Raw genomic sequence first — 55,845 nt, forward strand, 5'->3', positions numbered from 1 at the left:
GGTACTGCAGGGGGGACCCTGTGGGAGAGTAGGACGCCGCCGAACAATTTTTGGGAAAACCCCCGCATCTTCGGATGCGGGGGTTTTCTGCGTTTAGGCTCCATTCATGCGCTATGACCTCGTGATCTTCGACAATGACGGTGTGCTCGTCGACAGTGAGCCCATCTCCAACCGGTTGCTCGCGGCGTACCTCACCGAGCTGGGGCACCCCACCTCGTACGAGGAGTCCATAAGGGACTACATGGGGTCGGCCATGCACCGGATCCATGAGCTGGTACTCGAGCGGACCGGGCAGCGGCTCCCGGAGAACTTCGACGACGTCTTTCACGCGCGGGTGTTCGCGGCGTTCGAGCAGGAACTGGTGGCCGTGGCCGGGGCCTCCGACGTCCTGGAGAAGCTGACCGCGGACGGGGTGCCGTACTGTGTCGCGTCCTCCGGGAGTCATGAGCGGATCCGGGTGGGGCATCGGACGACGGGACTCGACCGGTGGTTCGACGAGGGCCGGATCTTCAGCTCGCAGGACGTGGGGCGGGGCAAGCCGGCCCCCGACCTGTTCCTGTACGCCGCCGACCGGATGGGCGTGGCGCCCGGGCGGTGTGTCGTCGTGGAGGACAGCCCGCTGGGGGTGCGGGCGGCTGTCGCGGCCGGTATGGACGTGTACGGGTTCACCGCCATGACGCCGGCGGAGAAGCTCGCCGGTGCCACCCAACTCTTCTCCGACATGGCGGAGTTGACCGACCTGCTCGTCTGACATTTGTCATGCGGAGGTCCGGACGATCGTTTCTGCCGAAGCGGATCGCCGGACGGCACGCTGAGGGCATGACGACGAAGACGAGCGACACGCGGACGGGCGAGCCGAACAACTTCCTGCCGTTGATCCTGGACGTGGCCGTCCCCATCGGGGCGTACTACCTGCTCAAGGACGGCTTCGGGACGAGCACGTTCGCGGCGCTCGCCTGGAGCAGCGTCGTCCCGGCCCTGCGGACCGGGTGGACCGCGGTCAGGGAGCGGAAGGTCAACGGGATCGCCGGTCTCATCCTCGTCGTGAACGTCGTTTCGCTGCTGCTCGGCTTCGTCTCCGGTGATCCGCGGCTGATGCTCGCCAAGGACAGCGGGGTCAGCAGCACGGTGGGGATCGGGATTCTGGTGTCCGTCGTGCTGGGGCGGCCGATGATGACCGTGTGTCTCAAGCCGTTCCTGGTCAAGGACGCGGCGAAGGAGGCCGCCTGGGGACGGCTGATGGACGGCACCGCGGCGGCGTCGGCCGACTTCCGGCGCAAGGAGCGGGTCTTCTCGGCCGTGTGGGGTGGGGTGCTGCTCGCGGAGTGCGTCGTGCGGATCGTGGGGGCGTTCACCGTGCCGGTGGACACCATGGTGTGGCTCGGGTCGGTCGTTGCCTTCGGCGCCATGGGGATCGGGTTCGTGCTCGGCGGGGCGCTGGGCGCCGGGCCCATGGAGCGGATGCTCACCGCGGAGGCCGAGGCGGCCGTGGGCGAAGAGGCCCAGGAGGTCGCGCCTGCCCTGGCCGCGTGAGCTGAACGACGGTGTAGGTGAGGCAAATTCATCTTTGGCTGGATCTACCCACGAGTAAGCCGGGGCCCTACGCTCGCCGCCATGACTGATGTGCTGCGGCGCGGCAGGGCCTCGCTGGCGTTCAGCTTCTTGGTGCAGGGGGTCGCCTTCGCTCTGCTCGTGACGAGGATCCCGGCCATCCAGGACCGGTACGGGGTCTCCGACGCGCTGCTGCCCGCGTTTCTGGCCGCGGTGCCGATCCTCGCCGGGGTCGGGAGCGTGACCACCGAGCGGCTGGTGAAGCGGGTGCGGCCGAGCCTGCTGCTGCGGTGGTCCCAGCCCGTGGTGCTGCTGGCGCTGCTCGGCGTCGGGGCCGGGGAGCGGATGGTGGAGCTCGGGGTGGCGCTGGCGGCGTTCGGGCTCGCCGTCGGGGTGCTGGACGCGTCGATGAACATGCTCGGCGTGAGCCTGCAGCGGTCGTACGGACGCAGCATCATGCTCAGCTTCCACGCGGCGTACAGCCTGGGCGGGATCGCCGGGGCGTCGCTGGCCTGGGTGGGGGCGCACTGGCATCTGGCGTTGTGGGTGTCGTATCTGCCGGTCGTGCTGGTGCTGCTGCCGGCCGTGCTGGTGGGGAGCCGGTGGTATGTCGACGACCGGGCCACGGCGCCTGCGGAGGAGGGGAAGGCCGGGGAGGGGCAGACGGTCGTCTTCAAGTTGCTGTTGCCGTTGTGCCTGGTGATGACGGTCGCGTACATCGGGGACTCGACGGTCTCCAACTGGAGTGCGAAGTACCTTCAGGACGTGCTGGGCAGCTCCGAGCAGATGGCGACGGTGCCCTACAACGTGTACATGGTCACCACGCTGCTGGGGCGGGCGATCGGGGACCTCGGGGTGCGGCGGTTCGGGGCCGTGGCGGTGGTGCGGGGTGGAGCGCTGGTGGCGGCGGGCGGGTTCGCCGTGGTGGCCGTGGCGCCGGGGGCGTGGCTCGGGATGCTGGGGTTCACGCTGCTGGGGCTGGGATTGTGCGTGCTGGTGCCGCAGACGTTCGCGGCGGCGGGCAGGCTGTTCCCCGGGGCTTCGGACGCGGCCGTCGCGCGGCTGAATGTCTTCAATTATGTGGGGTTTTTGATCGGTTCGCCGTTGGTCGGGGCGCTCGGGGATCTGTGGAGCTACCGCGGGGCGATGCTCGTGCCGATGGTGTTGGTGCTGGTGACGCTGGTGTACGCCCGGTCGTTCGCGGCTCAACCGGACCGATACGGTGGCGGGCATGAGCGGCCGCGCACAGCTGATGTGGGACGAGGCAGTAACGGGCTATGACTTCGGTCCGGGGCATCCGATGGACCCCGTCCGGCTCGCCCTGACCCGGGCACTGGTCGACGCCTTCGGGCTGGACCGCGAGGTGGAGGTCGTCGCCGCGAAGGCGGCCGGGGAGTCGACGCTGCGGCTGGTCCACCGGGAGGACTACATCGGCGCGGTGAAGGCCGCGTCGGTGGATCCGGCGGCGGCGGACCAGTCGTACGGGCTGGGGACCCTGGACGATCCGGCGTTCGCCGGGATGCACGAGGTGTCGTCGCTGATCGCCGGGCAGTCGGTGGGGGCGGCGGAGGCGGTGTGGCGCGGTGAGGTGCTGCACGCGGTGAACTTCGCGGGCGGGCTGCACCACGCGATGCCGGGCGGGGCGTCCGGGTTCTGCATCTACAACGACGCCTCGCTGGCCATCGCGCGGCTGCTGGAGCTCGGGGCCGAGCGGGTCGCGTACATCGACGTCGACGTGCACCACGGGGACGGGGTCCAGGCGGCGTTCTGGGAGGACCCGCGCGTGCTGACGATCTCCCTGCACGAGCATCCCCGGACGCTGTTCCCGCAGACCGGGTGGCCGGAGGAGACCGGGGCGGACTCCGCGGAGGGCTCGGCGGTGAACGTGGCGCTGCCGGCCGGGACCGGGGACGCGGGGTGGCTGCGGGCGTTCCACGCGGTCGTGCCGGAGCTGATCGCGGACTTCCGGCCGCAGGTGCTGGTGACGCAGCACGGGGCCGATACGCACTTCGAGGATCCGCTGGCGCACCTGGCGGTGTCGCTGGACGCGCAGCGGGCGGTGCAGATGGCCTGTCACGACCTGGCGCACGAGTACGCCGGCGGGCGGTGGGTGGCCCTGGGCGGCGGCGGCTACGCGGTGGTCGACGTGGTGCCGCGTTCGTGGACGCATCTGGTCGCGATCGCGGCCGGCCGGGCCGTGGAGCCCGAGGCGACGATCCCCGAGGGCTGGCGGCAGGAAGTGTTCGCCAAGACGCGGCAGTTGGCCCCGGCCCGGATGACGGACGGGCGATGGCCCGTCTCCTGGAGGGGCTGGGAGGAGGGCTACGATCCCGCGGACCGGCTGGACCAGGCGGTGCTGGCGGCCCGGCGGGCGGTGTTCCCGCTGCGGGGGCTGCTGGCGTGAGGCGGTGAGGCCCTCCGTAGGCCGACCGTGCGGTGTTCGCCGGTTCCCGGGACAGGCGGAGCGCCGATCACGCACGATCGTCCTGTGCTGACCACCGAAGCCCTGCGCGCGCATCTGGTGGGCGCACGGCTCGCCGGGACCGTGGCGACCTCTCGTGAGGCCAGCCTGCGCAGTTACCGGCTCTTCGCCGCCCGGGACCCTCGTGTGCTGCTCGGTATCGATCCCGAAGGTTCCTGGCGGCAGCGGGAGTTGATCGAGCTGATGGCGGACCGGTGCGGTGTTTCGGCCGATTCCCGGCGGGTTTCCGGCCAGGACGTGATCGATCCGGAGCGGACCCTGGCGGCGCTGGACGCCTTCGCGGAACGCCTCGCGGAGGCCGCCCGGCGCCGTGCCCCCGTGCTCCTCGGCACCGGGCACCCGCACACCCTGCTCGGTTTCTACGGCGCTCTGGCAGACGCTCTGTCGGCGGCGGGATGTGCCGTCCTCACCCCCGCGCAGGGTCGTCGTGTCGACATAACGACCCGGTTCGGCCTACGCACGTACAACCTCGACTACGTACGAGGAGTCGCGCTGGTGCGGACCTCGGGAGCGGAACGCCCCGGTTGTGAGCCCGGCGCACATACGCACTCACCTCTCCCGGTTCGTACCGTACTGGCCGCTTGTGCGGAGGCCGGCGGCCCCCTTCCCGAGCTGGTGATCGGGGACCACGGGTGGGTCTGCGGAGCAGGTCAGCTGGGGTTCGAGGCCATCGGGCCGGCCGATACGAACGACCCGGCGCTGTTCGTGGGAGAGGCCGAGGGGTCCGTGTCCGTCGTCGTTCCGCTTGATGACGGCGTGCGGTCTGATTACTACCTGCCGCTTACCCGCTACGTACTCAATCGGGCGTGTCTGTCACAGTAGGCCGCCGATGGGTGCACCTCTTCCCCACTCGCATCACTGGCCCCTACATTGGGGAGTGAGCACGCAGCGACGAAGAGTCACCGGAAGGGGAAGCCGGTGGCCGTCGAGTGCGGAAGGTTCAGGTGTGTCATGGCTGCAGCTGGCGAGAGGCCTCTGAACGAGGTTCAGTTCCTTACCGTGGCGGAAGTCGCCTCGGTGATGCGAGTGTCGAAGATGACCGTGTACCGATTGGTGCACAGCGGTCATCTGCCCGCGATCCGTGTGGGGCGGTCCTTCCGCGTCCCGGAGCAAGCGGTTCACGAGTACCTCCGCGAGAGCTATGTGGGGGTGGAAACCGCCTGACGGCAGGGCCGGGGTGATCCCCACAGGGCACATCGGGATCTCCCCGGCCTCCTCGATTACGACCTCAGCGCTCGGACGGGTAGGCTGACCCCTCGTAGGTCGTATGGGCCCATGGCGCCCAAACACCGAGTGATGAGAAGTGAGCGAGGGTAGTCGTGGGCTCTGTTATCAAGAAGCGGCGCAAGCGGATGGCGAAGAAGAAGCACCGCAAGCTGCTCAAGCGCACGCGCGTTCAGCGTCGCAACAAGAAGTAAGTTCGCGACGCGGACGCCGCGAGAGCGTTGCTGTGGCCCCCCACCACCGGTGGGGGGCCACACGCATATCCCCTCCCGCGTCCGGCCGGCTTCGGTCACTTCGCGCATCAGGCGGTCATCACAGCGCAACGACGAACCGCTAAGTTGGCCTCACGGGGGAACGCGGCGGGACAAGAGGTTCTGGAAGGAAGGCGCTGATCTTGGGCAAGGTCGTGCTCGTGACCGGAGTGGCCCGCCAGCTGGGGGGCCGGTTCGTCCGGCGGATCCAGCGGGACCCCGAGGTGGACCGGGTCGTCGCCGTGGACGCGGTGCCGCCCGAGCACCATCTGGGCGGTGCGGACTTCATCCAGGCCGACATCCGGCAGCCCACCATCGCGCGCGTGCTCGCCGAGACGGGCGCCGACACGATCGTCCACCTGGACGTGACGGGCACGCCGCTGGGCAGCGGCAACCGGACGTCGCTGAAGGAGAACAACGTCATCGGCACCATGCAGCTGCTCGGTGCCTGCCAGAAGTCCCCGGCCGTGCAGCGGCTGGTCGTGAAGTCCAGCACCAACGTCTACGGCTCCGCACCGCGCGACCCGGCCGTCTTCACCGAGACGACCCCGCCCAAGTCCCTGCCCAGCGGCGGCTTCGCCAAGGACACCGTCGAGGTCGAGGGCTACGTCCGCGGCTTCGCGCGCCGCAGGCCCGATGTGGCCGTGTGCGTGCTGCGGTTCGCCAACATCCTGGGCCCGACCGCGGACACACCGCTCGCCTCGTACTTCGCGCTGCCGGTCCTGCCGACCGTGTTCGGCTACGACCCGCGGCTGCAGTTCGTGCACGAGGACGACGTGATCGAGGTGCTGCGGATCGGCTCGCACGAACCCAGGCGGGGCACGCTCAACAGCGGCACCTTCAACATCGCCGGCGACGGCGTGCTCCTGCTCTCCCAGTGCTCCCGGCGCCTCGGACGCCCCACCGTGCCCCTGCTGCTCCCGGCGGTCACCTGGGCGGGCTCGCTGGTGCGTACGCTGGGTATGACGGACTTCTCGCCCGAGCAGATCCGGCTGCTCACCCACGGCCGGGTCGTGGCGACGGGCCAGATGCGCGAGACGCTGGGATTCCAGCCCAAATACACGACCGCGGAGACGTTCGCGGACTTCGCCCGCAGCCAGGGCCCCGGACTTCTTCCGCCGGAGGCCCTCGCGGGGGCCGTGGACCGGATCGCCGACCTGCCTCTCGCGGGCGGCGGACACTCCCCGACGCAGAGCGCCAACTGAGGAGCGCATCAACGATGGCGGACGCCAAGGTCATTCCGTTCGACGACGACCGGTCCCGCGGGAGCGCAGCGCAGCGCCCCCAGCGGCGCCGGAGCGCCGGGAACCGCCGCCCGGGCACGGAGTCCGTGCCGGTCCGTGAGGTGCAGCCCCTGCCCACCAGGGCGGTTCCGCAGGATGATGTTCCTGTGACTTCTGAGGAACAGCCGCCGGAGCCTTCCCGGGACGGCGACGGCGGGCTGGAACGACGGATCGCGGGCGGCCTGGCCTTCCTGCGCCGCCGCCTCACCGGGGACTACGAGGTCGACGACTTCGGCTACGACGAGGAGCTCACCGACCAGGTCCTGATGTCCCTGCTGCGCCCGCTGTACGAGAAGTACTTCCGGGTCGAGGTGAAGGGCGTCGAGAACATCCCGTCCGAGGGCGGCGCGCTGATCGTCGCCAACCATTCCGGCACGCTGCCGATGGACGGGCTGATGATGCAGGTCGCCGTGCACGACAACCATCCGGCGGGCCGGCATCTGCGGCTGCTCGCCGCGGACCTGGTGTTCATGCTGCCGGTGGTCAACGAGCTGGCCCGCAAGCTCGGTCACACCCTGGCGTGCGCCGAGGACGCGGCGCGGCTGCTGGAGCAGGGCGAAGTGGTCGGGGTGATGCCGGAGGGGTTCAAGGGCCTCGGCAAGCCCTTCGCGGACCGCTACAAGCTGCAGCGCTTCGGACGTGGCGGTTTCGTCTCGACGGCTCTGCGCGCGGGGACGCCGATCGTGCCCTGCTCGATCGTCGGGGCGGAGGAGATCTACCCGATGATCGGCAACGCCAAGACGGTCGCGCGGCTGCTGGGCTTCCCGTACTTCCCGATCACGCCCACGTTCCCGTGGCTCGGCCCGCTCGGGGCGATTCCGCTGCCGACCAAGTGGACGATCCAGTTCGGCGAGCCGATCCCCACGGACGGCTATCCGCCGGAGGCGGCCGAGGACCCGATGCTGATGTTCAACCTGACCGACCAGGTCAGGGAGCAGATCCAGCACACGCTGTACAAGCTGCTGGTGCAGCGGCGGTCGGTGTTCTTCTGATCCTGTCCGCGTACGACGACGGGGGCGCCCCTCGGGCAAGGGGCGCCCCCGACTCTCGCCGTGCGGCCGTCTAGTCCGCGTCCTCGCCGTCGATGCCCAGACCGGGCAGCAGCCCGGGCAGGAGCGGCGGGAGCGTCACGTCCGGCTCGGGGACCGGCGTGTTGCCCTCCGCGGACGGGGAGGTGCTCGCCTCGCTGTCCTTGTCCTTCGGCGGGTCGAGCAGACCGCCGGTGTTGCCGCCGAGCAGGCCGTCGCCGTCGCTGCCGGAGCCGGCCGAGCGGCTGGGGCTGCCGCTGCCGGTGCGGCCCTCGTCGCTGTGCCTGCCGCCGCTGTCGCTGGGGCGGGTCGAGCGGTCGCTGCCTGAGGAGCCGCTGGGGGCCGCCTCGGAGGCACCCCGCCGCTCGCCGTCGCCGCCGCTCGTGGCCGGGGGCTCGGGCAGCAGGGACCGCAGCGGGGCGACGTCCTCCTCTATGGCGTCGAACACCGAGGAGACCTGCTCGCTGACGTCTCCGAGCTGGACGGGCAGTCGCTCGCGCAATTCCCCCCAGGCCTCGCGGTGGGAGCGGGAGAACGCGGACAGGGCCTGGATGGGGCCGAGTGAGTCCGGGTCGTGCTCGTACGCCTCGCTCAGCAGCCGGTGGCCCTCCGACGCGTCGTGCCGCATGCCGGACAGGGCGCGGCGGACCTCGCCGAGGGACTCGTGGTCCAGGGGGCCGCTGCGGCCGCGCTCCATCAGGCGCCGGGCTTCGCTGAGCCGGGTGGAGGCGTGGTCGAGGTAGACCCGGCCGCGCTCGTCCGCCCCGTCGGCCAGGCCGAGCTTGACGTCCTCGATGCCGCGCTTGAGGCCGTAGAGCGAATCACCGGGCAGGGCGTCCGAGCTGGCGGCGGAGACGCCGCCGAGGGCGCTCGCGGCCACCCCGACACTGAGTCCGCCCGCGGTGAGGCCCTTGGCGAGCCGGGAACGCGGCCGGAACTTCTTCAGCGAACTCGCGCGGTGAGCGCCACGGGTCCGGGAGCGCTGCTCGGGGACCGCACGGTCCGTCGCCCCGCCGCCCACGGTGCCCTCCTGCAGCATGGCCTCGAACGCGGCCACCAGCTGGGCCCGCTGGACGACCTTGACCTCCGGGTCGAGCTCCGGCTTGGGCAACGCGCCGAGACCCGAGGCCAGCGCCAGATGGCGGGCCTGTTCGCTCGATTCCGCGGCTGCCGGGGCCGGTGCCGATCCTTCGGGCTGCTCGGCCGCCGTGCCCTGCTCGGACTGCTCCTCCAGGGCCTGGGCGAAGGCGTTCGCCCGCCGGTGCGCCGATACGTTCGCGATCACTGGCGGCACCTCCTCTCGTCATGACGGTCGACTCCCCAGGGGGTCCTGAGGGTTGCACACCCTGACCACGACCACACGATCGAGTGATCGGAGTCGGCCAGGGGGTGACCACAGGGAGCCTGCATCCCGCACAACGAGCGGCGTGGCACTTGGGTTACGGACGACGGCTGATCGGATGCCGAAGTCAACGGACTTTCACGGACCGTGAGTTGGGTGTCGCCGTCTGTGCGGGGCGGTCAGCGGGCGTCTTCCGGGAGGAGCCGGGCGAGGGTACGGACAGCCCGGTACTGGAGGGTCTTGATGGCGCCCTCGTTCTTGCCCATCACCCGGGCGGTCTCGGCCACGGAGAGGCCCTGGAGGAAGCGGAGCGTCACGCACTCCTGCTGCTGGGGGTTGAGCCGCCGTACGGCGTCGAGCAGGGCGGCGTTGGAGAGGGACTCCAGGACGGAGTCCTCGGGGGAGCGCTCGACCTCGTTGGCGTCGAGCATCTCGCCGGTGGTGACCTCGAGGCGGAAGCGGCTGGACTTGAAGTGGTCCGCGACGAGGTTGCGGGCGATGGTGACGAGCCAGGCGCCGAAGTCACGGCCCTGCCAGGTGAAGGTGCCGATGCGGCGCAGGGCACGCAGAAAGGTCTCGCTGGTGAGGTCCTCGGCGGTCGCCTTTCCTCCGACCCGGTAGTAGATGTACCGGTAGACGGTGTCGCTGTACTGGTCGTAGAGACGGCCGAAGGCGTCGGACTCGCCCGCCTGGGCACGCTCCACGAGATCCATCATCCGGGCGCTGTCGCTGTCAGCGGCAGGCCGGCGTGCGGTGGCCGCGCCGGACGGGCGCCCTCGTCTGCCGACCGCGGCGCTGCCGTCGGCCAGTGCGTAGCAAGGGCCTACGGGCGCGGCGGTGGCGAATGCGGGGACGGCGTACGCGGTGGGGACGAAGCCGCGCAACAGGTCTTGGACCGTTGCACGCAGCGTAGCCAGGCCCGAGGCGTCAACCCCGACGTGTGGGTACACGGGACTCCCAGAGGCAGAGCTTCCATCACGAGCAGTGCGGGACCTTTCACCCGTCGTAGCGACGGAGGGGTACCGGATTGCGTCTGAGGAGAATAACGCTTCGTGCAGGCACTGCTACACCGAGTTGCTCAAATCATCGATTACGTCGCTTCCGTAACCGATTGACGCCGGATCAAGTGCCGGAGTGTGAACGCTTGTTGATTGAAAAGGTTCGGATTGCAGCTGAGTCCAGGGCGTGTTGTGGCCGTGTGCAGCCAAGAGGACTGGACACGAGGTTGTGGGGGTACGCCAGTTGGATTGACGGGGTTTGTCATCCCGCAAACGATGCTGTCCCGGATTGATCGGATCGTCAGCGGCGGCGGCGGTGCAGGGCGATGGCGGCCGCCGTGCCGCCGGCGACCGCGCCGACGCCCGCCGCGGCGGGGATGCCGACCTTGGCCGCCTTGCGACCCGTGCGGTAGTCGCGCAGGCGCCACTCCAGCCGGCGAGCGTGCTTGCGCAGCTTGCTGTCCGGGTTGATGGCGTACGGGTGGCCGACCAGCGACAGCATCGGGATGTCGTTGTGCGAGTCGCTGTAGGCGGCGCAGCGGCCGAGGTCCAGGCCCTCGGCGGCGGCCAGGGCGCGCACGGCCTCGGCCTTCGCGGGGCCGTGCAGCGGTTCGCCGACGAGCTTGCCGGTGTAGACGCCGTCGACGGACTCGGCGACCGTGCCGAGGGCGCCGGTCAGGCCGAGGCGGCGGGCGATGACCGTGGCGATCTCGACGGGGGCGGCCGTCACCAGCCACACCTTCTGGCCTGCGTCCAGGTGGGCCTGGGCGAGGGCGCGGGTGCCGGGCCAGATGCGCTCGGCCATGTACTCGTCGTAGATCTCCTCGCCGATCGACTGCAGTTCGGCGACGCGATGGCCCTTGACGATGGACAGGGCCGAGTCGCGGGCCTCCTGCATGTGCTCGGGATCCTCGACCCCGGCGAGGCGGAACCACGCCTGCTGCCAGGCGAACTTCGCGAGGTCGCGCGTCTCGAAGAACTTCCGCTTGTACAGGCCGCGTCCGAAGTGGAAGAGGGCGGCGCCCTGCATGACGGTGTTGTCCAGGTCGAAGAAGGCGGCGGCCTGGTCGTCGCCGTGGACCGGGAACTGCGGTTCCTCGGTCGAGCCGGCGACTTCCTGTGAGGACTTGCGTGCTGCCTCCGCCGAGGCCTCGCCTGCCAAAACGCTCCGCGCCGTGGCGGAGCGCCTACGGGGAGTGAGCCATCGAAGAGCGGCCATGGCGTGAGCATAGCCATTCTGTTCGGTGGTTCCGGAGTCGAGAGGTTGGGACCGTGTGAACTCTCGGCAAGCGTGTCGTCAAAGATGCCGCGCGCGGCGGATGCGGGCCGGCGCGCCTCCTGGCGCTTTCGTGAGGGTTCCCCTCGTCCGCGGGCGCGGGACAATGGCCGACATGAGTCCCCTCTTCCGCCGCAGGCCCCCCCGGGACCGGCTCGTCACCCTGATCCGCAAGCCCGGCTGTCATCTGTGTGATGACGCACAGGTCGTTGTGGAGAAGGTGTGCGGTGATCTCGGAGTCCCCTGGGAGCAGAAGGACATCACCGAGGATCGGGAACTGCACGATCGGTACTGGGAGCAGATCCCGGTCGTGCTGGTGGACGGCAGTCAGCACACGTTCTGGCGCGTGAACGAGGACCGCCTGCGCAAGGCGCTGACCGACTGATCCCGCCCCCTGAGCGACTGACCGATCAGTCCAAAGAGGCCCGCCGGGTCGCTTAGGATCGATGGTGACTTGGTCTCGGGGGCGGGATTCACTGAGGAGAGTGTGCGGTTTTGCCCCCGAAAGACAAGGAACGGTGGTGCGTATGCGCCGGTTCCCTGCGCGTGCGCCGGGGGCGCGTGACCCCGGTCACGTTGGCCGGGCAAATCGGACACCATCTTTGTGCACGCGTTCACAAAGACATAGCCTGCATTCGACGGGGCGGTCATGTAGGGACGTATGACCGCCTACAGCCCCGCTCTACCCGCAGGAGCACCGTGGCAACTGGCCGAACTCACCGACCGGCGACCCGCAGCCGAGGGATTCCCGAGGCCACCGTCGCCCGGCTTCCGCTGTACCTCCGCGCTCTGACCGCGTTGTCGGAGCGCTCGGTTCCCACGGTCTCCTCCGAGGAGCTCGCGGCCGCGGCGGGGGTCAACTCCGCGAAGCTGCGCAAGGACTTCTCCTACCTCGGGTCGTACGGGACCAGGGGTGTCGGCTACGACGTCGAGTATCTCGTGTACCAGATCTCCCGCGAACTGGGGCTCACCCAGGACTGGCCGGTCGTGATCGTCGGTATCGGAAACCTCGGCGCCGCCCTCGCCAACTACGGCGGTTTCGCCTCCCGCGGGTTCCGGGTCGCCGCGCTCATCGACGCCGACCCGGCCATGGCCGGCAAGCCCGTCGCCGGGATCCCGGTGCAGCACTCCGACGACCTGGAGAAGATCATCCAGGACAACGGCGTGTCGATCGGTGTCATCGCCACTCCCGCCGGTGCCGCCCAGGCGGTCTGCGACCGGCTCGTGGCCGCCGGTGTCACCTCCATCCTGAACTTCGCGCCGACCGTGCTCTCCGTGCCGGACGGCGTCGACGTGCGCAAGGTCGACCTCTCCATCGAGCTGCAGATCCTCGCCTTCCACGAGCAGCGCAAGGCCGGGGAGGAGGCCGCCTCCGACGGTGGCGTCCCGGCCGCCGCCGCCCGCAGCGACTCCGCCGACCAGGGGCCCGAGGGGGACATGCCCGCCGTGATGCCGGCATGAGTCTCCTCGTCGTCGGGCTGAGCCACCGCAGCGCCCCGGTCAGCGTGCTGGAGCGGGCCGCGCTGCCCGCGGACGCGCAGGTCAAGCTGCTCCAGGACACGGTCGCCGCCGAACCGGCCTCCGAGGCCGCGGTGCTCGCCACCTGCAACCGCATCGAGCTCTACGCCGACGTGGACAAGTTCCACGCCGGTGTCGCCGAGCTGTCCACGCTGCTCGCCCAGCACAGCGGGGTCGGCCTGGAGGAGCTCACTCCCTATCTCTACGTGCACTACGAGGACCGGGCCGTCCACCACCTGTTCTCGGTGGCCTGCGGCCTGGACTCGATGGTCGTCGGCGAGGGGCAGATCCTCGGACAGATCAAGGACTCCCTGGCCCGGGCGCAGGAACTGCACTCCGCCGGCCGCCTCCTGAACGACCTGTTCCAGCAGGCCCTCAGGGTCGGCAAGCGCGCCCACTCCGAGACCGGCATCGACCGCGCGGGGCAGTCCCTGGTCACCTTCGGCCTGGAGCAGCTGGCCCGCGGCGGCGACGTACAGCAGTGGGCCCGGGGCAAGAAGGCCCTGGTCATCGGGGCCGGGTCGATGTCCTCCCTGGCCGCGGCCACGCTCGCGCGGGCCGGGGTCGCCGAGATCGTCGTCGCCAACCGCACCCTGGACCGCGCCGAGCGTCTCGCCCAGATCCTCATGGAGGGCGACGACACGGACGTGGCGGCCCGCGCGGTACCGATGGAGTCGGTGCCGGCCGAGCTGACACGTGCCGACGTCGCCGTCTCGTGCACCGGCGCGACGGGCCTGGTCCTGACGGCCGAGTCGGTCGCGGAGGCGGTCGAGGGGCGTACGCCCGCGCCGCGGGCCGTGCCCGGCGAGGACGGACCGGGGGCGCCGGGCGGCGAGTCCGGCTCCGCGGCCGGGCCCGGCGCGCAGCGGGGCGGTGCTTCGGGCACCAGCCTCGGCAGCGAGGACGGCTGCCCGCTGGAGCTGTCCGCGGTGCAGGGCACCGCCGGATTCTCCGTGCTGGGCGAGGCCGCCGTGGCCGGAATGGCCGCCGCCGACCTGGAGCAGCACGCGGCGTGGGTGGACAACGGCACGGTGGGCGGCGCCCAGCGTGCGGGCGGCCCGGCCCGGCCGGGAATGGCCGGCACACTCGACCCGGCCGCGGACACCGACGCCATCGCCGCGCTCGCCGCGACCGTCGCCGCCGTCGGGCGCATCCCCGAGCGGCGCCGGCCCGAGCCGGTCGAGGAGCCCCAGCGGCCCGAGCCCGTGCTCTTCCTGCTGGACCTGGCGATGCCGCGCGACATCGACGCGGCCGTGCACCGGCTGGGCGGGGTGCGGCTGGTGGACATCGAGTCGCTGGCGGAGGCCTCCGCGGGCGCTCCGATGGCTGCCGATGTGGACCAGGTCCGGCGTATCGTCTCCGACGAGGTCGCGGCGTTCGGGGCAGCACTGCGGGCCGCGCACATCACACCGACCGTGGTCGCCCTGCGCACCATGGCCGCCGATGTCGTGGCCGGCGAGATCGCCCGGCTGGACGGGCGGCTGCCCGGTCTCGACGACAAACACCGAGCGGAGATCACCCAGACCGTGCGGCGCGTGGTCGACAAACTGCTCCACGCGCCGACCGTGCGGGTCAAGCAACTCGCGGCCGAACCCGGCGGCGCCGGGTACGCGGACGCGCTGCGGACCCTGTTCGACCTCGACCCCGAGACGGTTGCCGCCGTCTCCCGGGCCGAGGACAGCACCACCGAGAAAGACCGAGGGCCGGCATGACCGACAAGACGCTGAGGCTCGGCACCCGGCGCAGCAGGCTCGCCATGGCCCAGTCCGGGCAGGTGGCCGAGGCCGTGAGCAGGGTGACCGGGAGGCCCGTCGAGCTCGTCGAGATCACCACGTACGGTGATGTCTCGCGTGAGGCGCTCGCCCAGATCGGCGGCACCGGCGTGTTCGTCACCGCCCTGCGCGACGCGCTGCTCAAGGGCGAGGTCGACTTCGCGGTGCACTCGCTGAAGGACCTGCCGACCACGCAGCCCGACGACCTGGTCGTGGCCGCCGTGCCCGTCCGGGAGGACCCGCGGGACGTGATCGTCGCCCGGGACGCGCTGAAGTTCACCGACCTGCCCTCCGGGGCCCGCATCGGTACGGGCTCGCCGCGCCGCATGGCGCAGCTCAACGCGTACGCCCGCGGCCACGGCCTGGACATAGCGACGGTTCCGATCCGCGGCAACGTCGACACCCGCATCGGGTTCGTGCGCAGCGGCGAACTCGACGCCGTCGTGCTGGCCGCCGCCGGACTGAACCGCATCGGCCGCGGTGACGAGGTGACCGACTTCCTGTCGGTCGACACGGTTTTGCCCGCCCCCGGCCAGGGGGCCCTGGCGATCGAGTGCACCGCGGGCAACGCGGACCTCGTCGCCGCGCTCGCCGAACTCGACGACCCGTTCACACGGATCGCCGTGACGGCCGAGCGATCACTGCTCGCCGCCCTGGAAGCCGGTTGCAGTGCCCCTGTGGGCGCGCTGGCCGACTTGCTGGCCGACGGGCAGATTGTCAAGGAAATGCGCCTGCGCGCCGTCGTCGGGACCACCGACGGCACGCGCATGGTGCAGCTGTCCACCACCGGTCCCGTGCCCGAGACGCACGACGGGGCAATGGCGCTCGGTCGCGAACTCGCGGCCGAGATGCTCGCCCAGGGCGCGGCCGGTCTGATGGGGGAGCGAGCACAGTGAGCCCCACCGCCCTTTCCGCCGGTCCTGAACACGGGCACGTCACCTTCCTGGGTGCCGGACCCGGAGATCCGGGACTGCTGACCTTGCGCGCCGTGGAGGCGCTGGCGAACGCGGACGTCCTCGTCGCCGAGCACGAGGTGCTCGACGTCGTACGTCAGCACGCCAGGCAGGGCGTCTCCGAAGTGCACACGGACACGGATCCTTCCCAGGATCCGGCTCCGGGCACAGGAGCGCCCCAGCTGACGGTAGTTGACGGCACGTCAACCACCGCGCCCGTCCCCGCGGTGCGGGATGCCGCACATCTTGTCATGGAGGCCGCGCGGGGCGGCAGGCGGGTCGTGCGTGCGGTGTCCGGTGACCCGGGCCTCGACACGTACGCCGCCGAGGAGATGCTGGCGTGCGTCGCCGCCGGGGTGCCCTTCGAGGTCGTGCCCGGTATCGCGAGCGCCGTCGGTGTACCCGCCTACGCCGGTGTGCCGCTGCGCGACGCGCAGGGCGCGGACGTGCGGTTCGTGGACGCGCGGACGGCGTCGGACCGGTGCTGGACGGAGGTCGGGGCGTCGGACGGCACGGTCGTCGTGTCCACGACGCTGGACTCCGTCGCCGCGGCGGCCGGCGAGCTCGTCTCCGCCGGGCGCAAGCCGGACACCCCGATGACGGTCACCGTCGCCGGTACGACCACCCGCCAGCGCACCTGGACGGCCACGCTCGGCACGATCGCCCAGACGCTGAAGCAGCTGAAGGTGCTGCCCTCGCCCGACGGCGGCCGGCCGGTGATAGCCGTGGTCGGTGAGCGTTCCGCCGCCGCCCAGCGCGACCAGCTCGCGTGGTTCGAGTCCAAGCCGCTGTTCGGCTGGAAGGTGCTCGTGCCGCGGACCAAGGAGCAGGCGGCGTCGCTCTCCGACCAGCTGCGGTCGTACGGGGCCGTGCCGCACGAGGTGCCGACGATCGCCGTCGAGCCGCCGCGCACGCCCCAGCAGATGGAGCGCGCGGTCAAGGGGCTCGTGACCGGCCGCTACGAGTGGATCGCCTTCACCTCGGTGAACGCGGTCAAGGCCGTGCGGGAGAAGTTCGAGGAATACGGGCTCGACGCGCGTGCCTTCGCGGGCATCAAGGTCGCGGCCGTCGGCGAGCAGACGGCGAAGGCGCTGATCGCGTTCGGTGTGAAGCCGGACCTGGTGCCGAGCGGTGAGCAGTCGGCCGCCGGTCTGCTGGAGGACTGGCCGCCCTACGACCCGGTCTTCGACCCGATCGACAGAGTGTTCCTGCCGCGCGCCGACATCGCCACGGAGACGCTGGTGGCCGGGCTGATCGAGCTCGGCTGGGAGGTCGACGACGTCACGGCCTACCGGACCGTGCGGGCCTCGCCGCCGCCGGCGGAGACCCGTGAGGCGATCAAGGGCGGCGGGTTCGACGCCGTTCTCTTCACCTCGTCGTCGACCGTGCGGAACCTGGTCGGCATCGCCGGCAAGCCGCACAACGTCACCGTCATCGCCTGTATCGGCCCGGCCACGGCGAAGACCGCCGAGGAGCACGGGCTGCGGGTGGACGTGATGGCTCCCGAGCCGTCCGTCCACAAGCTGGCCGAGGCCCTGGCCGACTTCGGCGCGAAGCGCCGGGCGGCGGCCCTGGAGGCCGGGGATCCGGTGACGCGGCCGAGCGAGCGGCGGCCGGGGGCCCGGCGCCGGCGTTCGACGACGTAGTCCCGTCCGGTTCTGTCGCTGCGGCTACGCGGGAGTCACCGCGTGGCCGTAGCGCAGCAGGTTGGCGGGGTCGTAGAGGGCCTTGTCGTGGCGCAGGCGTTCGTAGACCTCGGGGGTCCAGGCGCGGGCGCGGTCCCGTTCGTCGCCCGGGGTGCCGTGGATGTTGACCATGGTCCGGCCCGTTCCGTACGGGGCCATGGCGGTGTAGAGGCGGCGCGTCGCCTGTTCGACGGCCTCGGCCACGGGCGGGGCGGGCATGATCCCGACCGACTCCATGAAGTAGCCGGCGTCACGGGCGCAGACGGCGTCCTCGACGGTCGACGGGCGGGCCAGGGCGCCGCCCATGTGCCGCAGTGAGGCGACCAGCAGCGGGTACTCCACGCCGGCTCCGGGGCCGACCTGTTCCAGGAAGGTGCTCATGGCCTCCGGGGGCAGGTCGCGCAGGAGCATGCAGCACTCGCGTGCCGGGAGCGGGTCCTGGGGTTCCATGTGGATGCGGTCCATGGCCGCGCAGTCCATCTCCTCCATCGTGTCGACGGCCACGGGGGCGGCTGCGCGCAGCGGCGCGATCAGTGCCTCGCCCTCGGCCGTGTCGCCCGGCCAGGCGATCGCGACCCGGGCCCAGAAGCCGCCGCGCAGCGGCTCGGGGATCTGCGGGATGGGCGGCAGGCGCAGGACCGAGAACATGCTGCACATCTCGTCGGGGACGGTGCGGGTCCAGTCCGTCCAGGCCCGCAGCAGGGTCTCGGTGTGTTCGGCGTGGCAGTGGATGCCGCCGCCGTACAGGCGGGGGAGCGGGAGCAGTTCGGTGATCAGTGAGGTCACCACGCCGACGTTGCCCTTGCCGCCGCGCAGGGCCCAGAACAGTTCCGGTTCGTGCCGGGGGCCCGCCTCGCGCAGGTGCCCGTCCGGGGTGACGACCTGGAAGGAACGGACCAGGTCGGCGGCGAAGCCGTAGGCACGGCCGAGGACCGGGAGTCCGCCGCCGAGGGTGTAGCCGATGACGCCCGCGTCGGTGGAGGTGCCGCAGAGACCGGCCAGGCCGTGGGGTGCGGCCGCGGCCATGACGTGACTCCACTTCGCGCCCGCGGCGATGGTGGCGGTGCGGGTGGTGGGGTCCACCCGGACGTCCGTCATCCGGGCCGTGCTGATCAGCAGGCCCTGTTCGATCGGGAAGTTGGCGCCGTGGCCGGTGGCCTGGACGGCGACGGGGGTGCGGGTGGCGTTCGCCCAGCGCATGGCGGCGACGATGTCGTCGGTGCCGGTGGCGCCTATGACGACGTCCGGGGTGTGCAGGGCGGCCAGGTTGAAGCCGGTGACTTCGTCGGCGTAGGCGCGTTCGCCGGGGCGCAGGACGGGGCCGTCGATGTCCGACAGGGCGAAGAGATCCGGAATGCGGTGGGGGGCGGTCATCGCGTCCTCCGTGGGGGCGGGTACGGAGGGACGGCGGCGGCGACGCAGTGGGCCGTCGGGGTCCTTGTGTTCTCAGGATGGACCTGGGGGGTGGCGGGCGCATCGTGGGACGGTGGGCCTGCCCGGCCGGGGGGCGAGCACGCCGACATCGCGTCGGCATCCGGGCTTTTCGGGCGGGCGTAGCGTAGAGGGCATGACGACGTACGGATCATTTCCCGGTACTCGGCCGCGGCGGTTGCGGATCAACCCCGTGATGCGTCGGATGGTCGCCGAGACCCGGTTGCACCCCGCTGACCTCATTCTTCCGGCCTTCGTGCGGGAGGGCGTCAGCGAGCCCGTGCCGATCGCGGCGATGCCGGGGGTCGTGCAGCACACCCGGGACAGTCTGAAGAAGGCCGCCGCGGAGGCGGTCGCGGCGGGGATCTCCGGGATCATGCTGTTCGGCGTGCCGGAGGAGTCGAAGAAGGACGCGCTCGGGACGCCGGGCACCGACCCGGACGGGATTCTCCAGGTCGCCCTCCGGGACGTGCGGGCCGAGGTCGGCGATGATCTGCTCGTCATGTCCGACCTGTGCCTCGACGAGACCACCGATCACGGGCACTGCGGGGTGCTGGACGCCGAGGGGCGGGTCGACAACGACGCGACCCTGGAGCGGTACGCCGAGATGGCCCAGGTGCAGGCCGACGCCGGCGCCCATGTCGTCGGGCCCAGCGGGATGATGGACGGGCAGATCGGGGTCGTCCGCGACGCCCTCGACCAGATCGGGCGGGAGGACGTCGCCATCCTCGCCTACACCGCGAAGTACGCCTCCGCCTTCTACGGGCCCTTCCGGGAGGCCGTCGGCTCGTCCCTGCAGGGGGACCGGAAGACGTATCAGCAGGATCCCGCGAACGCCCGGGAGTCGCTGCGTGAGCTCGCCCTCGATCTCGAGGAGGGAGCCGACATGGTGATGGTCAAGCCGGCCGGGCCCTACCTGGACATCCTCGCCCGGGTCGCGGACGCCGTGGACGTGCCGGTGGCCGCCTATCAGATCTCCGGCGAGTACTCGATGGTCGAGGCCGCCGCCGAGAAGGGCTGGATCGACCGGGACCGGGCGATCCTGGAGACGCTGACCGGTATCCGCCGGGCCGGTGCGCGCAGCATCCTCACCTACTGGGCCACCGAAGTGGCCCAGAAGCTCAAGGATCAGTAGGTCAGCGCGTCGTCCATGTCGCGCAGCCAGTAGGTGACCGTCAGGGTGCTGTCGTAGTAGACGCCCTTGGCGGGCAGGGTGGGGAGCGCAGAGGGGCCGCCGTCGCTGTCGGGCGTGCGGCCCTGGAAGCCGACCGTGAGCTTGTGGCCGGTGGTGCCCCACTCGCCGCTGCCGTCGGCCGCCGACAGTGAGACGCCCGCGTAGCCGGACTCGCCGGGGGCCAGGGTCGTGACGGCCTGCGGCTTGGAGTCCTTGATCGGCTGCGGGACCCACTGCATCTCGTCGAAGCGCAGCACCGGGTAGTAGGTGAGGTTGCACGCCTTCGAGCCGGTGTTCTCGACCGTGAGCAGCATGTGGTTGAGGGGGCGGCGGACCGGCTGGGCGGTGACGGTGGTGTTGGAGCCGTTGCAGGAGAGGCGGGTCGCGGGGGTGTCCTTCGCGGTGCCCGGGCCCTTCGCCTCACCCTTGCTCTTCGTGCCGCCCCGCGTACCGGCCTGCGTACCGGCCTGCGCGCTGTTCGCGCCCGTCGTGCCGCCCGCGGCCGTCGTGCCGCCCGTTCCCTTCCCGTCGTTCGTGTCCTTCCCGTCCTTCGCCGGGTGCGTCGCCGTGACGGTCGCCGAGGCCGGCTGGGGGCGGGCGGCGCCCTCGTCCTGCGTGCCCGTGCCGTCCTGGCATGCCGTGAGGGCGAGGGCGGCCAGGAGGACGGCGGGGAGGACGTGGTGCGTGCGCATGACTGCGTTTCCTTTCGGACAAAGGCGGTGGGAACCAGGCCCGGAGCGGGTCGCGCCGCCGGTGGGCCGGGAGTGGCGTGCTTGGATGACCAGAGCTTGTGCGGTGATCCGTCCCGGCCGCCACACCCGGCGGACGATCAGGGACGTTGGAACGCCCGCACATGCTCTGACCAGGGAGAACAGCCATTCCCTGGAACGGGGGAACGGGACACGGGGCATGGAGGAACGGTGTCGGAAGGCACGGCAGCGGCTGATTTCGCCGCGCTGTTGGGGGAGTTGAAGGAGCGCTCGGGGCTGAGCTACGGGGTGCTCGCCAAGCGGCTCCACATGAGTACGTCGACGCTGCACCGGTACTGCAACGGGGATGCCGTGCCGGCCGATTACGCGCCGGTGGAGCGGCTCGCCCGGCTCTGCAAGGCGTCGCCCACGGAGCTCGTCGAGTTGCACCGGCGGTGGGTGCTGGCGGATGCAGGGCGGGTGCGCAAGGGGGGCGGCGGTACGGGTGGTGGCACTTCCGAGGTGGCCGCCGCAGGGGCGACCTCTGTGGGGGCGACCTCTGCGGCGGAGGCCGATGCGGCGGTGACGTCCCCCGGGGCCGGGCTCCTCGCGTCGGGGGCGGTCGGGTCCGCGGAAGTCAGCCAGGAACAGGGGGAGTCGAAGGGGGCCGCGGGGCGGCGCCCTCGCCGTGCCCTTCTCGCCGGTGTCGCCGTGGCCGTGGTCCTCGGTGGGGTCGGTCTCGCCGTGGCCGTTCCCTCGGGCGGGTCGGACGACGACGGGCGGCGCGGCACGGCGGCGGCCTCCGGCGGTGACGGCGGGCAGGCGGCCCGGGACGCGGCCGCTTCCACCTCGCCCTCGGCCGGTTCGTCCACCGCGGGCCGTGGAGACAAGGGCGAGGACAAGGACAAGGCCCGCGGCAAGGACCAGGGCAAGGAAACGGACAGGAAGGGGAAGGGGGCCGGATCCGCGTCCCCGAGCTCCCCCGGTGCCGGCACGAGCACCCGCCGACCGGGCCGTGACACCGCCCCCGCCTCCGCACCCCTCGCCGTGACCACGGAGCCGCACGCCTGGGAGAGCCCGTGCTCCCAGCGCTATCTGGTGAATCTGCCGCCGGGGCGGGTCGGGCCGCCGCCGCCGGAGCAGGACGCGCCCGGCTGGGTGGCGGCGACGGGGGCCGTGCCGTCGGGTGAGCAGTTCCTGAAGCTGACCGTGCAGGGGACCGGTCAGGAGACCGTGGTCGTCAAGGGGCTGAAGGTCCGTATGGCCGGCAGGCGTGCGCCGCTCGCCTGGAACGACTACGCCATGGGGTATCCGGGCGTCGGCTGCGGCGGTGGTGTGCCGACCCGGTTCTTCACGGTCGCCCTCGACGCCGCACGTCCGGGTGTCGTGCCCGAGGCGGGGCACGCCGACTTCCCGTTCAAGGTGAGCGAGTCCGACCCGGAGGTGTACTACATCCGGGCCGACGCCTCCGCGTACGACGTCAGCTGGTACCTGGAACTGACCTGGTCCAGCGGGGACCGGACGGGCACGCTGACCGTGAACGACCACGGCCGGCCCTTCCGCACGAGCGGCAACAACGGGCGTCCCGCCTACGAGTTCCCGTTGGGCGGCGAGAAGTGGGTCAAGGAGGGAACCACGGAGCAGTCCTGAGGGGCGGCTCAGCGGAACTCGTGGACCAGCTCGATCTTTCCGACGATGTGGGCGTTGAACTCGTCGAGTTCCTCGGCGGGGACCCACAGTTCGAGGATGGTACGGCCGCCGGCCTGCTGAACCGGGTAGCGGGCCAGGAAATCCGTGTCGACCTCGAAGCGGGTGACGAAACCGGCGCCGTCGTGCTTGACGTTCCAGTCGCGGGCGATCCTGATCGCGTAGTCCTCGTTGAGGACCGGGTAGAAGATCGGCTGCTCGGGGAGCCGGGGCGGCCAGGCGCGCCAGTCGAGTGCGCGGACCAGGTCCAGTTCCTCGGGGCCGGTGGGGCGCCAGAGGGTCGTCGTCGCGCGCGGGTCGGTCTGCACGGGCACCATCAAATCACTTGAACCGTTAGGTTGTTGACCGCCGTAGTGGTTGCTGATTGAACCACCTACTCTTCAGGGAGACGTCCATGTCCGGTGACGCCCTCAGCCAGGATCCCGCCGAGCTGCAGAGGAGGATCGACAGCAGCAAGGCGCACCCGGCCCGGGTCTACGACGTCTTCCTCGGCGGCAAGGACCACTATCCCGCCGACCGGGACGCGGCCGCCGCCGCGCTGGCCGCCAACCCGCGCGGGTACCTCGACGTGCGGCACAACCGCGACTTCCTGCGGCGCGCGGTGACCACGCTCGTGGAGCAGGACGGCGTCCGGCAGTTCCTCGACATCGGGACCGGGCTGCCCACCGCCGAGAACGTGCACCAGATCGCGCAGCGCATCACGCCCGAGTCGCGGGTCGTGTACGTCGACAACGACCCCGTGGTGCTCGCGCACGCGCGCGCCCTGCTGACCAGCGGCCCCGAGGGGCGTACGGACTACATCGACGCCGATCTGCGGGACCCGGCCCGCATCCTCGAACAGGCCGCCAAGACCCTCGACTTCGACCGGCCGGTCGCGCTCTGCCTGGTCGCGATCCTGCACTTCGTCGCGGACGAGGAGGCGTATCCGCTGGTGCGCGGACTGCTCGACGAACTGCCCGTCGGCAGCCGGCTGGTGCTGAGCCACCTCACCGAGGACCTCAACCCCGAGAACATCCGCGCGGTCCAGCGGACCTACACCGAGCGCGGGTTCACCTTCGTGCTGCGGTCCCGGGCCGACGTCGAGCGGTTCTTCACGCAGAGCGGTCTGGAGATCGCCGACCCGGGCGTCGTCCCCGCGCACCGCTGGCGGCCCGACGGCGCCGCCCCCGTCCCCGAGCAGCCGGAGGAGTCCTTCCTCGCCGGGCTCGAGGAGATCGAGAAGGTGCGCTACCGCGACATCAACGACGTCACGGACGCGGACATCAACGTCTACGCGGCCATCGGCGCCAAGGGATGAACCGCGGGGTCCCGGCCCCCGTCCGTGCGCACCCGGCGTCCGGATCCCGGAAACCTGCTTGTAGGCGGCACGTACTTCCTTAGGCTGCGGGGCACCAGGCGTCACCGCAGCCGAAGGAGCCCTGCCATGACCGTCGCCGAACCCCTGCCCACCCACTCTCCCGTGCCGCCCCTGGCCGCGCGGGCGCGGGCCGTCGGCGGCTCTCCCGTACGGGACATCCTCGCCGTCACCGCACGACCCGAGGTGATCAACTTCGCGGGCGGGCTCCCGGCACCGGAACTGTTCGACGCCAAGGGCATCGCCGCAGCGTTCGAGGCGGTGTTCGCCGAGGCGCCCGCGCGGGCGTTGCAGTACTCCACGACCGAGGGCGAACCCGCGCTGCGGGACGCGCTCGCCGCCCGGACCACCGCGCGCGGCCTGCCGACCGGCCCCGACGACCTGCTCGTCACCACCGGCTCCCAGCAGGCCCTCTCCCTCCTGGCCACCGCCCTCCTCGAACCCGGGGACACCGTCCTCGTCGAGAACCCCTGCTATCTGGCGGCACTTCAGGCCTTCGGCTTCGCCGGAGCGCGGATCGTGGCCGTGCCCGGTGACGAGCACGGCGTCGATCCCGAGGCACTGGAGGACCTCGTCGTGCGCGAGCGGCCCAAGCTGCTCTACACCGTCCCCACCTTCCAGAACCCGACCGGCCGGACCCTGCCCGCCGAACGGCGCGCCGCCGTGGCCCAGGTCGCCGCCCGGCGCGGACTGTGGATCGTCGAGGACGACCCCTACGGAGAGCTGCGCTACGACGGCGCACGCGTGCCGTGGATCGCCGCCCACCCGGGTGCCGAGGACCGCACGGTACTGCTCGGCAGCTTCTCCAAGGTCATGGCGCCCGGACTGCGACTGGGCTGGCTGCGGGCACCCGGTGAGCTGCGGCGCGCCTGTGCCGTCGCCAAGCAGGCCGCCGACCTGCACACCCCGACCGTCAACCAGCTCGCCGCGGCCCGCTACCTCGCCGACAACGACCTCGACGCCCATGTCGCCCGCGTCGCCGCCGTGTACCGCGAACGCCGTGACGCGATGCTCGCCGGGCTGGCCGGGGCGCTGCCCGAGGGCTCGGTCTGGAACCGGCCCGAGGGCGGCATGTTCCTCTGGGCACGCCTGCCCGAGCCGCACGACACGACGGCCCTGCTGCCCCAGGTCGTCCGCCAGAACGTGGCCTACGTCCCCGGCGCCCCCTTCTACGCCGGCACGCCCGACCGCACGACCCTGCGGCTGTGCTTCGTGACGCAGACGCCGCAGGAGATCGGGGAGGGGCTGCGCAGGCTGGGGGAGGGGCTCAGTCCCACCAGAAGTGCCACGCCCGCTGGTTGAGAACCTGGTGCTCGGCGTAGGCAGGGAGGGTCGGGTGCGTGCCCTGGTGGATGTTGTCCGGGCAGAACGCGAAGTGCTCGGCGGCGACGGCCCGCGCGGCGGCCGGGGTGCGGGGCGGGCCGGCCACGGACACCAGCAGGTGATCGAAGCCGAGGGCTATGAGACGTATGCCGAAGCGGTCCTCCCAGGAGCGCAGCACCGCGCTGATCCGGGCCGTGTCGCCGTCGTGGTTGGCCGGGCCCGTCCAGCCGATCGCCGTCGGGATGTCCGCGCTGCGGCGGGCCGGCACCAGGGCGAGGCGGGGGTCCTTGAGCGGGCCGCCGTCGTCGAGCAGGGTGTCCGCGACGCCGATGGCCACGGAGTCCAGGTCCTGGTCGCCGGGTGCGGCGTCGGCCGGGCCGGGCCACGCCTCGCCCTGCGGGGCGTGCTCCTCCCAGTACTCCGCCAGGACCTCCTGGGCGTCGTGGTCCCCGGGGTAGGACACCTCGCCGGGCATCAACTCCCAGCGGCCGGGACCGCCGTGGCCGTCGCCCGTCTCCAGGACGACCGGCAGCAGACCTGCCCGGCGGGCCGGCTCCAGTGCCGCCCAGCCGCCCGGAAGGGCGCGCCCGTCCGCGCACCACAACAGCGGCTCGGGCCAGGAGCCCTCGTCGGTGGTGTCGAGGAGTACCCCGGCGGGGAGTCGAAGGCCGAGCGAGCGGCCGCTCGGGTCCGCCGCCAGCTTCGGCAGGGGATTGGGAAGAGTCGCCATGGGGGTGACTGTAGAGCCGGCCACTGACACAGCGGCCGGTCCGGTGCTCCGTCGCAGCGGACAGGAACTGACCTATTCGCTCCCTACCGTTGAGACATGACCACTTCCTCGGAGACGACGGATCTGCTGGCCGCGTTCGCGGAACAGCGCGCGTTGCTGCTGATCACCGTGCGCGGACTCACCGACGCGCAGGCCGCGCGATGTACGACCGTGAGCGAGCTGACCCTCGGCGGGATCGTGAAGCACCTCGCCCAGGGAGAGGAGGCATGGACGCGGATCATCGCCGAGGGCGACGGGGAACTGCCCGAGGGCATGCTCGACTTGGGGCAGTACCGCATGACCGGGGACGACACGCTCCCCGCGTTGCTGGAGCGCTACGCGCGCGCCGCGCGGGGCACCGAAGAAGCCGTGGCCGCGCTGCCGGACCTGGACCTCAGCGTGCCGCTGCCGAGGACGCCCTGGTCTTCGCCGGAGCCCGAGTACTGGTCCGTGCGCCGGATCCTGCTTCACCTGATCAGGGAGACCGCCCAGCACGCGGGACACGCGGACATCATCCGGGAGGCCCTGGACGGCGCGAACACCACCGCCCAGCGCTGACCCCCTGCGGCATCGGACCCGGCGGCTTTGCCGTCGTGCCCCCGCCCGCCCGCCCCGCCGTAGGTGACGCCCGAGGGCGGCACTCGACCGGAGAGTGCCGCCCTCGGGGCTGTCGGGAGGAGCCGGGCTCAGAGCCGCTCGGGCGTCCGGATGCCCAGCAGGTCCATGCCCCGGTGGAGCGTGCGGGCCGTGACGTCGCAGAGGAACAGGCGGTTCTCGATCTGCTCGGGCGTCTCGGCCTTCAGCACCGGGCACTTGTCGTAGAACGTCGTGAAGAGCGACGCCAGCTGGTACAGGTACGCCGTCAGCTTGTGCGGGGCGTGCTCCGCCGCCGCCTCCGCCACCGTCTCCCCGAACGAGTCGACGTGCAGGCCCAGCGCACGCTCCGCCGCGTGCAGGTCCAGCTCCGGGTGGGCGGCGGGACGGGTCTCGCCGGCCTTGCGCAGGATCGACTGGATCCGGGCGTAGGCGTACTGGAGGTACACGGAGGTGTCGCCGTTGAGCGAGACCATCTGGTCCAGGTCGAACTTGTAGTCGCGGTTCGCCGACGTCGACAGGTCCGCGTACTTCACCGCGCCGATGCCCACCTGGGTGCCCCGCTCGGCGATCTCCTCCTCGGAGAGGTCCTGGGCCTTCTCCCGGACCACGGCCGAGGCGCGGTCGATCGCCTCGTCGAGCAGGTCGACCAGGCGGACCGTCTCACCCTCACGGGTCTTGAACGGCTTGCCGTCCTTGCCGAGGACCGTGCCGAAGGCGAGCTGGACCGCTTCGACGTCGTCGTTGAGCCAGCCGGCGCGGCGGGCCGTCTCGAAGACCATCTTGAAGTGGAGCGACTGCCGGGCGTCCACGACGTAGAGGAGCGTGTTCGCCTTGATGTTGAAGACGCGGTCGCGGATCGCCGAGAGGTCGGTCGCCGCGTAGCCGTAGCCGCCGTCCGACTTCTGCACGATCAGCGGGACCGGCTTGCCGTCCGGGCCCTTGACGTCGTCGAAGAAGACACAGAGGGCGCCTTCGGAACGGACCGCCACGCCCGACTCCTCCAGGAGGCGGCAGGTCTCGGCGAGCATGTCGTTGTACCCCGACTCGCCGACGATGTCCTCGTCGCGGATCTCCATGTCCAGCTTCTCGAAGACGGAGAAGAAGTAGATCTTCGACTCGTCGACGAACTTCTGCCACATGGCGAGGGTCTGCGGGTCGCCCGCCTGGAGGTCCACCACCCGGCGCCGGGCACGGGTCTTGAACTCCTCGTCGGAGTCGAACAGCTTGCGCGAGGCCTTGTAGAGGCGGTCCAGGTTCGACATCGCCTCCTCGCCGCTCACCTCACCGGACTCGTGGTCCAGCTCGTGCGGGTGCTCCTCCAGGTACTGGATGAGCATGCCGAACTGGGTGCCCCAGTCGCCGATGTGGTGACGCCGGACCACGTGCTCGCCGGTGAACTCCAGCAGCTGCACCACCGAGTCGCCGATCACCGCGGAACGCAGGTGCCCGACGTGCATCTCCTTCGCCACGTTCGGCTGGGCGTAGTCGATGACCGTGGTGCCCGGCCGCTCCGCGCGCGGCACACCGAGGCGGCCGGTGTCGTCCGCGTAGCGCTCGGCGAGGTTCAAGGTGATCGCGCGGTCGGTGACGGTGACGTTCAGGAAGCCGGGACCGGAGACCTCGACGTCCTTGATCAGCTCACCCGACTCGACCCGGGAGACGACCTGCGTGGCCAGCTCGCGCGGGTTGGCCTTCTCCTTTTTCGCGAGGGCCAGGATCCCGTTGGCCTGGAAGTCGGCCCGGTCGCTTCGTCGCAGCAGCGGGTCCGCGGAGCCGGCCTGCGGCAGGGCTGCCGACAGGGCCGCCGCGAGGCGCTGGTGGACGGAGTCGCTGAGGGACGTGACCGAGGCCATAGGTAAGGGTGCCGTTCTCCTCGAGGGAATCGATAGACACGCCCAGTATCCCATGGGGGTAAAGCCGTTTTTCCAGGCGCGAGGGGGTCTGGGACAATGGTGCGGTCAGCCGTGCGACCGTACCGGCTGCCCGATGCAGAAAGAAGGACGTGCCGATCGTGGCTCAGAGCACCGAGACCACCGACTGGGTCTCCCGTTTCGCGGATGAGGTCATCGAGGAGTCGGAGCGCCGGGCCCCGGGCAAACCCGTCGTCGTCGCGTCCGGCCTTTCGCCGTCCGGCCCCATCCACCTGGGGAACCTGCGCGAGGTCATGACCCCGCACCTCGTCGCCGACGAGATCCGCCGCCGGGGCCACCGGGTGAGGCACCTGATCTCCTGGGACGACTACGACCGGTACCGCAAGGTGCCGGCCGGTGTCCCGGGCGTCGACGAGTCGTGGGCCGAGCACATCGGCAAGCCGCTGACGTCCGTCCCGGCGCCCAAGGGTTCCTCGTACGCCAACTGGGCCGAGCACTTCAAGGCCGCGATGATCGCGTCGCTGGCCGAGCTCGGCGTGGAGTTCGACGGGATCAGCCAGACCGAGCAGTACACCTCGGGTGTGTACCGCGAGCAGATCCTGCACGCCATCAAGCACCGCGGCGACATCGACGCGATCCTCGACCAGTACCGCACGAAGAAGGCCCCGGCCAAGAAGCAGCAGGGGCAGAAGCCGGTCGACGAGGCCGAGCTGGAGGCCGCCGAGGGCTCCGGCGCGGCCGCCGAGGACGACGGCAGCTCCGGTACCGTCGGGTACTTCCCGTACAAGCCGTACTGCGGCAACTGCGAGAAGGACCTCACCACCGTCACGTCCTACGACGACGACTCCACCGAGCTGACGTACGCCTGCACCGCGTGCGGCTTCTCGGAGACGGTCCGGCTGAGCGAGTTCAACCGCGGCAAGCTGGTCTGGAAGGTCGACTGGCCGATGCGGTGGGCGTACGAGGGCGTCGTGTTCGAGCCTTCCGGTGTCGACCACTCCTCGCCGGGCTCGTCGTTCCAGGTCGGCGGGCAGATCGTCGGGATCTTCGGCGGGAAGCAGCCCATCGGGCCGATGTACGCCTTCGTCGGGATCTCCGGCATGGCGAAGATGTCGTCCTCGAAGGGCGGCGTGCCCACCCCGGCCGACGCGTTGCGGATCATGGAGCCGCAGCTGCTGCGCTGGCTGTACGCGCGCCGCCGGCCGAACCAGTCCTTCAAGGTCGCCTTCGACCAGGAGATCCAGCGGCTCTACGACGAGTGGGACCGGCTGGACGCCAAGGTCGCCGACGGCAGCGCCCTGCCGGCCGACGTGGCCGCGCACGCGCGTGCGGTGGGTACGGCCGCCGGTGAGCTGCCGCGGACGCCCCGGCCGCTGCCGTACCGGACGCTGGCGTCCGTCGCGGACATCACCGCCGGGCACGAGGACCAGGCGCTGCGCATCCTCAGCGAGCTGGACCCGGAGCAGCCGCTGACCTCGCTCGACGAGGCCCGCCCGCGCTACGACAAGGCCGAGGCCTGGATCAACACGCACGTCCCGGCCGACCAGCGGACGATCGTGCGGGACGAGCCGGACGCCGAGCTGCTGAAGTCGCTGGACGAGCAGGGCCGCGAGTCGCTGCGGCTGCTGCTGGACGGGCTGGCCGGTCACTGGTCGCTGGACGGGCTGACGCACCTGGTCTACGGCGTGCCGAAGGTGCAGGCCGGGTTCTCCGCCGACGCCACGCCGAAGGAGCTGCCGCCGGAGATCAAGACCGCCCAGCGGTCCTTCTTCGCCCTGCTGTACCACCTGCTGGTCGGACGGGACACCGGGCCGCGGCTGCCCACGCTGCTGCTGGCGGTGGGGCAGGACCGGGTGCGGTCGCTGCTCGGTCAGTAGCCGGAAAGGGGCCCTCCGCCGGGAGGGCCCCTTCGTCGCACGCGTGCAGATGATGTCGCGCTCCATGAACCCCGAGGCGCCCGGGTTCGCGGCGGCTGCCCGTTCCCGGGCGCGGTCGGCACCGGGGGCTGCGCGGAAGCGCAAGGGGAGGGGATGAACGGTGATTCCGACGCCCCTCGCGGCTAGGCGATGTGCTCTTCTTCCATCTCCTTGTAGTGGCGACCGCTGAAGCGGTCGACCATGCGCTTGGCATCCGTGGTGTCGACCCGGATGCCGTACTCCGCCTCGATGTTGTCGACGAGCTGATTCGGCGTCGGGTAGCTGCCGTTGATCGACTGCTTGAAGACCTGGTAGTACGACTCCTCGTCCGGCTCCGCGACCGGCGCGGTGCCGGGGAGCGGGGTGCCGCCGCCGTCCCCCAGTTCACGGGTGCGGCCCGGGCCCACCGGGATGGGGAAGCCGCCGGTGTCCTCCGGGGAGGGCTCCTGCTCGAACTGGGCCTGGTACTGCTCGGCCTCCTGCTGCTCCGCGATCCATTGGGCGTACTGCTCCGCCGGGTCGTAGTCGGGGTCGTAGCCGCCCTGGTACTCGACCTCGCGGGGCGTGTTGAACCACGGGCTCTGCTCGGGCTCCGGGACGCTCGCCGGTTGCTCGGCGCCGTGCTTGCCCTCGAGCTGCGGCCGCTGCTCGGCGGGCGGTGCCGCCCGCTGCGGGACGGGCGCCGGAGCGGCGGCGCGACCGCCGGCGGCCACCTCGGTCTGCTGCGGCGCCGGGGGGATCAGCGCCGGCTCGATGCCCGCCGCCGCCAGCCCCGCGGGAGCCGTCTCCGCCAGCGGCACCCCGTACCGCGCCAGCCGCAGCGGCATCAGGGACTCCACCGGTGCCTTCCGGCGCCAGGCCCGGCCGAACCGTGAGCGCAGCCGCGCCTGGTAGACCAGACGCTCCTGCTCCAGCTTGATGACCTGCTCGTAGGAGCGGAGCTCCCACAGCTTCATGCGGCGCCAGAGGAGGAAGGTGGGGACGGGGGAGAGGAGCCAGCGGGTGAGCCGGACGCCCTCCATGTGCTTGTCGGCCGTGATGTCCGCGATGCGGCCGATCGCGTGCCGGGCCGCCTCGACCGAGACCACGAACAGGATCGGGATCACCGCGTGCATGCCCACACCGAGCGGATCCGGCCACGCCGCGGCGCCGTTGAACGCGATCGTCGCCGCCGTCAGCAGCCAGGCCGTCTGACGCAGCAGGGGGAACGGGATCCTGATCCAGGTGAGGAGCAGATCCAGGGCCAGCAGGACGCAGATGCCCGCGTCGATGCCGATCGGGAAGACGTAGGAGAAGTTCCCGAAGCCCTTCTTGAGGGCCAACTCGCGGACCGCCGCGTACGAACCGGCGAAGCCGATACCGGCGATGATCACGGCGCCGGCCACGACCACGCCGATGAGAACGCGGTGCATCCGAGTCAGTTGCAGTGGCGCGGCCACCCGTACTCCCCTCCCCTTGCGTGTTGTTGCGCGCAACAGGGTGGCACATGTGTGCGGAGGACGGGTGGCCGGTTCCCGTCGGGACGGTTCAGCTCTTCGACGCCGGCTTCTTGGACGGCGACTTCGAGGCGTCCTTCGAGGGCTCGTCCGAGGCCTCCTTGGAAGCCGACTTGGACGGCGACTTCGAGGGGGACTTCGACGGGCCGGTGCTCGCCTTGCCGCCGGTGCCGTTCGCGTCGGACACCGCGGCCACCGCCTCCTTGGCGGCCTTCTTCGCGTCCTTCAGCAGGTCGTCGCCGCTCGGCGTCTTGTCGCCGGCCAGACCGGCGCCGTTGTAGTCGAGCGTGACGACGACGTTCTCGACGCGTGCCACGACCGTCTGCTGCTTGAAGGTGCCTTCCTTCTTCTTCAGGTCGTAGTGCACGGCCGTCGCCTGGTCGCCCGTGCCCGTCACCGGCTCGGTCTTGACGCTCTTCGCGCCCTCGACGGCCTGCGCCTCCTGGACCTGCTTCTCGAAGTACTCCTGGGCCAGCTTGTCGGCCGGGCCGCGGGTGACGTCCGACTCGAAGCGCAGCATCGACACGTTCAGCCAGCGGAACTGCGAGCCCTTCACGCCGTTGTTGTCGAGGCTGTTCCAGGAGCAGCTGGCACGCGTCGAGATGTCGTCCGACTTGCCCTCCTTGCCGGACTTGCCCTCCGGTACGAGGTCCTTCAGCGTCTTCTTCGAGAACGCCTTGCACGGCTCCGGAAGCTTGCCGTACGCCGCCGCCTGCACCGTCGGGGACGGGCTCGCGGACGCCGAGGCCGCGGCCTTCCCGGCCTTGTCCGTGCTGTCGCCGGAGCCGGAGTCCGAGGAGCAGCCGGCGGCGACCAGCATCACGGGGACGGCGGCCGCGCAGACAAGGACGCGGTTGAGGCGCTTCGCTGGCTGGTCTCGCTGTGCTCGTCGCTGCATGGTTCCTTCACTCATGACGCTCGTGGTTCCCTGCGGTCGGAACGGGTCCGACTGGTCACGGTACGCGGTGGGGCGACGGTGTGTTCTTCCTTCCCGCGCTTTCCGGGTCCGCGTGAAGAGGCCGTGAACGGGCCTCAGTCGCTCAGCGAATCCGCCAGCTGGGAGGCCAGTTTCTGCGCCCTGTCCTGCATTTCCTTGCTGTCCGGGACGACGCCGACGGTCGTCGGCTGCTCCGCGTACTCGATGGTCACGATGACGTTGGACGTGCGGAACGCCACAGTCACCGTCCGCTGCTTGGCCGTCGAACCGGAACTGTTCAGACCGTCGTCGAGGAAGGCCTCGTCGCCGAGGTCCTCCAGCACTCGCGGTTGCAGCTCGGTCGGGGCCGCGGACGGGGACGCCGAGGGCGAGGAGGAGCCGGACGGGGAAGGGGAGCCGCTCGGGGACGCGGCCGAACCGCCCGCCGGGGTGCTGCCGGTGGCCGCCGTCTCGGTGGCGGTCGGCGCGGGCAGGTGGGCCGACGCCTCCTGCTCCGCGAAGAGCTGCTCGGCCTGGTTGTCGTCGCTGACGGAGTTGTCGTAGGAGACGACCCGCTCGAAGTCGATCAGCAGATGGTCGGTGGCGTCCGGGGAGTCCACCTTCCAGCGGCAGCCGACCTTGCGGTCGGTGTCGAAGGTGCTCGTCGGCTCGCCCTCGTAGGCCTTCTCGCGTTGCTCCTCGTCGCGGATCTGCCGGATGCCGGGGAGGAGTTCGTCGAGTGTGCTCTCGCTGACGACGGCGCAGGGCTCGGGCAGCGTGCGGTAGCGGCCGGGCTCGGCGGCGGGCGACGCGGTGCCGGTGTCGCCCGGGTTGGAGTCGTCCGTCGAGCCGCCGTCGGCCGAGCCGCCGGTGCAGCCGGCCAGTACCGCCGCGAGGAGCACGGCGATACCGGGTGCGTACGCCTTCCGTTGCACGTGGTGGCCCCTCTCGAGACGGATATTGGCTTGCCGCCGCAGGGCGGGCGATGAACACAATGTGTATCGCACGCACAGCCGTGAACGCCGGTCCGATTTCCCTTTCGTCGACCTTGGCTCCGGTATTTGCTGTTGAAGACTTCTGTTGGCTTACGGGGGATTGAGGGCGTTATGTCGTATGTAGAGATGCCGGGTGCGAAGGTACCGATCCGGATGTGGGCCGACCCGGCCTCGGTCGAGGACTCGGCGCTCCAGCAGCTGCGGAACGTCGCCACGCTGCCGTGGATCAAGGGCCTGGCCGTCATGCCCGACGTGCACTACGGCAAGGGTGCGACGGTCGGCTCGGTCATCGCGATGCAGGGTGCGGTGTGCCCCGCGGCGGTGGGCGTCGACATCGGCTGCGGAATGTCGGCGGTGAAGACGTCCCTGACGGCGAACGACCTGCCGGGCGATCTGTCCCGGCTGCGGTCGAGGATCGAGCAGGTGATTCCGGTGGGGCGGGGGATGCACGACGACCCCGTGGATCCGGGGCGCTTCCACGGGCTGGCCACCGCCGGATGGGACGACTTCTGGAAGCGGTTCGGCGGGGTGGCGGAGGCGGTCAAGTTCCGTCAGGAACGGGCCACCAAGCAGATGGGAACGCTCGGTGGAGGCAACCACTTCGTCGAAGTCTGCACGGATACGACCGGTTCTGTCTGGCTGATGCTGCACTCCGGTTCCCGGAACATCGGCAAGGAGCTGGCCGAGCATCACATCGGCGTGGCCCAGAAGCTCCCGCACAACCAGAACCTGGTCGACCGCGACCTCGCCGTCTTCGTCGCGGACACCCCGCAGATGGCGGCGTACCGCAACGACCTGTTCTGGGCGCAGGAGTACGCGAAGTACAACCGCACGATCATGATGGCGCTCCTGAAGGACGTGATCCGCAAGGAGTTCAAGAAGGCCAAGCCCACCTTCGAGCCGGAGATCAGCGCGCACCACAACTACGTGGCCGAGGAGCGCTACAACGGGATGGACCTGCTCGTGACCCGCAAGGGCGCGATCCGGGCCGGCTCCGGCGAGTACGGGATCATCCCCGGCTCCATGGGCACGGGTTCGTACATCGTGAAGGGCCTCGGCAACGCCAAGTCCTTCAACTCGGCCTCGCACGGCGCGGGCCGGCGCATGAGCCGCACCGCGGCCAAGCGCCGGTTCACCACGAAGGACCTGGAGCAGCAGACCCAGGGGGTGGAGTGCCGTAAGGACTCCGGTGTCGTCGACGAGATCCCCGGCGCCTACAAGCCCATCGAGCAGGTCATCGACCAGCAGCGGGACCTGGTGGAGGTCGTGGCGCAGATCAAGCAGGTCGTCTGCGTGAAGGGCTGACCGGCCGGCTCTACGACTCCCGGTGCACCTTTGTGTTCGACGCCTGGGCGCGGGGGCGGAGAACCAGGAGATCGACGTTGACGTGGGCGGGGCGGGTGACCGCCCACGTGATCGTCTCGGCGACGTCGTCGGCGGTGAGGGGCTCGGCGACGCCCTGGTAGACCTTGGCCGCCTTGTCCTCGTCGCCGCCGAAGCGGGTCAGGGCGAACTCGTCCGTCTTGACCATGCCGGGGGCGATCTCGATGACGCGGACCGGCTGTCCGACGATCTCCAGGCGGAGGGTCTCGGCGAGGACGTGGGCGCCGTGCTTGGCGGCCACGTAGCCGCCGCCGCCCTCGTAGGTGCCGTGCCCGGCGGTGGAGGAGACGACCACGACCGTGCCGTCGCCGCTCGCGATCAGCCGGGGCAGCAGGGCCTGGGTGAGGTTGAGGGTGCCGATGACGTTCGTCTCGTACATCTGCCGCCAGTCGGCCGGGTCGCCGGTCGCGACCGGGTCGGCGCCCAGCGCGCCGCCCGCGTTGTTGACCAGCACGCCGACCGTCTTGAACGCCGTGGCGAACTCGTCGACCGCCGCGCGGTCCGTGACGTCCAGGGGGTACGCCGTGGCCTGGTGGCCCGCCTTGGTGATCTCCTCGGCGAGGGCCTCGATGCGGTCCTTGCGGCGCGCGGTCAGAACGACGCGGTAGCCCGCCGCGGCGAGCTGCCGGGCCGTGGCGGCGCCGATTCCGCTGCTCGCACCCGTGACGACGGCGATGCGGGAGGCTGCGGGCGGGGCGGCGGGGGCCATGGGAGCTCCTCGGGCGTGGGTGTGCGGGGCGGACGGTGCGCTGGCGCTTGCGGCCAGGATAGGCGGGCCCCGCGGTGGGAGAATGAGGCTGGGTGGTCCCCTGTTTCTCCAGGAGGTGGATCATGGGTGAGGCACGTGAGGTCATGGACCGGCTCACGGACGCGGTCACCACGCACGCCGACCCGAAGGTGTTCGGCGAGCTCTACGCCGAGGACGCGGTCGCGTTCACCCCCGACGAGGGGGAGCTGCGCGGGCGCGACTCGATCGTCGAGTACTGGCGGGCGATGACCGAGGCGGTCCCCGAGGCGAGGTTCGAGGTGCTGCACTCCTACGAGGCCGGTGACACGGCCATCGACGAGGGGATCTTCAGCGGGCGCAACACCGGTCCGCTGGAGCTGCCCAACGGTGAGACGCTGCCGCCGACGCAGAAGGAGATCCGGATCCGGGGAGTGGACATCGCCACGGTGAAGGACGGGCGGATCGTCGACTACCGGCTGTACTTCGACGAGATGGACTTCCTCGGGCAGCTGGGGCTGATGCCGGACGAGCCGTTCTGAGGCCCCACGGCGTCCGGCCGGCGTCCGGTCAGTTGCCTCGCGGGGCGTACATGATGACCGCCATGCCCGCGAGGCAGACCAGCGCGCCCGTGATGTCCCAGCGGTCCGGGCGGTAGCCGTCGGCGACCACGCCCCACAGGATCGAACCGGCGACGAAGATCCCGCCGTAGGCGGCGAGGACACGGCCGAAGTGCGCGTCGGGCTGGAATGTCGCGACGAAGCCGTAGGCACCGAGCGCGAGGACGCCGCCGGCCGCCCAGAGCCAGCCCTTGTGCTCGCGCACGCCCTGCCAGACGAGCCAGGCGCCGCCGATCTCGAGGAGGGCGGCCAGGACGAAGAGGGCGGCGGAGCGGAGCACGAACATGGCGGTCAGCTTCGCACGCCCACGTCATGGCGCCGGTGTCAGTCGCCGGGGGGCTCGGCGTCGTAGCGCTCGCGGGCGCCCCTGACCTCGTCGAAGTGGTTCTCCGCCCAGTCCTTCACGGCGGTGAGCCGACACGGGTGGCCGAGACGTTCGCCCTGGAGGATGCCGCGAAGGCGCATACCCGGTTGGACGGGGGCGGTGTGCGGGGGCGGCTGGTGCTCGTGCCCTGACGTCCACGTCCGGGCCGGGCGTCACGGCGGGCAGGGGCCCCACTGGGACCAGCCCCGCCGGGAACAGCCCCACGTGGGTCGCCGTTCCCCAGGTATAGTTGAACCGTAAACAATCTGGAGGGTGAGCGATCATGCAGTTCGGGATCTTCAGCGTCGGCGACGTCACGCCCGACCCCACCACCGGCCGGACACCGACCGAGCGCGAGCGGATCAAGGCCATGGTCGCCATCGCGCTGAAGGCCGAGGAGGTGGGGCTCGACGTCTTCGCGACCGGTGAGCACCACAACCCGCCGTTCGTGCCGTCGTCCCCGACCACGATGCTCGGCTATGTCGCGGCCCGCACCGAGCGGCTGATCCTCTCCACGGCCACGACCCTGATCACCACCAACGACCCGGTGAAGATCGCCGAGGACTTCGCGATGCTCCAGCACCTGGCCGACGGCCGGGTCGACCTGATGCTGGGGCGCGGGAACACCGGCCCGGTCTACCCCTGGTTCGGGCAGGACATCCGGCAGGGCATCCCGCTCGCCGTGGAGAACTACGCCCTGCTGCACCGGCTGTGGCGCGAGGACGTCGTCGACTGGGAGGGGAAGTTCCGTACGCCCCTGCAGGGCTTCACGGCCACACCCCGCCCGCTGGACGGCGTACCGCCGTTCGTCTGGCACGGCTCGATCCGCTCGCCGGAGATCGCCGAGCAGGCCGCCTTCTACGGCGACGGCTTCTTCCACAACAACATCTTCTGGCCGGCCGACCACACCAAGCGCATGGTCGAGCTGTACCGGGAGCGGTACGCGCACTACGGCCACGGCACGCCCGAGCAGGCGATCGTCGGGCTCGGCGGACAGGTGTTCATGCGGAGGAACGCGCAGGACGCGGTGCGCGAGTTCCGGCCCTACTTCGACGTCGCGCCGGTCTACGGGCACGGGCCGTCGCTGGAGGACTTCACGGACCAGACGCCGCTGACCGTCGGCTCCCCGCAGCAGGTCATCGAGAAGACGCTGGCCTTCCGCGAGTACGCCGGCGACTACCAGCGGCAGCTGTTCCTCGTCGACCACGCCGGGCTGCCGCTGAAGACCGTGCTGGAGCAGATCGACCTGCTCGGCGAGGAGGTCGTGCCGGTGCTGCGCAAGGAGTTCGCCGTGGGCCGCCCGGCGGACGTGCCGGACGCCCCGACGCACGCGGCCCGGCTCGCCTCCGCCCGGGGGTGAGAGGGCGGTAGGGCCCGGCTCCCGGTTGCGTGGGCCCTGGTGAGAGGGCAGTAAGAAGGACGCTCCGGCGCAGCGCATACGACCCCCGCGACCCGGCGCCTTGGCACACTGGACGCGTGCCCCACACCGTGCTGCTCGCCGAAGACGACCGCGCCATCCGCCACGCCCTGGAGCGTGCCCTGACTCTGGAGGGCTACCGGGTCATGGCGGTCGCCGACGGCGTCGAGGCGCTGGCGCAGGCCCACCGCAACCGCCCGGACGTGCTCGTCCTGGACGTGATGATGCCCGGCATCGACGGGCTCCAGGTGTGCCGGGTGCTGCGCGCCGAGGGCGACCGGACGCCGGTGCTCATGCTGACGGCCCTCGTGGAGACCGCCGACCGGATCGCCGGCCTGGACGCGGGCGCCGACGACTACGTGGTGAAGCCCTTCGACGTGGAGGAGGTCTTCGCCCGGCTGCGCGCCCTGCTGCGCCGCACCAGCCCGGTGAATGCCGGGAGCGCTCCGGCGGCCGAGGCGCCCAGGCCGCTCCCGGAGCGGTTCATCGAGGCGGCCGGCATCCGCATGGACCCGCAGGCGCGCCGGGCCTGGCGGGGGGCGCGCGAGCTGGAACTGACCCGCACCGAGTTCGAGCTGCTGGAACTGCTGGTGCGCAACGCGGGCATCGTCCTCGACCACTCGACGATCTACGACCGCATCTGGGGTTACGACTTCGGGCCCGGCTCCAAGAACCTCGCCGTCTACGTCGGCTATCTGCGCCGCAAGCTCGACGAGCCGGACGCGCCGCAGCTGATCCACACGGTGCGCGGCGTGGGTTACGTGCTGCGGGAGGACTGAGTGGGCCGCTTGCGCCGGCTGCTGAGCGGGCGGCGGCCGAAGCTGGTCTCGCTGCGCACCACCTTCGCGGTGTCGTTCGCGGCGGTGACGGCGGCCGTGACGATCCTGGTCGGCATCCTGTCCTACAGCGCCGCCGCCCGGCTGGTGCGGGTGGACCAGCAGACGGTGTTCGACGAGGTCGTGCAGGACCTGCGCGACGAGGTACGCCAGAACCACATGACACCCGGTGACTTCTCGTCCGCCGCGCCCGGCCACGACCTGGTGCGTCCGGCCCGCACGGACGTGCAGGTGCTCGGCCCGGACGGGCACGTCGTCGACGCGGGCAGCCCGGGGCTGCCGGTCACCGGCACCGACGCGCGGATCGCCGCCGCGGCCGACTCCGGGCGGGTGGCCGAGCACAAGGACGTCGACGTGGGCGACGACGTCTACCGTGTCGCGACCGTCTCCCTCGGCGGCGGCCGGGGCGCGGTGCAGGTCGCGCAGGAGTTCAGCGACGTCGAGGACCTGCTGCGGGCGCTCCAGCAGCGGACCCTGCTGCTGATGGCCGCCGTGGTGGTCGGCGCGGGGCTGTTCGGCTGGTGGCTGGCCCGGCGGATCACCCGCCGCCTGGTCGTGCTGACCGACGCCGCCGAGGACGTCGCCCGCACCCGCCGGCTGGGCATCCAGGTGCCGGTGGCCGGCCACGACGAGGTGGGCCGCCTCGGCCGCGCCTTCGACCGCATGCTGGGCCGGCTCGCCCAGTCCGAGGAGGACCAGCGCCGCCTGGTGCAGGACGCGGGCCACGAGCTGCGCACGCCGCTCACCTCGCTGCGCACGAACATCTCCCTGCTGCGCCGGATCGACGAACTCCCGCCCGGTACGCGGGAGGAACTCGTCGCCGACCTGGGCCAGGAGGCCAGGGAACTGACCGACCTGGTCAACGAGCTGGTGGACCTCGCGGCCGGGCAGTCCGACACCGAGCCGCCGCGCCGGCTGGACGTCGCCGACATCGCCGAGGAGGTGGCGGGGCTGGCCCGGCGCCGCAGCGGCCGGCAGATCCTGCTGCGCGCGAGCGGCGACACCACGACCGACGGGCGGGCCGGGATGCTGACCCGGGCGCTGTCCAACCTCGTCGAGAACGCGGTGAAGTTCGACCAGGGAGGCCGGGCCCCGATCGAGATCGTCGTCTCCGGTCCGGCCCGGCCCGGCAGGATCCGGGTCGAGGTCCTCGACCGCGGCCCGGGCATCTCCGACAGCGACCTCACCCGGATCTTCGACCGGTTCTACCGCGCCGCCGACGCCCGCTCCCTGCCGGGTTCCGGCCTGGGCCTGTCCATCGTCCGCGAGGTCGCCCTCGCGCACGGGGGAGCGCCCTTCGCGTTCCGGCGGGAGGGCGGCGGGACGGCGATCGGGTTCACGGTGGGCGGGGGGCTCGACTGACTCCGCGGGCCCTGCGCACCGGGCGCCGCTGGTCCGCGACCCCGCCGTACGCGACGACCTCGTCCTCCGGGTCCTGGCTGAGCCGCGCGGTGCAGTCGGGCGTCCACGGAGCCGTACGGCGGTTCCTGGCCGTCCACGGCGGTTCCTGGCCGTCCACCCGCAACCCCCCGGCCCGTCCGGGGCGTTGAGCGGGGTGGGCACGTCGGCGCGGTGGGCCGGTCAGTCGCCGAGGGAGTAGAACCGCACCGGGGAGTTGGGCCGGAACCCGATCCGCGGGTACACGGGCGCTCCGGCGGCGGTCGCGTGCAACGTCGCCCGGGTCAGCCCGGTGGCCCGGGCCCCTTCGTGGAGCGCCTTGCGGGTCACGGCCTCTCCGTACCCCCGCCGTTCCCACGCCGGATCGGTGGCGACGAGCGCGACGAAGAGCCGCCCGTCGGCCTCGATCGCGGCGGCGCAGGTCACGGGGACTCCGTCCCGCAGGCCCAGGTACGCGAACACCCGGCTCTTCCACAACGCGGACCCGGTGAGCCCGTCCCGCCCGTCCTCCAGCGGGAATCCGTAGGCCCGCGAGTTGATGTCCGCGTAGGCCCGCAGCAGGTCGTCGTCGGTCACGCGCACGAAGGTCAGCTCGGGATGGACGGGCTCGGGGACCGGCAGCAGGTCTCCCGCCATGCCGGTACCGGGAAAGGCGTAGCGCAGGCCCGCCTGCTCGGCGGCTTCCCCGAGCCCGGAGCGTGCCCGGGGGTCGAGCAGATCCTCGAAGACCCACAGGAACCCGGCGTGGGTCTTGGACCGCATGATCTCGGCGGTCTCGTTCAGTCGTTGCTTCAGCAGCCCGGCGTCCGCGCCGACATCGGTCAGGGTCACACAGTTCCAGAAGGCGAACCGGCAGTCGGCCCACCGCACGGCGATGCCGGGCAGGTCCCGCACATCGGCATGCGGATCCCGGTCGAGCACCATGGCCCGCCAGACGGTGGCGAGCTGCTCCATCGATTCGATCGAGTCCGCGAGATCACGCACAAGGGCCCCCTCAGGTCACGGTCGGCGACGGCCGCCGTACTCGTCCCGCCCGTCACGGGATGCCCTGGTGCGACCCCACGACGCGTACAGATCCTGCCCCTCGGGGGAGGGGCTCTGCGCGTCACATTCCGGCCATCACACCTCGGGCGGTCGACGGACGGGGCGATCCGCCGGCGCGGCGCTGTTCGGAGTTGAGCCGCCGGGCTTCTTCGAGCTGGTCCTCGAGCATGATGATCCGGCAGGCGGCCTCGATGGGCGTGCCCTGGTCGACGAGCCGGCGGGCGCGGGCGGCGGTGCGGAGTTGGTGGCGGGAGTAGCGGCGGTGACCGCCCCGGGAGCGCAGGGGTGTGATCAGGGAGGCCTCGTCGAGGGCACGGAGAAAGCCGGGAGTGGTGCCGAGCAACGCGGCGGCCCGGCCCGTCGTGTAGGCGGGGTAGTGGTCGTCGTCGAGACGGCCCAGTGTCTCGTCTGCTGTCATCTCACCTCTTCGGTGGAACGCGTAGAGGGGCCCTGGCGCCGTACGGCACCAGGGCCCCGAAGGGACTGCTACACCATCTGCCGGCCCTAATACCTCGCCGGCCTTCTGTTTCCGCCCTGCCGTCCGACACTCCGACGGGGGTGCGGGGATCGCGAATGCGTGACCGGAGACCACCTGCCTATCGATGTCCTGCGGTACCCGGACTCATGTCTTTCGCCCGGGCGATCCTGATGGCGCTCGAGTCCTCCGTTCTTCCCTCTGAATGGATCACTTGCCAAAACGGGAACTGCGTACTGCTGATGGCGGCCCCTCGTCCTGCGGGCCACCCGGTCCGGTCGCCAGTTCCGTCGCCGTCGTACAACCACCTGGCTTCGAAACTCCACCACCGCACCGTCATGCGGGTACTGCTGCCCGGCAGTTCGTGTCTGCCGGGCCTCACTGGATCTCGGCTACGAGAGAAACGATAAAGAACCAAGCGGAGAATGTCTACTCTGGCGAGCATAGATTTTGGTCTGCTCGGCGGTGAGGTTCCGGCTCGGCCGATCTCCGCGCACCGAGGGGCCCGGCCGCGGCGCCCGGGACGTCCCGGCTTCCGGCGGCGCCACCGGGCCTGCCCCTTACGTCTCGGTAGTGCGACCACCCGAGGCGCCCGGACGAGCCGGTGCATAGAATCCGGTCCCATGCGGAAGCCTGACGAGCTGATCGTTGACATCGCTGCCCTTGTGGAGTCGGGGCAGAGCAACCAGATGTCCTTGACCGTGGTCGCCGGTGGTGCTGTCATCACCGGTCGGCTGGCCCCAGAAGCCGTGTGGAGGCAGAGGGTTTCGGAGGTGCTGACCAACTCCGCCCGACTCGGCGAGTTCTCCACCGTCTTCGACACCCCCACGAAGAAGGACGGTCCGCCCACGCATCTGCACTTCCATGTCGCCCGCATCCTCCAGGGCACGGTGGGGATCCCGGAGACGGGCGGTATGTACCGGGTCGCCATCGAGGATGTCAGTGCCTGGACCGTGGGGGACTTCAGCTACTCCGACCACTGAGCCACTGACCCGACGGCAGACGTCCATGCGGGAGCAGCCCGTTCCCGCATGGACGTCCCCTGGCGCACCCCTCAAGAGGCCGGGAACCGCCCGGCGCTGACGTCGGAATCCGAGGTCCCGCCGGGAGCGTGCTCCTCGCCTCGCTGCTCGGCACCGGCCTTGGGCCGGGGGATGAGGAGGGTCGCCGGCATGCCGGGCGCCGGCGGTGCGGCGTGGGTGCAGCCGATGATCTGAACCGCGTGTGACGCGGCATCACGGGTGGTGTCAGCGGCCGGTGGCTGGCGATGGGCTCGGGGCCGCCGGTCTCGAGGCGATCGACGACGCTCCCGGCACACGACGAAGGCGGGGTCCGAAAACCCCGCCCGAACACGAAGAACCTCGGCTCAGGGCCACACCAGGCAGTACGGCTGGTGCCCCGCCTCGTGCAGCCGGTGGCTGAAGTCCTGCCACTCGTGCAGCAGTTGGTAGACGTTGAACGCGTCGCGGGGGCCGCCGCGGTCCGGCACCGTCGACCAGATGAAGGCCGCCGCGCCGACCGCTTCCTCGCCGATGCCGCGCAGGGGGTCGACGACCGTCATGGGCAGCTTGACCACCGCGTAGTCGGGGTGCAGGACGACCAGTTCCAGGGGCGGGACCTTGTGCAGGGGGACGCCCTCGATGCCCGTGAGGACCATCGCCGCCATGGTCTCCGGCTTGATCTTCGTGAACATGCCGTTCATACCGAGCTCGTCGCCGCCGAGCTCCTCGGGACGCATCGAGATCGGGACGCGGGCCGCGGTCGCCCCGTCGGGCGCGCCGAAGTATTTGTACGTCACCCCCACCCGACCACCATTCCCGCTGCTCCCGGCCCGAAGATCGTCCACCCGCCGTTCAGTACGTCCGGCGGCCCGCTCCGGTTCACTCGGTGGACCCTGTGTCTGACGCGGCTCCTGAGCGTCCTCCGCCTCGCGCCGGTGCCTTCCCCGCCGGGCACGCCGAGGACCGAGGTCGTCAGTCCCCTCGCCCAGTCCGCCACCGCGATGCATATCTCCACCCGACTGCTTTTCTAGGACGCGTCGCCCCCGCCGCGCAACCCGATCATCGTGTCAGTGACCTCCCCCACGGCCGCCCGCCGAAACGTGCGCTGAAACATATGACCGCAGGAGCTTCGCAGCCTCCGACCACCCCGGGCCGCTTGAGCTGTGTGTATCAGGTACCAGTCTCGCAGACGACGGGCACCGGGGGGCCGGTTGTCCCACGCCCCGTCCGCGCACCCCCCTGGCCTACCCTGAACAAGTCACTGGCACCCGGAGCCCGACTACGTCGGAGAAGGTCGGAGAAGTCGCAGGTCATGAGCGAACTGGCATATCCGTATGAAGCACCGGCCTCGCAGGCTCTTTTCGACCGCGCGGAGGCCGTCACGCCCGGCGGCGTGAACTCACCGGTGCGGGCCTTCCGAGCCGTCGGCGGCACACCGCGGTTCATGGTGTCCGGCACCGGCCCGTATCTGACCGACGCGGACGGACGGGAGTACGTCGACCTCGTCTGCTCCTGGGGGCCCATGATCCTCGGGCACGCGCACCCCGAGGTCATCGCCGCCGTGCAGGACGCCGTCGCGCGCGGCACGTCCTTCGGGACGCCCGGTGAGGGCGAGGTCGCGCTCGCCGAGGAGATGGTCTCCCGCGTCGCGCCGCTGGAGCAGGTGCGGCTCGTGTCCAGCGGGACCGAGGCGACCATGTCCGCGATCCGGCTCGCACGCGGGTTCACGCAGCGCACCAAGGTGATCAAGTTCGCCGGGTGTTACCACGGGCACGTCGACTCGCTGCTCGCCGCGGCCGGCAGCGGCGTCGCGACCTTCGCGCTGCCCGACACCCCGGGCGTCACCGGCGCCCAGGCCGGCGACACCATCGTCCTGCCGTACAACGACCTCGGCGCCGTCCGCGAGGCCTTCCGGGCCCATCCGGGCGAGATCGCCTGCGTGATCACCGAGGCCTCCCCGGGCAACATGGGCGTCGTACCGCCCGCGGACGGCTTCAACCAGGGCCTGAAGGACATCTGCTCCGAGAACGGCGCCCTCTACATCTCCGACGAGGTCATGACCGGCTTCCGGACCAGCCGTGCCGGGTGGTTCGGGGTCGACGGCGTGGTCCCCGACCTGATGACCTTCGGCAAGGTCATGGGCGGCGGCTTCCCCGCGGCGGCCTTCGGCGGACGCGCGGACGTCATGGCCCACCTCGCCCCGGCCGGGCCCGTCTACCAGGCCGGCACCCTCTCCGGTAACCCCGTCGCCACCGCGGCCGGGCTCGCCCAGCTGCGGCTCCTCGACGACGCCGCGTACGCCAAGGTCGACGCCGTGTCGAAGGAGATCCAGGCGCTCGTCACCGAGGCCCTGACCAAGGAGGGGGTCGCGCACCGGTTGCAGACCGCCTCCAACATGTTCTCCGTGTTCTTCACGGACCGGCCCGTGCGCGACTACGAGGACGCCAAGGCGCAGGAGTCCTTCCGCTTCACCGCGTTCTTCCACTCGCTGCTCGCGAACGGCGTCTACCTGCCGCCGTCCTCCTTCGAGTCCTGGTTCGTGTCCACCGCGCACGACGAACGGGCCGTGCAGCGGATCGCCGACGCCCTCCCGGCGGCGGCCCGTGCGGCGGCGGAGGCGACGGCATGAGCGACGGGAAGAACAACAGCGCCGAGGACATCACCGTCGTCCACCTCATGCGGCACGGCGAGGTCGCCAACCCGGACGGCATCCTCTACGGCCGCCTCCCCGGCTACCACCTCTCCGACCTGGGCCGCCGCATGGCCGACCGGGTCGCCGAGCACCTGTCCGGCCGCGATGTGACGCATGTCGTCGCCTCGCCGCTGGAGCGTGCGCAGGAGACCGCCGAGCCGATCGCCAAGGCGCACGGGCTGGACCTCGCCACCGACGAGCGGCTGATCGAGGCCGACAACATCTTCCAGGGCAAGACGTTCGGGGTCGGGGACGGGGCGCTGCGCAAGCCCGGCAACTGGAAGCACCTGGTGAACCCGTTCCGGCCGTCCTGGGGTGAGCCGTACGTCGACCAGGTCGTCCGCATGATGAGCGCGCTGGGCGCGGCGAAGGACAAGGCCCGCGGGCACGAGGCGGTCGTGGTCAGCCACCAGCTGCCCATCTGGATCGTCCGGTCGTACGTGGAACGCCGCCGCCTCTGGCACGACCCGCGCAAGCGCCAGTGCACGCTCGCCTCGCTGACGACGTTCACGTACCGGGGCGACCGCATCGTCTCCGTCGGCTACACCGAACCGGCCCGCGACCTGGTCCCCGCCCACCTCCTCGCCGGCGCGAAGCCGGCCAAGGGCCAGGACAAGGCCTTCGGCGCGTAGCGCGTGGCCCGCGGGAGGCCGCCGGAGCGGCCGACCCGCGGGCCGGCCACGGCCGACGGCGTCGGCCGTGCGGTCCGGCACCGCGGCGGGACACCCCGGCCCCGGTCGCGGACGCGTGCACCCGGGCCGGGGACGGCGGCGGGAACGCGTGACCTCACGGCCTCGCGGCACCGCCGGGCCATCGCTATGACTCCGGTCGCCGTCGCGGACGCGTGCACCGGCGGCCGGGGCGGCGGCGGGAACGCATGGCCTACCGCCTCGCGCCTCGCGGCCTCGCAGGTCCCGCCCGGGCCATCCGCACGGCTCCGGGTCCGGCTTCCTGTGCACGGCCCGGGCACCGCGCGCCCGCTGCCGGGAGCGGCGGCCGGTGAGTGTTCGGACGCGTGCACCGAGTGCCCGGCCGTCGTCGCGGACGTGTGCCTGCGTCCGGAAGGCGGCGGGAAGCGCCTGAGCCGTCGTCGCGGACGCGTACCTGCGGCGGGAAGCGCCTAAGCCGTCGTCGCGGGCGTGTGCCTGTGTCTGGGCGGGCGGCGGGAAGCGCGTAAGCTCGCGGGCTCGTCGCCGGAGCGGTCGGGCGGGGTGGGTGCGCCCCGCGCGCAGGGCGTTCGAGAGGCGCGAAAGCGCCTACCGTTCGGCACCTTCTGATCGCTTACGACTCCTTCGTTACGGAATCTGCGCATATCAGCGGAACCTCCTCGTTCATCACGACCTCTCACTGGGTGACCAGCACGACGTGACGAATCGGGGATGCCATGCGCGCTCTCTCCCGCAGGGGAATGCTCGGAATCGGCGCGGGAGCCGCCGCCGCTGTCTCGCTCGCCGGCTGCGGCGGTCTCACGGGCTCGGACGATTCCGGCCACGCCGACGGTTCCGGCGGCGACTCCGCCCAGGGCGGATCGAAGCCGAAGCCCAAGCCCGCCGCCCGCCCCATCGGCGACGGTTCCACCGCCCACACCGGCAAGCAGCCCCACCAGCCCGCGAAGCCCGAGCCGCTGGAGCCGGGTCAGACGCCGCCGCAGTTCGTCGTGTTCTCCTGGGACGGCGCCGGCGAGGTCGGCAACGGCCTCTTCCCGCGCTTCCTGGACCTCGCCAAGGAGCACGGCGCGAGCATGACCTTCTTCCTGTCCGGGCTGTACCTGCTGCCCGAGTCGAAGAAGCGTCTCTACGACCCGCCGAACAACCCGCGCGGCGCCTCCGACATCGGCTACCTCACCGACGCGCACATCAAGGACACGCTGAAGAACGTCCGCCGGGCCTGGCTGGAGGGCCACGAGATCGGCACCCACTTCAACGGGCACTTCTGCGGCGAGTCCCACGGCTCGGTCAAGAACTGGACGCCCCAGCAGTGGCGCAGCGAGATCGACCAGGCGAAGTCCTTCGTGAAGGAGTGGCGCACCAACACCGGCTGGACCGACCTGCCGTCGCTGCCGTTCGACTACGACAAGGAGCTCGTCGGCGGCCGTACGCCCTGTCTGCTCGGCCAGGACAACCTGCTGCCCATCGCCCGCGAGCTCGGCTGGCGCTATGACGCCTCCTCGCCGGGCGGCCTCCAGGTCTGGCCGGGCAAGCGCCAGGGCATATGGGACCTGCCCCTTCAGCAGATACCTTTCCCCGGGCGCGGCTTCGAGGTGCTGTCGATGGACTACAACATGCTGGCCAACCAGTCCCTCAACTCCACCAAGGCCCCGGCCCACAACTACCCGGGCTGGCGGAAGCAGTCGGCGCAGGCGTACATCCAGGGCTTCAAGCGGGCATACGAGACAAACCGGGCACCCTTCTTCATCGGCAACCACTTCGAGCAGTGGAACGGCGGCCTCTACATGGACGCCGTCGAAGAGGCCTTCAAGTACATCGCGCGGGAGAAGGAGAAGGGCGCGGATGTGCGTCTCGTCTCCTTCCGGCAGTTCACCGACTGGCTGGACGTGCAGAAGCCCGAGGTGCTCGACAAGCTCCGCACGCTCGGCGTCGGACAGCAGCCGGCCGGTGGCTGGCGGGAGTTCACCGGCCGGACCGCCACACCGAGCCCGGGCGCCTCGGAGAACGCCGCCTGAAATGCGGTTTTCCGCCCGCAAGGGGGGTGGGCGAGAACCCCAGAACGGGCATGCGAAACTTTTCACATGAGTGCCGCCAGCCGTGCCCCCCTGCGCTCCGACCGCTCGCCGCGTGCCACCGGGCGCACCCGTCGTGTCCGCCGCGACGCCGCCCTGATCGCCGGGCTCGCCGCGACCGCGCTGCTCGTCTCCGCGTGCGGCTCCGGCGGCACCTCCGGCGGGGGCGGCAACACCAACTTCGTCACCGGCACCGACGGCGTCGCCACGGTCGCCGAGGGCAAGCGCACCCCGGCGCCCGACCTGTCCGGCAAGACCATCGCCGGCAAGACCCTCGACGTCGCCGACTACAAGGGCAAGGTCGTCGTCCTCAACGTGTGGGGGTCCTGGTGCAACCCCTGCCGCGCCGAGGCCAAGTACTTCGCGAAGGTCTCCAAGGACTACGCCGGCAAGGGCGTGCAGTTCGTCGGCATCAACACCCGGGACACCTCCACCGGCGCGGCCCTCGCCTTCGAGAAGGACTGGGACATCACCTACCCCAGCCTCTACGACCCCACCGGCAAGCTGCTGCTGCGCTTCAAGAAGGGCACGCTCAACCCGCAGGCGATCCCCTCCACGCTCATCCTCGACCGGGACGGCAAGATCGCGGCCCGCTCCCTGTCCGCGCTCAGCGAGGAACGGCTGCTGAAGATGCTCAAGCCGGTCGTCGCCGAGAAGTGAGCGGAGTAGTGACGTGAGCGCAGTCACCACGCTCGCCGCGGTCGCGGACCCCAACGGCACGGTCCTCAAAGGCGCCCTGCTGGCGGCCCTGCCGATCGCGTTGCTGGGCGGACTCGTCTCCTTCTTCTCGCCGTGCGTCCTGCCGCTCGTGCCCGGCTACCTGTCGTATGTGACGGGGGTCGCCGGCACCGACCTCGCCGAGGCACGGCGCGGCCGGATGGTCGCGGGCGCCTCCCTCTTCGTGCTCGGCTTCACCGCGGTGTTCGTCTCCTCCGGGGCGCTGTTCGGCTTCTTCGGCGCCACGCTCCAGGAGCACCGGGACATCCTGTCCAAGGTGCTCGGCGTGCTCATGATCCTCATGGGTGTCTTCTTCATGGGCCTGATGCCCTGGTTCACCCAGCGGGAGTTCCGCCTGCACCGGCGGCCGGTGGCCGGGCTGGCCGGCGCGCCGCTGCTCGGCGCGCTGTTCGGCATCGGCTGGACGCCCTGCATCGGACCCACCCTCGCCTCCGTACTCGCCCTCTCCTCCGACCAGGGCAGCGCCGGACGCGGAGCCGTCCTGACCATCGCGTACTGTCTGGGCCTGGGCGTGCCCTTCGTGCTCGCCGCGGTCGCCTTCCGCAAGGCCCTGGGAGCCTTCGGCTGGATCAAGCGCCACTACGTCTGGGTGATGCGGGTCGGCGGCACCATGATGATCGTGACCGGTCTGCTGCTGCTGACCGGCGCGTGGGACCGCATCGTGCAGGAGATGCAGGTCTGGTCCGACGGCTTCACTGTGGGGATCTGATCGATGAGCAAGACCACCGCCTCCGACCCGGCCCCGTCCGCCGCCGAGGACCGGGAGCTGGGTGACGCCGGCTCCCAGCTGTCCACCGCCCCCAAGGAGGACGCTCCCAACCTCCCCGCCCTGGGCGTCATCGGCTGGGCCCGCTGGTTCTGGCGGCAGCTGACCTCCATGCGGGTCGCCCTGCTGCTGCTCCTGCTGCTCTCCCTCGGCGCGATCCCCGGCTCGCTCATCCCGCAGTCCGGCCAGGACGAGACGAAGGTCGCCGACTTCCGCAAGGCGCATCCCGCCCTCTCGGACGTCTACGACAAGATCGGCATGTTCCATGTCTACAGCTCGGTGTGGTTCTCCGCGATCTACATCCTGCTGTTCGTCTCCCTCATCGGCTGCATCGTGCCCCGCACCTGGCAGTTCGTGGGCCAGTTGCGCGGCCTGCCGCCCGGCGCGCCCCGGCGGCTGAACCGGCTGCCCGCCCACACCACCTGGCGCACCACGGCCGAACCCGAGCAGGTCCACCGGGCCGCCCTGGCCCTGCTGAAGAAGCGCCGCTTCCGCACCCACCTCACCGGGGACGCCGTCGCCGCCGAGAAGGGCTACCTGCGCGAGACGGGCAACCTCGTCTTCCACATCGCCCTCATCGTGATGCTGATCGCCTTCGCCTGGGGCCAGCTGTACAAGTCCGAGGGCAACAAGCTGGTCGTCGAGGGCGACGGGTTCTCCAACACCCTCACCCAGTACGACGACTTCAAGTCCGGCAACCTCTTCACGTCCGACGACCTGGTGCCGTTCAGCTTCAACCTGAAGAAGTTCACCGGCACCTACGAGCGCACCGGCCCCAACAAGGGCACCCCTCGCGTCTACAAGGCCGACATCACCTACAGCGCGGGCGCCTACGGCAAGGACGAGCACGACACCGTCGAGGTGAACCACCCGCTGGAGATCGGCGACTCCAAGGTCTACCTCGTCAGCCACGGCTACGCGCCCGTGATCACCGTCCGGGACGCCGAGGGCAAGGTCGTCTTCGACGACGCCGTACCGCTGCTGCCGCTGGACGCCAACGTCACCTCCTCCGGTGTCGTCAAGGTCCTCGACGGCTACCGCGACAAGCAGGGCAAGAAGGAGCAGCTCGGCTTCAACGCGTTCTTCGTGCCGACCTTCGGCGGCTCCGCCAGCGGCACGATGCTGTCGCAGTTCCCCGCGCTGGACAATCCGCTGCTCGCGCTGTCCGCCTACCACGGCGATCTGGGGGCCGACTCGGGCATCCCGCAGAGCGTGTACCAGATGGACCGCACCAACATGAAGGAGTTCAAGGACTCCAAGGGCAAGCTGTTCAAGAAGCTGCTGAAGCCCGGCGAGACCATGACGCTGCCGAACGGCGCCGGTTCGGTCACCTTCGGCAAGGACATCAAGGAGTGGGCCGGCTTCCAGGTCGTCCAGCAGCCCGGCAGCGGCTGGGCCCTCGCCGGTGCCCTCGCCGCGATCGGCGGCCTCGCCGCCTCCCTGTTCATCCAGCGCCGCCGCGTCTGGGTGCGCGCGGTCAAGGGCGCCGACGGCGTCACCGTCGTCGAGATGGCCGGCCTCGGCCGCAGCGAGTCCGCCAAGGTTCCCGAGGAGCTCGGCGACCTCGCCGGAGTCCTGTACGACCAGGCACCGGGCGCGCCCGGCCCCGACGACCCCGCAGATTCCCCCGACACCGCTCAGGAGCCGGGTACCGCAACCCCCGTACCTGCCGAAGGGGCTGAGAAGTGACTCTCGCCGCCGCCACCAACGAAAACCTCGCGAGCATCAGCAATGTGCTGATCTACTCCGCGATGGCCGTCTACACCCTGGCCTTCTTCGCGTACATCGCCGAATGGCTCTTCGGCAGCCGCAGCAAGGTCGCCCGGACCGCGGCCGCGCTCACCACCGGGGCGGACGCCAAGCAGGCACCGGCCGTCACCGTGAACCAGGCCGGCGGCACCGCCGTGCTGGAGCGGCCGAAGGTCACCGTGCGGGCCGCCGCCGGTCAGCGCGACGTGCCGGACGGCCCCGGGGCGCACGGCGGGGACGAGCAGGGCGACCTGTACGGCCGGATCGCCATCTCCCTCACGGTGCTCGCCTTCCTGGTCGAGTTCGCCGGTGTCCTCACCCGCGCCCTGTCGGTGGAGCGCGCGCCGTGGGGCAACATGTACGAGTTCAACATCACGTTCTCCACGGTCGCGGTCGGCGTGTACCTCGGGCTGCTGGCCCTGAAGAAGAACGTGCGCTGGCTCGGCCTGTTCCTGATCACCTCGGTCCTGCTCGACCTGGGTCTGGCGGTCACGGTCCTCTACACCGCCAGTGACCAGCTGGTCCCGGCCCTGCACTCGTACTGGCTGTACATCCACGTCTCGACGGCGATCTTCTGCGGCGCGGTCTTCTACGTCGGCGCGGTCGGCACGATCCTGTACCTCTTCAAGGACTCCTACGAGAGCAAGCTCGCGAGCGGCGGCACGCCCGGCACCTTCGCGACCTCCGTCCTGGAGCGGCTGCCCTCCTCCGCCTCCCTCGACAAGTTCTCCTACCGCGTCAACGCGGCCGTCTTCCCGCTGTGGACGTTCACGATCATCGCGGGCGCCATCTGGGCCGGTGACGCCTGGGGCCGCTACTGGGGCTGGGACCCGAAGGAGACCTGGTCCTTCATCACCTGGGTCGCCTACGCCTGCTACCTGCACGCCCGCGCCACCGCCGGCTGGAAGGGCCGCAAGGCCGCCTACCTGGCCCTGATCGCCTTCGGCTGCTGGCTGTTCAACTACTACGGCGTGAACATCTTCGTCTCCGGCAAGCACTCGTACGCGGGCGTGTAAGTCCCGCCGGGGCACCTCACCGCCGGAGGGCGGGAGCGCGGTCCCCGACGGACACGATGATGTCGCGCAGCCGGTCGGCGTACAGCCGCAGGTTCTTGTGCGCGACATCGGTGTCCGGGTAGCGGGCCGCGAACCACAGGCCCTCGTGGAGCCGGGTGACCCAGGCGCAGACCTGGTCGCCGTACGACACCCGGATCAGGCCGAAGGCGTTGCGCTCGGTCCAGCTCGTGGACTCGGGGATGGCACGGGCGTCGGCGAACGACACGATCGAGTACATGTCGGGGGACGTCGGCCGGAAGTCCGCGCCGAGCAGCCGCAGCACCCGGGCCAGCGGCATGCGGGACAGCGGCCGGGTGGCGTGCAGCGCGGCGCGTACGGTCTTCAGCGCGGCGGGGAAGTCGGGTGCCTGGGCGACGGGCACCTCGATCGGGGCGCCGCCGACGTACCAGCCCACCGAGTCCGAGTACGCGGACTTCGCCCGGGTGTGGAAGGGCACCACCGTCCGGTAGACGGGCTCTCCGCCGATCTCGTGGACGATGAGGGCCGTGGCCGCCAGCAGCCCGACCAGGGAACCGCCGTAGGGGCGGCAGTACGCCTCGAACGCGGCGGCGGCGTCCGCGCCGACGAGCATCTCGCGCATGAGCTTCTGCGTCGGCAGGCCGCCGCCGGGATCCAGTCCGAGGTCGACGGGGAAGCTCGGCAGCCGCCCGTCGCAGCGCCGGATGAACTCCCGCCAGCGGGCGACGATCTCGTGGTCCGCGTCGATCCGGTCGGCGTCCGCCCGTTCGGCCTCGCAGAAGTCGACGTAGCTGCTGACCGGGGGCGCTTGCGCGGTGCGGCCGGTGAGATGGCCGGTGTACAGCTCCTGGATCTCGGCCGGGATGCGGTAGATGGAGAACGCGTCGACGTTGCTGTGGTCGAAGGCCATGTACACGCTGGTGCTGTCGTCCCGTACGACGGCCGTGTAGATGAGGTTCGGCCAGCGCAGCGCGTCGGCCGTGGTGTCGAAGCGGTCCTGGAGGTGCTGGGCCAGGGCCGCCGGGTCGGTGAACTCGCCCGCGTCCTCGCGGTGCAGGGAGACGGAGGCCGGGTCGAGCGTGAACCGGCGGATCGAGTCACCGGGCCCGCCCGCCCAGCGGAAGCCGCTGCGCAGCGTCTCGTGCCGCAGTGTCCAGCCGCGCAGCGCCTCGCCGAGCGCGTCCAGGTCCGCCCGGCCCGGAAGGTCGAAGGCCGCGCCGATCCAGGTCGGCACGAACAGACCGTCCTCGCGCACGGACCGTGCCGTCCGCAGGTGCGACTCCTGGATGTAGGCGGGCGGCCTGGAGTCCTCCGGCAGGGCCTTCGCCGTCGCGACGGTCGCCGGACTGAGCGTCCATTCGACGAGTCGTCCAGGCCGGACCTCGCAGCGCTGGATGTCGGTCATTCGCACGGGGCGTCTCCGTTCGCAGATGGGACAGACCCGATCAAGGGAATGCCGAGCCCGCCACCGGCCACACCGCGTGTCGCCACATTTCAGGGGAACGGATGGCATCTCGAACGGCGATGCGGGGCCCGTCCGGGGCGCTCAGTTGACGCCGATGTCCTCGTTCCAGAGCGCGGGGTGTCCGGCGATGAAGTCGCGCATCAGCCCGGCGCATTCGGCGTCGTCCAGCAGCACGATCTCCACACCGTGTTCGGCCAGCCAGTCGTGGCCGCCGTGGAAGGTGGCCGCCTCGCCGATCACCACCCGGGAGATGCCGAACTGCCGCACCAGACCGGAGCAGTACCAGCACGGGGACAGCGTCGTCACCATCGTCGTGCCCCGGTAGGAGCGTTGCCGCCCGGCGGCGCGGAAGGCGGCCGTCTCCGCGTGCAGGGACGGATCACCGTCCTGGACACGGCGGTTGCGGCCGCGGCCCAGCAGGGCGCCGTCGGCACCGTACAGCGCCGCGCCGATCGGGATGCCGCCCTCGGCGAGCCCGGAGCGGGCCTCCTCGACAGCGGTCGTCAGCCATGTGCGTGCCTGTGCCTGGTCCATGACCTCATCCATGACCGCCCGCTCCTCCTCCGTAACCGGGCCCGGTCATCGCCGCACGGCGGCGGCCGGGTCCCCTGGTCCCGGCCCGTCCGCTGTCGATCCAGTGATCGTTTCGGACACGTCCGCCGAGGCCGTCGCCCTCGTGCTGGCGTGTTCCGTCGTCCCGGCCGCGGTGAACCGGTCGAGGTAGGCGTGCAGGGCGCCCGCACCCTCGATCATGATCCTGGTGCGGGCCGTCAGCGCCTGCCCGCGGGCCGCGACGGCCGCCCGCAGCGCCGCACTGCCGCCCTCCCGCCGCAGCCCCTCCAGCACCGGCCTGATCTGGTCGAACAGATAGTGGCTGCGGCGCAGGGTGTGCACGAGCCGGGCGTCGCGCACATCGGCCGGCTCGTAGATGCGGTACCCCGTGCCGCGCTCGCGTCCCGGTGTGAGCAGCCCGGCCCCCTCCCACACGCGCAGCGCCGACGTCCGTACGCCCAGCAGCGCCGCCACCTCGCCGATGCGCAGGCCGCCCGAGCGCGGCAGGGGGGCGGGCGGCTCCGCCGCCAGCAGCTCCAGGGCCTCGCTCGCCGCCCGCAGTGACACCCGTTCCTCGTGCAGGGCGGCATGCGCGGCGTCGACCAGCGCGAGCGCGCCCGGGACGTCCCCCTCGTGCAGGGCCCGCATGATCGCCGTCGCCGTCACCGGCCCGTACCCCCGCATCAGCGTCCGGTACGCCAGCAGCGCGCCGCGGTGCGCCTCCCCGAAGACGCGGTAGCCGGACGCGGTTCGCGCGGCCGGCGGGAGCACCCCGGCGTCCTCGTAGTTGCGGATCTGCTGCGTCGAGACACCGGCCAGCCGGGCCAGGTCGACGGGCCGGAGGCGGCGGTCGTTCGTCATCGATTTGAAGGTTACGGCAGCAACGCCGGCGAAGGGAGCTCTCAAGTCTCAACACCGCACTTCAATGGAAGACTTGAAGGAATGGACGACTGCATCCGCGTCACCGGCGCACGCCTCCACAACCTCAAGAACGTCTCCCTCACCCTGCCGAAGAACAAGCTGGTCGTGCTGACCGGCCTGTCCGGCTCCGGCAAGTCCACCCTCGCGTTCGACACCCTCCACCGGGAGGGCCAGCGGCAGTACCTGGAGTCGCTGGGCATGGTCACCGGCTTCGTCAGCAAGCCCGCCGTCGACTCGATCACCGGCCTGTCCCCGTCCATCAGCGTCGACCAGCACCTCACCAACCGCAGCCCGCGCTCCACGGTCGGCACGGTCACCGAGGTCT

The 55,845-nt window shown here is 71.1% G+C and carries 54 protein-coding genes (1 of these 54 only partly in view); 34 read left to right on the plus strand and 20 right to left on the minus strand.

Going from position 1 to position 55,845, the window contains the following annotated elements; translation table 11 throughout:
* Positions 1–106 precede the first annotated feature (106 nt).
* The 9 genes from ACFY9E_RS35575 to ACFY9E_RS35615 all read left to right on the plus strand — a co-directional run bounded on the left by ACFY9E_RS35575 (position 107) and on the right by ACFY9E_RS35615 (position 7,783).
* Positions 107–751: an HAD-IA family hydrolase gene (locus tag ACFY9E_RS35575; protein ID WP_390991500.1), complete on the plus strand. Its 645-nt coding sequence runs from the start codon at positions 107–109 to the stop codon at positions 749–751.
* 68 nt (positions 752–819) lie between these two features.
* The gene (locus ACFY9E_RS35580; RefSeq protein WP_390991503.1) at positions 820–1,533 is read left to right on the plus strand and encodes a VC0807 family protein; all 714 of its coding nucleotides are present in this window, start codon (positions 820–822) and stop codon (positions 1,531–1,533) included.
* Positions 1,534–1,614: 81 nt separating this feature from the next.
* Complete coding sequence (locus tag ACFY9E_RS35585; RefSeq protein ID WP_390991506.1) at positions 1,615–2,832, plus strand: MFS transporter; 1,218 nt, start codon at positions 1,615–1,617, stop codon at positions 2,830–2,832.
* Entirely contained in the window at positions 2,783–3,955 is a 1,173-nt protein-coding gene (locus ACFY9E_RS35590) for an acetoin utilization protein AcuC (protein ID WP_390991509.1), read from the plus strand. The genes ACFY9E_RS35585 and ACFY9E_RS35590 overlap by 50 nt, the downstream gene beginning before the upstream one ends.
* Positions 3,956–4,039: 84 nt before the next feature.
* The gene (locus tag ACFY9E_RS35595) at positions 4,040–4,855 is read left to right on the plus strand and encodes a phosphatase (protein WP_390991512.1); all 816 of its coding nucleotides are present in this window, start codon (positions 4,040–4,042) and stop codon (positions 4,853–4,855) included.
* A 129-nt stretch (positions 4,856–4,984) separates the two neighbouring features.
* A complete protein-coding gene (locus tag ACFY9E_RS35600) occupies positions 4,985–5,197 on the plus strand; it encodes a helix-turn-helix domain-containing protein (RefSeq protein WP_004984898.1) in 213 nt (70 codons plus the stop codon).
* Between the two features lie 155 nt (positions 5,198–5,352).
* Positions 5,353–5,451 carry a 30S ribosomal protein bS22 gene (locus ACFY9E_RS35605; RefSeq protein WP_003948845.1) on the plus strand — a complete coding sequence of 33 codons (99 nt, stop codon included), beginning with the start codon at positions 5,353–5,355 and terminating at the stop codon, positions 5,449–5,451.
* Positions 5,452–5,651: 200 nt separating this feature from the next.
* Positions 5,652–6,713, plus strand: a complete 1,062-nt coding sequence (locus ACFY9E_RS35610) for an NAD-dependent epimerase/dehydratase family protein (RefSeq protein WP_390991517.1) — start codon at positions 5,652–5,654, stop codon at positions 6,711–6,713.
* A 14-nt stretch (positions 6,714–6,727) separates the two neighbouring features.
* Positions 6,728–7,783, plus strand: a complete 1,056-nt coding sequence (locus ACFY9E_RS35615; protein WP_390991520.1) for a 1-acyl-sn-glycerol-3-phosphate acyltransferase — start codon at positions 6,728–6,730, stop codon at positions 7,781–7,783.
* 70 nt (positions 7,784–7,853) lie between these two features.
* Here the strand turns inward: ACFY9E_RS35615 and ACFY9E_RS35620 are convergent, their stop codons facing one another.
* The 3 genes from ACFY9E_RS35620 to ACFY9E_RS35630 form a co-directional block, all read right to left on the minus strand.
* The gene (locus ACFY9E_RS35620) at positions 7,854–9,104 is read right to left on the minus strand and encodes a DUF5667 domain-containing protein (RefSeq protein WP_390991523.1); all 1,251 of its coding nucleotides are present in this window, start codon (positions 9,102–9,104) and stop codon (positions 7,854–7,856) included.
* Positions 9,105–9,340: 236 nt separating this feature from the next.
* Positions 9,341–10,111, minus strand: coding sequence for an ECF subfamily RNA polymerase sigma factor, BldN family (locus ACFY9E_RS35625; protein ID WP_030840376.1), 771 nt, complete (start codon positions 10,109–10,111; stop codon positions 9,341–9,343).
* Between the two features lie 349 nt (positions 10,112–10,460).
* Positions 10,461–11,378 carry an HAD-IB family hydrolase gene (locus ACFY9E_RS35630; protein WP_390991527.1) on the minus strand — a complete coding sequence of 306 codons (918 nt, stop codon included), beginning with the start codon at positions 11,376–11,378 and terminating at the stop codon, positions 10,461–10,463.
* 172 nt (positions 11,379–11,550) lie between these two features.
* Here ACFY9E_RS35630 and ACFY9E_RS35635 point away from each other — a divergent pair, with 172 nt between their 5' ends.
* The 5 genes from ACFY9E_RS35635 to ACFY9E_RS35655 all read left to right on the plus strand — a co-directional run bounded on the left by ACFY9E_RS35635 (position 11,551) and on the right by ACFY9E_RS35655 (position 17,324).
* A complete protein-coding gene (locus ACFY9E_RS35635) occupies positions 11,551–11,820 on the plus strand; it encodes a glutaredoxin family protein (RefSeq protein ID WP_390991530.1) in 270 nt (89 codons plus the stop codon).
* Between the two features lie 314 nt (positions 11,821–12,134).
* On the plus strand, positions 12,135–12,896 hold the full coding sequence (locus tag ACFY9E_RS35640; protein ID WP_390991533.1) for a redox-sensing transcriptional repressor Rex: 762 nt from the start codon (positions 12,135–12,137) through the stop codon (positions 12,894–12,896).
* On the plus strand, positions 12,893–14,665 hold the full coding sequence (locus ACFY9E_RS35645) for a glutamyl-tRNA reductase (protein ID WP_390991536.1): 1,773 nt from the start codon (positions 12,893–12,895) through the stop codon (positions 14,663–14,665). The genes ACFY9E_RS35640 and ACFY9E_RS35645 overlap by 4 nt, the downstream gene beginning before the upstream one ends.
* On the plus strand, positions 14,662–15,621 hold the full coding sequence (gene hemC, locus ACFY9E_RS35650; RefSeq protein ID WP_390991539.1) for a hydroxymethylbilane synthase: 960 nt from the start codon (positions 14,662–14,664) through the stop codon (positions 15,619–15,621). Before ACFY9E_RS35645 ends, hemC begins: the two co-directional genes overlap by 4 nt.
* A complete protein-coding gene (locus tag ACFY9E_RS35655) occupies positions 15,618–17,324 on the plus strand; it encodes a uroporphyrinogen-III synthase (protein ID WP_390991542.1) in 1,707 nt (568 codons plus the stop codon). The genes hemC and ACFY9E_RS35655 overlap by 4 nt, the downstream gene beginning before the upstream one ends.
* A 24-nt stretch (positions 17,325–17,348) precedes the next feature.
* Here the strand turns inward: ACFY9E_RS35655 and ACFY9E_RS35660 are convergent, their stop codons facing one another.
* Positions 17,349–18,737 (minus strand): FAD-binding protein, encoded by a 1,389-nt coding sequence (locus tag ACFY9E_RS35660; RefSeq protein WP_390991545.1) that lies wholly within the window; start codon positions 18,735–18,737, stop codon positions 17,349–17,351.
* A 193-nt stretch (positions 18,738–18,930) separates the two neighbouring features.
* Here ACFY9E_RS35660 and hemB point away from each other — a divergent pair, with 193 nt between their 5' ends.
* Positions 18,931–19,929, plus strand: a complete 999-nt coding sequence (gene hemB, locus ACFY9E_RS35665; protein ID WP_390991548.1) for a porphobilinogen synthase — start codon at positions 18,931–18,933, stop codon at positions 19,927–19,929.
* Here the strand turns inward: hemB and ACFY9E_RS35670 are convergent.
* Positions 19,923–20,660: a DUF4232 domain-containing protein gene (locus ACFY9E_RS35670; protein WP_390991550.1), complete on the minus strand. Its 738-nt coding sequence runs from the start codon at positions 20,658–20,660 to the stop codon at positions 19,923–19,925. The two genes, hemB and ACFY9E_RS35670, sit on opposite strands and share 7 nt — an antisense overlap.
* 228 nt (positions 20,661–20,888) lie before the next feature.
* Between ACFY9E_RS35670 and ACFY9E_RS35675 the strand changes: the two genes are divergently transcribed.
* Positions 20,889–22,307 (plus strand): helix-turn-helix domain-containing protein, encoded by a 1,419-nt coding sequence (locus ACFY9E_RS35675; protein WP_390991553.1) that lies wholly within the window; start codon positions 20,889–20,891, stop codon positions 22,305–22,307.
* An 8-nt stretch (positions 22,308–22,315) separates the two neighbouring features.
* On the opposite strand, the gene ACFY9E_RS35680 is transcribed toward ACFY9E_RS35675, so the two are convergent.
* The gene (locus ACFY9E_RS35680; protein WP_390991556.1) at positions 22,316–22,672 is read right to left on the minus strand and encodes a hypothetical protein; all 357 of its coding nucleotides are present in this window, start codon (positions 22,670–22,672) and stop codon (positions 22,316–22,318) included.
* Between the two features lie 86 nt (positions 22,673–22,758).
* Here ACFY9E_RS35680 and ACFY9E_RS35685 point away from each other — a divergent pair, with 86 nt between their 5' ends.
* Positions 22,759–23,661: an SAM-dependent methyltransferase gene (locus ACFY9E_RS35685; RefSeq protein ID WP_390991559.1), complete on the plus strand. Its 903-nt coding sequence runs from the start codon at positions 22,759–22,761 to the stop codon at positions 23,659–23,661.
* Positions 23,662–23,787: 126 nt separating this feature from the next.
* Positions 23,788–25,020 (plus strand): aminotransferase class I/II-fold pyridoxal phosphate-dependent enzyme, encoded by a 1,233-nt coding sequence (locus ACFY9E_RS35690; protein ID WP_390991562.1) that lies wholly within the window; start codon positions 23,788–23,790, stop codon positions 25,018–25,020.
* Here the strand turns inward: ACFY9E_RS35690 and ACFY9E_RS35695 are convergent.
* Entirely contained in the window at positions 24,986–25,771 is a 786-nt protein-coding gene (locus ACFY9E_RS35695) for a DUF4253 domain-containing protein (RefSeq protein WP_390991564.1), read from the minus strand. The two genes, ACFY9E_RS35690 and ACFY9E_RS35695, sit on opposite strands and share 35 nt — an antisense overlap.
* A 96-nt stretch (positions 25,772–25,867) precedes the next feature.
* On the opposite strand from ACFY9E_RS35695, the gene ACFY9E_RS35700 reads away from it, so the two are divergent.
* Positions 25,868–26,368 carry a DUF664 domain-containing protein gene (locus tag ACFY9E_RS35700; RefSeq protein WP_390991567.1) on the plus strand — a complete coding sequence of 167 codons (501 nt, stop codon included), beginning with the start codon at positions 25,868–25,870 and terminating at the stop codon, positions 26,366–26,368.
* A gap of 128 nt (positions 26,369–26,496) precedes the next feature.
* Here ACFY9E_RS35700 and argS read toward each other — a convergent pair whose 3' ends face one another.
* Positions 26,497–28,260, minus strand: coding sequence for an arginine--tRNA ligase (gene argS / locus ACFY9E_RS35705; protein ID WP_390991570.1), 1,764 nt, complete (start codon positions 28,258–28,260; stop codon positions 26,497–26,499).
* A gap of 149 nt (positions 28,261–28,409) precedes the next feature.
* Between argS and lysS the strand changes: the two genes are divergently transcribed.
* A complete protein-coding gene (gene lysS, locus ACFY9E_RS35710) occupies positions 28,410–30,155 on the plus strand; it encodes a lysine--tRNA ligase (RefSeq protein WP_390991573.1) in 1,746 nt (581 codons plus the stop codon).
* Between the two features lie 182 nt (positions 30,156–30,337).
* Here the strand turns inward: lysS and ACFY9E_RS35715 are convergent, their stop codons facing one another.
* From ACFY9E_RS35715 to ACFY9E_RS35725, 3 genes are all read right to left on the minus strand, one after another.
* The gene (locus tag ACFY9E_RS35715; RefSeq protein ID WP_390991576.1) at positions 30,338–31,633 is read right to left on the minus strand and encodes a DUF2637 domain-containing protein; all 1,296 of its coding nucleotides are present in this window, start codon (positions 31,631–31,633) and stop codon (positions 30,338–30,340) included.
* Positions 31,634–31,721: 88 nt separating this feature from the next.
* Positions 31,722–32,603 (minus strand): DUF3558 family protein, encoded by an 882-nt coding sequence (locus tag ACFY9E_RS35720; RefSeq protein ID WP_390991579.1) that lies wholly within the window; start codon positions 32,601–32,603, stop codon positions 31,722–31,724.
* Between the two features lie 119 nt (positions 32,604–32,722).
* Complete coding sequence (locus ACFY9E_RS35725; protein WP_390991582.1) at positions 32,723–33,541, minus strand: DUF3558 domain-containing protein; 819 nt, start codon at positions 33,539–33,541, stop codon at positions 32,723–32,725.
* Between the two features lie 171 nt (positions 33,542–33,712).
* Between ACFY9E_RS35725 and ACFY9E_RS35730 the strand changes: the two genes are divergently transcribed.
* Positions 33,713–34,906: an RtcB family protein gene (locus ACFY9E_RS35730; protein ID WP_390991584.1), complete on the plus strand. Its 1,194-nt coding sequence runs from the start codon at positions 33,713–33,715 to the stop codon at positions 34,904–34,906.
* Between the two features lie 10 nt (positions 34,907–34,916).
* Here the strand turns inward: ACFY9E_RS35730 and ACFY9E_RS35735 are convergent, their stop codons facing one another.
* Positions 34,917–35,693: an SDR family NAD(P)-dependent oxidoreductase gene (locus ACFY9E_RS35735; protein ID WP_390991587.1), complete on the minus strand. Its 777-nt coding sequence runs from the start codon at positions 35,691–35,693 to the stop codon at positions 34,917–34,919.
* Between the two features lie 122 nt (positions 35,694–35,815).
* Here ACFY9E_RS35735 and ACFY9E_RS35740 point away from each other — a divergent pair, with 122 nt between their 5' ends.
* Complete coding sequence (locus ACFY9E_RS35740; protein WP_390991589.1) at positions 35,816–36,250, plus strand: nuclear transport factor 2 family protein; 435 nt, start codon at positions 35,816–35,818, stop codon at positions 36,248–36,250.
* Between the two features lie 28 nt (positions 36,251–36,278).
* Here ACFY9E_RS35740 and ACFY9E_RS35745 read toward each other — a convergent pair whose 3' ends face one another.
* Together ACFY9E_RS35745 and ACFY9E_RS35750 are read right to left on the minus strand one after the other, a co-directional pair.
* Positions 36,279–36,614 (minus strand): YnfA family protein, encoded by a 336-nt coding sequence (locus ACFY9E_RS35745; protein WP_351637858.1) that lies wholly within the window; start codon positions 36,612–36,614, stop codon positions 36,279–36,281.
* A gap of 38 nt (positions 36,615–36,652) precedes the next feature.
* Positions 36,653–36,793, minus strand: coding sequence for a hypothetical protein (locus tag ACFY9E_RS35750; protein WP_390991592.1), 141 nt, complete (start codon positions 36,791–36,793; stop codon positions 36,653–36,655).
* A 182-nt stretch (positions 36,794–36,975) separates the two neighbouring features.
* Between ACFY9E_RS35750 and ACFY9E_RS35755 the strand changes: the two genes are divergently transcribed.
* The 3 genes from ACFY9E_RS35755 (at position 36,976) to ACFY9E_RS35765 (ending at position 40,307) form a co-directional block, all read left to right on the plus strand.
* Complete coding sequence (locus ACFY9E_RS35755) at positions 36,976–38,052, plus strand: CE1758 family FMN-dependent luciferase-like monooxygenase (RefSeq protein WP_390991595.1); 1,077 nt, start codon at positions 36,976–36,978, stop codon at positions 38,050–38,052.
* Between the two features lie 116 nt (positions 38,053–38,168).
* Complete coding sequence (locus ACFY9E_RS35760; RefSeq protein WP_390991598.1) at positions 38,169–38,888, plus strand: response regulator; 720 nt, start codon at positions 38,169–38,171, stop codon at positions 38,886–38,888.
* A complete protein-coding gene (locus tag ACFY9E_RS35765) occupies positions 38,889–40,307 on the plus strand; it encodes an ATP-binding protein (RefSeq protein WP_390991600.1) in 1,419 nt (472 codons plus the stop codon).
* A 219-nt stretch (positions 40,308–40,526) separates the two neighbouring features.
* Here ACFY9E_RS35765 and ACFY9E_RS35770 read toward each other — a convergent pair whose 3' ends face one another.
* Entirely contained in the window at positions 40,527–41,327 is an 801-nt protein-coding gene (locus ACFY9E_RS35770; protein WP_390991602.1) for a GNAT family N-acetyltransferase, read from the minus strand.
* 121 nt (positions 41,328–41,448) lie between these two features.
* Positions 41,449–41,805: a MerR family transcriptional regulator gene (locus tag ACFY9E_RS35775; protein WP_390991605.1), complete on the minus strand. Its 357-nt coding sequence runs from the start codon at positions 41,803–41,805 to the stop codon at positions 41,449–41,451.
* 680 nt (positions 41,806–42,485) lie between these two features.
* On the opposite strand from ACFY9E_RS35775, the gene ACFY9E_RS35780 reads away from it, so the two are divergent.
* The gene (locus ACFY9E_RS35780) at positions 42,486–42,845 is read left to right on the plus strand and encodes a hypothetical protein (protein ID WP_390991608.1); all 360 of its coding nucleotides are present in this window, start codon (positions 42,486–42,488) and stop codon (positions 42,843–42,845) included.
* Positions 42,846–43,228: 383 nt separating this feature from the next.
* Here ACFY9E_RS35780 and ACFY9E_RS35785 read toward each other — a convergent pair whose 3' ends face one another.
* The gene (locus ACFY9E_RS35785; RefSeq protein WP_003974483.1) at positions 43,229–43,666 is read right to left on the minus strand and encodes a hypothetical protein; all 438 of its coding nucleotides are present in this window, start codon (positions 43,664–43,666) and stop codon (positions 43,229–43,231) included.
* Between the two features lie 509 nt (positions 43,667–44,175).
* Between ACFY9E_RS35785 and hemL the strand changes: the two genes are divergently transcribed.
* The 7 genes from hemL (at position 44,176) to ccsB (ending at position 52,564) form a co-directional block, all read left to right on the plus strand.
* On the plus strand, positions 44,176–45,492 hold the full coding sequence (gene hemL, locus ACFY9E_RS35790; protein ID WP_390991610.1) for a glutamate-1-semialdehyde 2,1-aminomutase: 1,317 nt from the start codon (positions 44,176–44,178) through the stop codon (positions 45,490–45,492).
* Positions 45,489–46,187 (plus strand): histidine phosphatase family protein, encoded by a 699-nt coding sequence (locus tag ACFY9E_RS35795; RefSeq protein WP_390991612.1) that lies wholly within the window; start codon positions 45,489–45,491, stop codon positions 46,185–46,187. Before hemL ends, ACFY9E_RS35795 begins: the two co-directional genes overlap by 4 nt.
* 752 nt (positions 46,188–46,939) lie before the next feature.
* Positions 46,940–48,238 carry a polysaccharide deacetylase family protein gene (locus ACFY9E_RS35800; protein WP_390991615.1) on the plus strand — a complete coding sequence of 433 codons (1,299 nt, stop codon included), beginning with the start codon at positions 46,940–46,942 and terminating at the stop codon, positions 48,236–48,238.
* 66 nt (positions 48,239–48,304) lie between these two features.
* The gene (locus ACFY9E_RS35805) at positions 48,305–48,955 is read left to right on the plus strand and encodes a redoxin domain-containing protein (RefSeq protein WP_390991617.1); all 651 of its coding nucleotides are present in this window, start codon (positions 48,305–48,307) and stop codon (positions 48,953–48,955) included.
* Positions 48,956–48,968: 13 nt separating this feature from the next.
* Positions 48,969–49,742 carry a cytochrome c biogenesis protein CcdA gene (locus ACFY9E_RS35810; protein WP_390991619.1) on the plus strand — a complete coding sequence of 258 codons (774 nt, stop codon included), beginning with the start codon at positions 48,969–48,971 and terminating at the stop codon, positions 49,740–49,742.
* A gap of 3 nt (positions 49,743–49,745) precedes the next feature.
* Positions 49,746–51,488 (plus strand): cytochrome c biogenesis protein ResB, encoded by a 1,743-nt coding sequence (locus ACFY9E_RS35815; protein WP_390991622.1) that lies wholly within the window; start codon positions 49,746–49,748, stop codon positions 51,486–51,488.
* Positions 51,485–52,564: a c-type cytochrome biogenesis protein CcsB gene (gene ccsB / locus ACFY9E_RS35820; RefSeq protein ID WP_390991625.1), complete on the plus strand. Its 1,080-nt coding sequence runs from the start codon at positions 51,485–51,487 to the stop codon at positions 52,562–52,564. The genes ACFY9E_RS35815 and ccsB overlap by 4 nt, the downstream gene beginning before the upstream one ends.
* Before the next feature lie 16 nt (positions 52,565–52,580).
* On the opposite strand, the gene ACFY9E_RS35825 is transcribed toward ccsB, so the two are convergent.
* The 3 genes from ACFY9E_RS35825 to ACFY9E_RS35835 form a co-directional block, all read right to left on the minus strand.
* Positions 52,581–53,993, minus strand: coding sequence for a condensation domain-containing protein (locus ACFY9E_RS35825; protein ID WP_390991627.1), 1,413 nt, complete (start codon positions 53,991–53,993; stop codon positions 52,581–52,583).
* A 135-nt stretch (positions 53,994–54,128) separates the two neighbouring features.
* Complete coding sequence (locus tag ACFY9E_RS35830) at positions 54,129–54,593, minus strand: deaminase (RefSeq protein ID WP_390991630.1); 465 nt, start codon at positions 54,591–54,593, stop codon at positions 54,129–54,131.
* 33 nt (positions 54,594–54,626) lie between these two features.
* Positions 54,627–55,460 (minus strand): MerR family transcriptional regulator, encoded by an 834-nt coding sequence (locus tag ACFY9E_RS35835; RefSeq protein ID WP_390991632.1) that lies wholly within the window; start codon positions 55,458–55,460, stop codon positions 54,627–54,629.
* Positions 55,461–55,541: 81 nt separating this feature from the next.
* Here ACFY9E_RS35835 and uvrA point away from each other — a divergent pair, with 81 nt between their 5' ends.
* On the plus strand, positions 55,542–55,845 hold the 5' end (the start) of the coding sequence (gene uvrA / locus ACFY9E_RS35840) for an excinuclease ABC subunit UvrA (protein ID WP_390991634.1). Its footprint extends 2,147 nt past the window's final position; only the first 304 of its 2,451 coding nucleotides appear in the window; it begins with the start codon at positions 55,542–55,544; its stop codon lies off the right edge, out of view.

Source organism: Streptomyces sp. NPDC012466 (genome assembly GCF_042955215.1).
Classification (GTDB): Bacteria; Actinomycetota; Actinomycetes; order Streptomycetales; family Streptomycetaceae; genus Streptomyces.

What these genes read in the sequence shown, in the direction of transcription:
- ACFY9E_RS35575 (WP_390991500.1), top strand. Translation starts at nt 107, where the DNA reads ATGCGCTATGACCTCGTGATCTTCGACAATGACGGTGTGCTCGTCGAC.
- ACFY9E_RS35580 (WP_390991503.1), top strand. Translation starts at nt 820, where the DNA reads ATGACGACGAAGACGAGCGACACGCGGACGGGCGAGCCGAACAACTTC.
- ACFY9E_RS35585 (WP_390991506.1), top strand. Translation starts at nt 1,615, where the DNA reads ATGACTGATGTGCTGCGGCGCGGCAGGGCCTCGCTGGCGTTCAGCTTC.
- ACFY9E_RS35590 (WP_390991509.1), top strand. Translation starts at nt 2,783, where the DNA reads ATGAGCGGCCGCGCACAGCTGATGTGGGACGAGGCAGTAACGGGCTAT.
- ACFY9E_RS35600 (WP_004984898.1), top strand. Translation starts at nt 4,985, where the DNA reads ATGGCTGCAGCTGGCGAGAGGCCTCTGAACGAGGTTCAGTTCCTTACC.
- ACFY9E_RS35615 (WP_390991520.1), top strand. Translation starts at nt 6,728, where the DNA reads ATGGCGGACGCCAAGGTCATTCCGTTCGACGACGACCGGTCCCGCGGG.
- ACFY9E_RS35630 (WP_390991527.1), bottom strand. Translation starts at nt 11,378, where the DNA reads ATGGCCGCTCTTCGATGGCTCACTCCCCGTAGGCGCTCCGCCACGGCG.
- ACFY9E_RS35635 (WP_390991530.1), top strand. Translation starts at nt 11,551, where the DNA reads ATGAGTCCCCTCTTCCGCCGCAGGCCCCCCCGGGACCGGCTCGTCACC.
- ACFY9E_RS35645 (WP_390991536.1), top strand. Translation starts at nt 12,893, where the DNA reads ATGAGTCTCCTCGTCGTCGGGCTGAGCCACCGCAGCGCCCCGGTCAGC.
- hemC (WP_390991539.1), top strand. Translation starts at nt 14,662, where the DNA reads ATGACCGACAAGACGCTGAGGCTCGGCACCCGGCGCAGCAGGCTCGCC.
- ACFY9E_RS35660 (WP_390991545.1), bottom strand. Translation starts at nt 18,737, where the DNA reads ATGACCGCCCCCCACCGCATTCCGGATCTCTTCGCCCTGTCGGACATC.
- hemB (WP_390991548.1), top strand. Translation starts at nt 18,931, where the DNA reads ATGACGACGTACGGATCATTTCCCGGTACTCGGCCGCGGCGGTTGCGG.
- ACFY9E_RS35670 (WP_390991550.1), bottom strand. Translation starts at nt 20,660, where the DNA reads ATGCGCACGCACCACGTCCTCCCCGCCGTCCTCCTGGCCGCCCTCGCC.
- ACFY9E_RS35685 (WP_390991559.1), top strand. Translation starts at nt 22,759, where the DNA reads ATGTCCGGTGACGCCCTCAGCCAGGATCCCGCCGAGCTGCAGAGGAGG.
- ACFY9E_RS35690 (WP_390991562.1), top strand. Translation starts at nt 23,788, where the DNA reads ATGACCGTCGCCGAACCCCTGCCCACCCACTCTCCCGTGCCGCCCCTG.
- ACFY9E_RS35695 (WP_390991564.1), bottom strand. Translation starts at nt 25,771, where the DNA reads ATGGCGACTCTTCCCAATCCCCTGCCGAAGCTGGCGGCGGACCCGAGC.
- ACFY9E_RS35700 (WP_390991567.1), top strand. Translation starts at nt 25,868, where the DNA reads ATGACCACTTCCTCGGAGACGACGGATCTGCTGGCCGCGTTCGCGGAA.
- argS (WP_390991570.1), bottom strand. Translation starts at nt 28,260, where the DNA reads ATGGCCTCGGTCACGTCCCTCAGCGACTCCGTCCACCAGCGCCTCGCG.
- ACFY9E_RS35720 (WP_390991579.1), bottom strand. Translation starts at nt 32,603, where the DNA reads ATGAGTGAAGGAACCATGCAGCGACGAGCACAGCGAGACCAGCCAGCG.
- ACFY9E_RS35730 (WP_390991584.1), top strand. Translation starts at nt 33,713, where the DNA reads ATGTCGTATGTAGAGATGCCGGGTGCGAAGGTACCGATCCGGATGTGG.
- ACFY9E_RS35735 (WP_390991587.1), bottom strand. Translation starts at nt 35,693, where the DNA reads ATGGCCCCCGCCGCCCCGCCCGCAGCCTCCCGCATCGCCGTCGTCACG.
- ACFY9E_RS35740 (WP_390991589.1), top strand. Translation starts at nt 35,816, where the DNA reads ATGGGTGAGGCACGTGAGGTCATGGACCGGCTCACGGACGCGGTCACC.
- ACFY9E_RS35745 (WP_351637858.1), bottom strand. Translation starts at nt 36,614, where the DNA reads ATGTTCGTGCTCCGCTCCGCCGCCCTCTTCGTCCTGGCCGCCCTCCTC.
- ACFY9E_RS35750 (WP_390991592.1), bottom strand. Translation starts at nt 36,793, where the DNA reads ATGCGCCTTCGCGGCATCCTCCAGGGCGAACGTCTCGGCCACCCGTGT.
- ACFY9E_RS35755 (WP_390991595.1), top strand. Translation starts at nt 36,976, where the DNA reads ATGCAGTTCGGGATCTTCAGCGTCGGCGACGTCACGCCCGACCCCACC.
- ACFY9E_RS35775 (WP_390991605.1), bottom strand. Translation starts at nt 41,805, where the DNA reads ATGACAGCAGACGAGACACTGGGCCGTCTCGACGACGACCACTACCCC.
- ACFY9E_RS35780 (WP_390991608.1), top strand. Translation starts at nt 42,486, where the DNA reads ATGCGGAAGCCTGACGAGCTGATCGTTGACATCGCTGCCCTTGTGGAG.
- hemL (WP_390991610.1), top strand. Translation starts at nt 44,176, where the DNA reads ATGAGCGAACTGGCATATCCGTATGAAGCACCGGCCTCGCAGGCTCTT.
- ACFY9E_RS35795 (WP_390991612.1), top strand. Translation starts at nt 45,489, where the DNA reads ATGAGCGACGGGAAGAACAACAGCGCCGAGGACATCACCGTCGTCCAC.
- ACFY9E_RS35800 (WP_390991615.1), top strand. Translation starts at nt 46,940, where the DNA reads ATGCGCGCTCTCTCCCGCAGGGGAATGCTCGGAATCGGCGCGGGAGCC.
- ACFY9E_RS35805 (WP_390991617.1), top strand. Translation starts at nt 48,305, where the DNA reads ATGAGTGCCGCCAGCCGTGCCCCCCTGCGCTCCGACCGCTCGCCGCGT.
- ACFY9E_RS35815 (WP_390991622.1), top strand. Translation starts at nt 49,746, where the DNA reads ATGAGCAAGACCACCGCCTCCGACCCGGCCCCGTCCGCCGCCGAGGAC.
- ACFY9E_RS35830 (WP_390991630.1), bottom strand. Translation starts at nt 54,593, where the DNA reads ATGGATGAGGTCATGGACCAGGCACAGGCACGCACATGGCTGACGACC.
- ACFY9E_RS35835 (WP_390991632.1), bottom strand. Translation starts at nt 55,460, where the DNA reads ATGACGAACGACCGCCGCCTCCGGCCCGTCGACCTGGCCCGGCTGGCC.